Below are 56,253 nucleotides of genomic sequence, written 5' to 3'. Positions count from 1 at the left end.
GGACCTGTCCTGAGCCACCTTGGCCCCCGGCTGAGGTGGTGGCCCCCGGATCCGAGGTCCGGGGGCCACTCCTGTCAGGCGACGGCCTGCACCAGGACCGTGACAGCCGAGAGGGCGAGGGTTGCGATGACGGCCGGTCGCAGTCGGGCGGCTGGGACACGGTGGAAGACGGCGTCACCGATACGCCACCCGAGAGGTAGGCCGGCGATGCCGCCGAGGGTGAGGACGAGCACCTCGGGGTCGACGTGGCCGAGGAGGAGGAAGGCCGCGACCGCGACCAGGCCCTGGCCGGCGAAGACCGCCTGGAGGGTCGCGCGGTAGCGGCGTGGGTCGCGGTCGATGAGGGCCATCACCAGGGGCGGGCCGTTCATCCCGGTAGAGGTCAGCAGCGCCCCGCTGACGACGCCGGCCACGGGGCGGCCACGCCGACCCACCCGGAGGCCGCTCGCCATCAGGGCCACCATCACGAGCACGGCGACGGCGATCCCGACCGTCAGCACATGCTCGTCGGCGGTGCCCAGCAGCACCAGGCCGGCAGGCATGCCGACGACACCGGCGATCGTCAGCCGCCGCAGGTCGTGACGGTCGATGTGGGGGCGCTCGCGTACGGCGGCACCGGCGGCGAGGACAACGCTGACGAACGTGGCCGCGACCACGGCGCTGGCCGGGTCCGTCACCAGGAGCAGACCCGGCACCGCCGCGAGGACGGACCCGAAGCCGGTCACCGCCTGCACCAGCGCGGCGACGACGAACACCAGCAGCGCGACCGTCACGAGGACGAGCAGGTCAGCCAACTCGGGGCCGGCCGTTCAGCCGGCCAGCGGCGCGTGCCGCGGCCACGGCGCGGCCCGCTCAAGCTGGCCGGCCAGTGAGAGCAGCAGCGGCTCGCCGCCCAGGTCGGTGAAGAAGTGGGCGCCGAGCGGCAGGCCGTCGGAGTCGAATCCCGCGGGCACCGACATCGCCGAGCCGCCGGTCACGTTCACCAGACTGGTGAACCCGGCCATGGCCGGGGCGAGGGTGTACATGACCTCTGGGTCGGTCGTGTCAAGCACACCGAGCTCGGGTGTACGCATGCACAGGGTCGGGGTGAGCACGACGTCGACGTCCTGGAAGAGACCGGCTGCGGCGAAACCCGTCTGCTCGAAACCCTCCAGGGCGCGCAACAGGTCGGCGAGCGGCATCGCGGAGTAACGCTCGTACATCGCCCGGGTGAAGGGCTCGATGTCGTCCTCGCGCAGTTCGCGGCCGAGCTCGGCGAGCCGGTCGTCGACGTGGGCGACCAGGTTGGCGCCCATCATCACGCCAGACCAGCGCGCGAACTCGGGATAGCTGACCGGCAGAGACACCTCGGCGATCTCGTGACCGAGGCCGGTGAGCAGGTCCGCCGTGCGGCGTACGGCCGCGACAACCTCGTGGTCGACCGCGGGGCCGTCGGGGACGACGGTGGCCAGGCCGACCCGCAGCCGGCCGGGCTCACGGTCGACGCAGGCGCGGTAGCCGTCAGTCGGTGCGGTCGGGCCGTACGAGGCCTGGCCTGGCACCCGGCCGGCGGAGATGTCGAGCAGCATCGCTGTGTCGCGCACGGTCGTGGTGAGGGCACCGTGGACACTGGTCGGCCCAGCGAGGGTGGAGGGGTAGGGCGCACCAGGGATCAGGCCTCGGCTGGGCTTGAGGCCGAACAGGCCGCAGGCTGCGGCCGGGATGCGGATCGAGCCGCCGCCGTCGTTGCCGTGGGCGACCGGCACCAGCCCGGCTGCCACCGCGGCCGCCGAGCCGCCGCTGGAACCGCCCGTCGAGTGGCCGAGCTCCCAAGGGTTGCGGGTGGCGCCGTGCACGAGCGGCTCGGTGCTGGCGTTCTTACCGAGCTCGGGGGTGTTGGTGGTGCCGAGCACCACCATGCCGGCGGCCTTGTAGCGGCGCACCAGCTCGCTGTCCTCAGTCTTGACGTCGTCGGCGAAGAGCCGGCTGCCACCCGTCGTCGGCAGCCCGGCGACGTCGGCGGCGAGCGACTTGATGACGACGGGTACGCCGGTGAGCGGTCCGTCGGGGAGGCCGGTGTCGACCTCGGCGAGGGCCTCGTCGAAGCGGGTGCCGACCATGGCGTTGAGCTGCGGGTCGAGCTTCTCGATCCGGCGGATGCTCTGCTCGACAACCTCGCGGGCGCTGGTCTCGCCGGCGCGGATGGCGGCAGCGGTCGCGATGGCGTCGGGTCGCTCTGGGGTGCTCACGCGGGACTCACTCCTCGATGACGGGATGGTGGCAGGCGACGTACTGCCCGGGGCGTACCTCACGCAACTCGGGCTCCTCGGCCGCGCACCGCTCGGTCGCAAGCGGGCAGCGGGTGCGGAACCTGCAGCCGGACGGCGGGTCGAGCGGAGACGGCAGCTCGACGGCAGCTGCCGACGAGCTGATCTCGCGGTCTCCCGCGCCCGGGATCGAGGCCAGCAGCATCTGGGTGTAGGGGTGTGCCGCGTCGGCGTCGATCCGACCGGACGGGATCACCTCGCACGCCTTACCGAGGTAGAGCACCATCACCCGGTCGCTGATGTTCTTCACGACCGACACGTCGTGAGCGATGAACACCATGCTGAGGTCATAGCGCTCCCTGGTGCGCTCGAGCAGGTTGAGGATCTGGGCCTGGACCGAGACGTCGAGCGAGGAGACCGGCTCGTCGCAGATGAGGACCGTCGGGTTCATCATCAGCGCCCGGGCGATGCAGACCCGCTGGCACTGACCGCCGGAGAGCTCGTGCGGTCGGCGGTCCCAGACCACGTCCGGGTCGAGACCGACGGCGGAGAGAGTCTCGCGGACCAGCGCCTCCTTCTCGTCCTTCGTCCCCTCGAAACCCCAGATCGAGAGCCCCTCGGTGACCAGGTCCTTGACCTTGCGGCGTGGGTTCAGCGAGGAGGTCGGGTCCTGCATGATCATCTGCATCCGCGACCTGGCCTTGCGCAGCGGCCGGGACCCGAGTCCGGTCAGCTCGTGGTCGCCGAGCCGGACCGTGCCCGAGGTCGGTGACGGCAGCTGCATGACGGCCCGGCCGGCGGTGGACTTGCCGCAGCCGGACTCGCCGAGGATGCCGAGGGTCTCCCCCGGCAGCAGGTCGAGGCTGAGCCCTGAGACCGCGTGTACCTTCTGGCCACGGCCGACGGGGAACTCGACGACCATCTCGTCGACGCTGAGCACCGGCCCCTGGTCAGGGCGCAGGTGGGCGGTTCCGGTTCCGGCCATCAGCCGACCTCCTCGACGAAAGGTTTCTCGGCCGCGCTCGACGCGGTGTCCGCGGCAGGCAGCACGTGGTGGCACGCGGCGACGTGCGATCGTGCACCGGTCCCGACCTCCTCGAGCACGGGCTGCTCCTCGCGGCACTGCTCCTGGGCGTACGGGCAGCGGGGGGCGAACCGGCAGCCTGACGACGGGTCGGCCATGTTCGGCGGCGACCCGACGATCGTCCGCAGCACCGTGTGCGGCGGGTCGGACAGGCGCGGGATCGAGGCGAGCAGGCCCTCGGTGTAGGGGTGCCGCGGACCGTTGAAGACGTCGGCGGTCGCCGAGCGCTCGACGACTCGGCCGGCGTACATCACCTGCACCCGGTCGGTACGCCCCGCGACCGCGCCCAGGTCATGGCTGATCAGGATCGTCGCCATCTGCCGCGTCTCGGCCAACGAGGTGAGCAGATCCAGGATCTGCTTCTGCACGGTGACGTCGAGCGCGGTGGTCGGCTCGTCGGCGATGAGCAGCTGCGGGTCGCAGCACAGCGCCATCGCGATCACCACGCGTTGGCGCATGCCGCCGGACAGCTCGTGAGGGAACTGGTTCATCCGGCGTGCAGGGTCCGGGATACCGACCTGGCGGAGCAGCTCGATCGCCCTCTCCCCCGCGGCCTTCTTGTCCAACCGCAGGTGGAGGCGCAGCGCCTCGGTGAGGTGTGTGCCCACCCGCTTGACCGGGTTCAGCGAGGTCATCGGGTCCTGGAAGACCATTGCGACCTTCGTGCCCCACATGCACCGGCGCTGCCTGGCACTCGCCGCGTGCACGTCCAGGCCCGCGATGCGTACGGTGCCGGTGACCGTCGTGGTGGCGTTGCTGGTCACGAGACCCATGATGGTGCGGCCCAGCACGGACTTTCCCGAGCCGGACTCGCCCACGATGCCCAACGTCTCGCCCGAGCGGAGACTCAGCGAGACCCCGTCGACGGCGCGGACTGCTCCTCGAGATGTCTGGAACTCGGTCCGGAGGTCCTTGACCTCCAGGACGGTCTGGTCATTCACAGCTTCGCACTCCTCGGGTCCCAGCGCTTCTGGGCCTTCTCGCCCAGCAGGTTGAACGAGAACACGGTCAGGAAGAGGAAGGCACCCGGCACCAGCACGATGTGCGGATACTCCTCCATCGTGCCGCCCTCGGCCTCGGCGATCATGTTTCCCCAGGTGGGCGCCGGTGCCTGGACGCCGAACCCGAGGAAGCTGAGCGAGGCCTCGGCGACGATGAGCACCGAGATCATCACCACCATCATCGAGAACACGGGCAGGACGACGTTCGGGACGAGCTCGCGCCACATGATGCGGAGGTTCGTGGCCCCCATCGCCCGGGCGGCGAGGACGAACTCCCGCTGGGCGAAGGCGATGGTGTTGGCTCGCGCCAGCCGGATCATGCTCGGGATCGTGAGCAGCGCCAGCGCGAAGGCAATGTTGCGCGTCTTCGGCTCGAGCACGGTGGCGAGCGCGATCAGCATCACCAAGGGCGGCACCGCGAGCATCGCGTTCGTGAAGATGCCCACGGCGCTGTCTACGCCGGAGCGCAGGAAGCCCGCGATCACGCCGAGGCTGCCGCCGAGCACCGTCCCGATCGCGACCGCGGCGAGGGCGATCACCAGGGACGTACGGGCTCCGTAGATCGAGCGGGCGAGCATGTCGAGGCCGTAGTTGTTGGTGCCGAGCGGATACTCCGAGAGCAGCCTGGGCGGCTGGTAGATCGGTGCGTCGAGCGCCTTGACCACGTCGATGTGCTCGCCGAGCGGGAGCACCGGGGCGAGCAGTGCCCCGACGGTCAACAGGATCAGCCAGCCGCTGCACAGCCAGAACAGGATGTCGGGTCGGGTGCCGTGTACGGCCCAGACGACTCGGCCGAGCCCCTGCGGGAGCACGACGATCCCGGCGACGAAGAGCGCGGCCTTCGCGAACAGTGGCAGCGGCGCGGTCCAGCCGAGGACCAGCAGGGCCAGGCCGGCCGCGACCAGGCCGGCGCCGAGGGCGGCGAGGCGGCGCGCGGAGAGCTTCGTACCCGTGGGGGTCTTCCTAGACATGAACACGGCGGGTCCTTGGGTCGAGGTAGCCGTAGGAGAGGTCGATCCCGGCGTTGATGAGGACGTAGAGCACCGCGATCAGCAGCACCGCGCCCTGCACCATCGGGAAGTCGCCCTGGTTCGCGGACTTGATCACGAGGCTGCCCATCCCCGGCAGCGCGAAGAGGTACTCCACGATGACGGTGCTCCCGATCAGCCGGCCCAGACTGATGCCGAGCAGCGTGACGAGGGAGAACGAGGACGGACGGAGCGCGTCGCGGATCAGGATGCGCATCGGCGGCATCCCCTTGGCACGCGCAGCGAGGATGTAGTCCTCGTGGAGGGTCACCAACAGGTCGTTGCGCAACACCCGGGTGAACAGCGCCAACTCCATCATCGCGATGGTCAGCGCCGGCAGGAACGCGTGGTAGAGGTTGTCGAGCGGGTTCTCCGCGAAGCGCACCCACTGGGCCCGCGGGAACCAGCCGAGGCCGTTGGCGAAGACCGCGATCAGCAGCAGGCCGCCCAGGAACGACGGCACCGACAGGATCGCGAACATGGAGGCGCCGATCGCCCGGTCGACCACGCCACCCTCGTGGGAGGCGCTCCACATCGCCAGCGGGATGGCGAGCAGCAGAGCCAGCAGCAGACCCAGCACGGCCAGCTCCACACTGACCGGCAGCGCCGCGAGAACCCGGTCGACCACCCTGTTCTCCGGCGGGACCAGGGAGCGGCCGAGGTCGCCCTGCAGCGCGCTCCCGAGCCACTCGACGTACCTGGCGAAGATGTTGCCGTCGAGCCCCAGCTCGGTGCGCTTGGCGGCGTACTCCTCTGGGGTGTGGCCCTCGCCGAGTATCGCGACGGCGGGGTCGCCCGGCATGAGTGCGACCATCATGAACACGCCGAAGCTGACCAGCAGCAGGACGGCGACCAGCTCACCGGTACGGAGCAGGAGGCGGCGAGTCATCGGGCCGCCCCCGGCCCTGCATGTCGCTGAACGAATGCCATCGGGTCGCATCCCTTCTGGTGGGTGTCGGGGTCACTTTCCCCGGGGCTTGTGGCAGCGTAGGTCGGCGCGTGTGATGGGCAGCACATCACTTCCCGCTGACCGGAAGCACCCGCTCGACCGTCTTCTCGACGTTCAGCGTGGCCGGGCGAGATGGGTGTCGATGAACAGGCCATCGGCCTGCACTAGGACCACGCCGTCGGCACTGATCGAGCCGCCGGACCAGATCTTGCGGCCCTCGACCCGCTCCTGCCAGCCGCGGACGACGAGGTCGGTGTGCAGCGGCACCGGCTTGAGGTAGCGCACGGTCAGGGTGCCGGTCATGCCGGAGGTGCCGGCGTGCGCGTTCGCCACCCCGAGGGTGTGGTCGAGAAGCAGCGCGCTGATGCCGCCGTGCACGCACCCGGGCGGGCCCTGATAGGTGATACCGAGGTTGACGCTGCCGGCGACGGAGCCGTCCGGCTCCGCCGCGAGGGTCAGGGGCGGGGCGATCGCGTTCTCCGGTCCGGTCACCGGGTCGTGCCTGGTCACCCCCTCCCCCGACCACATGTCGACCATCCGGTCGGCGAGCTCGGGCGCGAGGTTCTCCACCTCGACCGCCATCTCTGTCAGACGCCGGGACAGGTCGTCGAGATCGACATCCACCTGGCCACCGGCGGCCAGGAGCGCGACCGAGAGGCGGCGTACGGCCCCCACGGCCGTGTCGATGCCCGAGTCGTCGGGCACCGCCGTGAGCGCGAACGGGGTCATCGGGTCACCTCCGCGGTCGCATGGGTGAGTACCGGCTGTCCGTCGCGCTCGGGGCAACTCGCCGAGAGCAGGAGCCGGTCGCCGTCGTGCCAGACCGAGGTGCGGATCGTCTCGCCGGGCACCACGGTCCCGGCGAACCGGACGCCGAGGCTGCGCAGACGGGTGGCATCGCCGCCGAGAAGGCCGTCGACGAGGGACTTGGCGACGATGCCGTAGGACGCGAGACCGTGCAGGATCGGGCGGTCGAAGCCGGCCGACGCCGCGAAGGGCGGCTCGATGTGCAGCGGGTTGAGGTCGCCGTTGAGGCGGTAGAGCAGCGCCTGGCCGGGGGCCGTGGAGCTGTCGAGGACGTGGTCGGGGGCTCGGTCGGGAGCGCTCCAGGTCGTGTCCGGTCCCGGCTCACCGTCGAACCCGCCCTCGCCGCGCGCCCAGATCTGCATCTGCGCGGTCCACAGCGGACCGCCCGCGTCGGCGACGCTGTGCTCGAGGACGACGACCGCCGCCTTGCCCTTGTCCCAGACGTCGGCGACCCGGGTGCTCAGCTCAGCGGTGCCGGCGGCGGGGAGCGGCCGGTGCACGGTGAGCCGCTGCCCGCCGTGCAGGATCCGACGCAGGTCGACGTCGACGCCGGGCATCCGCATCACGGGCGCGGCCGGCTCGTCGCCGACCGAGATGGTCTTGCCCGCCACGACCGCGAAGGTCGGCAGCACCTGCAGGTCCCGCTCGTAGGTGTAGGTCAGCTCCGGGTCGACCGCGGCATCGCGGCCGGCACCGAGGGATAGGTGGTAGAGGAGTACGTCCCGGGCCGTCCACGAGATCGTCCGCATCGTCGGCGGCGCGGCGAGGGCGGTGCTGAGGTCGATCGGCATCGGTCCTCCGATCAGTAGTGGTCGGCCGGGCGCAGGGTCGCCTCCGCGCCGCCGTCGACGTAGACGACCTGCCCGGTGACGTGGCTGTTCGCCTCGCTCACCAGCCAGGCGAGCAGCTCGGCCGGGGCCTCGGGCTGGGCATACCCGTTGAGCGGCATCGGCACCGCCGCGTCCATCACCGCGCGCATCGTCGGATCGTCGATCAGGCCGACGCTCATCGGAGTGAGGATCACCCCAGGGGCGATCACGTTGAGCGGAATGCCGGCATCGGCCCAGCCGGGCGAGACGCAGGTGGACCTGGCCCAGCGGGCCAGTGCCGACTTCGTCGAGGGGTAGATCAGTGTCGGCGCGCCCTTCTCGACGAGGACCTCCGCACGCACTGTCGCGTCCGCCGTACGCCCCGCGAGACACAGGTCGACCATCTCGGCGTCGTTCGGCTGGGTGCCGGAGATAGAGCCGACGACGGCCACCCGGCCAGCCTTCGAGGCCGCCAGGGCCGGCTGGAGCCCGAGGACCAGCTCGACCGTGCCGAAGTAGTTGACCTCGACCATGAGCGGGCTGGGGACCGAGGTCCCGGCACAGGTCACCAGGCCGTCGAGAACCCCGTCGCACCGCTCCGCGACGGCCGCGACGGCGGCCGCACGGCCCCCGGGGGTCGCCAGGTCGGCGACCACCATGGCATCGACCCGGTCGACGGTGATGACGTGGTCGCCACGGGCCTCGAGAATGCTCACGAGCGCGGCGCCGATCCCGGACGCTGAGCCGGTGACGGCGATGGTGCGGGGCATGGGTTTCCTCCGTTTGCTGGGGCTGGGTCAGATGTGCGAGCCGCCGTCGACCCGGAGGTCGACGCCGGTGAGGTAGGACGCGTCGGGCGAGGCGGCGAAGGCGATCGCACCTGCGATCTGCTCCGGCCGAGCCGGCCCGAAGGGCGAGCGGATCCGGTCGAAGGCGCTCAGGTCGAGCCCGGGATGCACCGCGACGGTGCGCGTGAGCGGGGTGTCGACGGTGCCCGGCGAGATCGGCACGACCCGGATCCCCCGGCCGACCAGCTCGGCGGCGAGACTGAGCGAGAAGCCGAGGACGGCGCCCTTCGAGGCGGAGTAGGCCGACATGTAGGGGTTGCCGTGTGCCGCGGATGTCGAGGCGACGTTGACGATCACCCCCGTGCCGTCGGGCAGGAGTGGCACGACCTCCCGACAGAAGAGTGCGGTGCCGACGAGGTTGATCTCGAACAGGTCGCGCAGGTCGGTGACCGACAGTGACGTGATCGGCGTGGTCCGGTGCGCGCCGGCGACGTTGACCAGCACCTCGACGCTGCCGAGCTCGGCGCGCGCCTCTGCGACGCTCGCCACCACTGCCTCCTCGCCGGTGATGTCGACGATCGCGGTCGCCACCCGGCCGATCCCGACCGCAGCGGTCCTGGTGTCCTCCAGACCGCTGGCGTCTCGGTCGACGGCGAACACGGCCGCGCCCTCCGACACCAGCCTGATGACCGTGGCCCGACCGATGCCCGACGCAGCGCCGGTGACGATGACGTTGGTCCCGCTGAACCTCTGCATGGCCGCGAGGCTAGGGGGGATCATCCCCAGGGGTCGCCCGGATCACCGGTCAGTGGGACGTGGTCTCCAGCGGGCGGAGGAGCAGCGCGCAGGCGGCCCTGATGTCGTCCTCGGCCTGACCCATCGAGAAACGGCCGTTGAGCAGGGACACCAGCGTTCCGAACCAGCAGGAGACGATCAGCCGGATCTGCCGCTCGGTGTCGGGGGTGGCCTCCGCGATCCCGGCCGCACGCTGGACGATGCGAGTGAACCGCTCGTCATCGAGGGCCGAGTCACGGCTCCCCATGGCGTACGACTGGCTGTTGCCCTGGATCATCGCGAGCGAGAGCTTCGGAGTGCGAGCCATCTCGCGGCTCATCCGGATCAGCAGGTCGGCGACCCCGGTCGCGGAGACGCCCTCTGCCGGGACCTCCTCCATCTCGTAGGCGCCGACGCGCCAGCGCATCACCGAGCTGAACAGATGCACCTTGGACGGGAAGTAGCGATAGAGCGTGGCGATCGCGACGTTCGCGTCCTTGGCCACATCGTTCATCTGGACGTGGTCGAAACCGTGCTCGGCGCCCAGGTGGGCAGCAGCACGCAGGATGCGCTGATATCGATCCTTCTGCTCGATCGAGCTCGGCGTGGCCGCAGGTCTACCCTCGGCGATCCGTGGCAAAGCAGGCTCCCTCCGGTGACGATTACGACTGACGACTGCGAGATGTCGATCCTCAGCCCGGATGACGTCGATCCGACTGCATGTTACCGGTCAGCGGGATCGACGCCGCAGGAGCGCACGGCGGCGACCGACACTGCGAGGACCAGAAATCCCGCGTCCGGCGGACGCCTGCCGGCGCGACGAGCTCGAGGAGAGCAGATGACCACAGCCGAGGACGAGGTCCGCCACATCGAGTCGGGTCCTCCCCCCACACGGTTCGCCCGAGGCTGGCACTGCCTAGGGCTGGTACGCGACTTCGACGACCGCGAGCCGCACCAGGTCAACGCGTTCGGCCAGAAGCTCGTCGTCTTCGCTGGCGAGGACGGCTCCGTCAACGTCCTCGACGCTTACTGCCGCCACATGGGTGGCGACCTCTCGCAGGGCACGGTCAAGGGCAACGAGATCGCCTGCCCGTTCCACGACTGGCGCTGGGGCGGCAACGGCCGCTGCAAGCAGATTCCGTACGCCCGCCGTGTCCCGCTGCGCGCCCGGACCGCCGCTTGGCCGACGATGGTTCAGGACGGCATGCTCTTCGTCTGGAACGACCCGGAGGGCAACCCGCCCACCGAGGACGCCACCATTCCGCGCATCCCGGGCTACGACAACCCCGAGTGGACCGACTGGGTCTGGTACACGACCACGATCGAGGGCTCCAACTGCCGCGAGATCGTCGACAATGTCGTCGACATGGCGCACTTCTTCTACGTGCATTTCACCTTCCCGACGTACTTCAAGAACATCTTCGAGGGCACGGTCGCGACCCAGCTGATGACCGGTCAGGGACGTGAGGACATCACCCGCCCGCAGAACAGCGGCAGCGGTCCGAAGAGCACCGGGACGACGTCGACGGCGGCCTACTACGGCCCGTCGTTCATGATCGACGACGTCACCTACCACTACAGCGACGGCAATGACATGCCCACGACGCTGATCAACTGTCACTACCCGATCGACGAGAACTCGTTCGTGCTGCAGTACGGCATCATGACGAAGAAGCCGGCCGGGGTCGACGACGAGGCGGCGACCGCCACCGCACGCAAGCTGGGCGACTTCATCCGGATCGGGTTCGAGCAGGACGTGCAGATCTGGCGCAACAAGGCGCGCATCGAGAACCCGCTGCTGTGCGAGGAGGACGGCCCGGTCTACCAGCTGCGCCGCTGGTATCAACAGTTCTACGTCGACGCCGCCGACATCGCCCCCGAGATGGTGGAGCGCTTCGAGTTCGAGATCGACACGACCAAGCCCAACGAGGCCTGGCGCGCCGAGGTCGAGGCGAACCTGGTCAAGCGCGCGGCCGCCTCCGGCCAGCCGGTCTGATGGCTGACCTGACCGAGGTCCGGCCCGACGTCCGCCTGGACGACGCCCCCATGCAGCCCGTGGTCTGCGGGACCTGCGGGGGGCACGTCCAGGCACGGAAGAGCTCGTGGGACCAGACCAGCATCCAGTGGAGCGACGGCGCGCTCGCGGCCTGCGTGGAGCGGCGCGCCTCCTCGCCCCGGCCGGGTCCCAACGGAGCGACCTTCACGGGTTGCGCCACGCTGCGCGACGCGATCCGCGAGGCGGCTGTACGCGGTGACCTGACCGTCATCGACGACGCCCCGTTCAAGACCAACGCCGCCACTCACGACGACACGGAGGTGAGCGCCTGATGAGCGTCGACCTGGTGCGCCACGGCCCCTGGGCCGTCATCGCCGGCGGCTCGGAAGGCGTCGGCGCGTCCTTCGCCCGGCAGCTCGCCGAGGCCGGTCTCCACCTGGTGCTGCTGGCCCGCAAGCCGGGTCCGCTGGAGGAGACCGCGGCCGCGTGCCGCGTGCTCGGCGTCGAGGTACGCACCCTGGCGGTGGACCTGACCGACCCCGACGCGATCAAGGAGATCGCCGAGGTGACCGCCGATATCGAGGTCGGCCTCCTCGTCTTCAATGCCGGCGCCAACACCTATGGCCACGAGTTCGTCACCGGCGACCTGGACCGCTTCCAGGAAGTCATCGACCTCAACCTCACCGCGCAGCTCGCCCTGGTGCAGCTGTTCGGGGCGCCGATGCGCGAGCGTCGTCGCGGCGGCATCCTTCTGATCGGCTCCCTCGCCGGCTACCTCGGCGCCGCCCAGATCAGCATCTACGCCGCGGTGAAGGCGTTCTGCCGCGTCTTCGCCGAGGGCCTGTGGCTGGAGATGCAGGAGTACGACGTCGACGTGCTCGAGTTCGTCCTCGGCGTCACCCGGACCCCCTCCATGGAGCGGGCCGGTCTCAACTTCGACGTCCCCGGCATGCACGTCTCCGAGCCCGATGACGTCGCCCGCCAGGCCCTCACCCGGCTGCAGGACGGCCCCGTCCAGGTCGCGGAGGGCAACGAGAAGCTGGCCGCGATCCGTAGCGGTCACGACCGCACCGCACTGGTGCAGGAGGCGTTGGCGAAGTCGAAGAAGCTGCTGCCGCCATCCAGCGAGTAGGGCTACCTACCGGGCGTCGTGCCGGGCGGCAGCCCGTCCGGCACGACGCCCGAAGAAGGTGCCGTCGCCCAGGGACGTACCGGAGATGTAGCCGTGGCCGTGCATGCCGGCGCTCGCGCGCCCGGCGGCATACAGGCCGGGTATCGCGATGCCGGTGAGGTCAAGGACCTCGCCGTCGACCGTCGTGTGCAGGCCGCCGAGGGTGAAGCCGGCGAAGCCGGTGGCGCCGGGGGCGGCTCGGTGGGTCGGGTTGTGGAAGCCGATGCGCGGGTCGATGGCGGCGTACGGGCCGGACAGGACCCGGGTCCAGCGCGGGTTCTTGTGGAACAGCGGGTCGCCACCGGCGGCGGCGCCTGCGTTGTAGGCGGCCACGGTGCGGGCGAGGGATCCGACGGGCATGCCGAGGTCGGCCTCGAGCTCCTCGATCGTCTCGGCGGCATGGCTGGGTACGACGCCCCACAGGTCGGCCTCGTCGGTCTCCTCGACGGTCCGCCCGTCCACGATCACCCAGCAAGGGCCCGGCTCGTGCAGGGCGGCGTGGCTGTAGAGACCGGGATAGACGTCCTCGTTGATGAACCGCTCGCCACGTGCGTTGATGAGCATGCCCTGACAGGCGAGCAGCGGGAGCGCGGTGTAGGCGACCTCGACTACCGACATCCGGCGTACGGCGGCACCGATGGCCTGCGCCATCACGATGCCGCTGCCGTCGTCCCCGCCGTCGCTGACGGTGCCGTGACCAAGCAGGTCGGTTGCATGCGCAGCGACCATCGCCTCGTTGTCGGCGAAGCCGCCGGTGGCGACGACGACACCGCGCCGGGCGCGATAGGTCAGGTCCTCACCGAACCGCCGAGCGCGTACGCCGACGACCCGGCCGTCCTCGACCAGGAGCTCCGTGGCGCGGGTGTCCGGGTGCGTCTCCACGCCTGCCTCGGCGCACGCGGCGACGAGGCGGTCCATGACCAGCCAGCCGCCGAAGCTCTCGGTGGCGGGCCGGTGACCGCGCGGGACGGGACGGGCGAGCTCGTCGTACGGCCAGGCGTTCTCGCCCAGCCACATCAGCCCGTCCGTGGTCGACGGCATCCAGGAAGGCGCGTCGTAGAGCGACCTCTCGAAGTCGATCCCGAGCGAGGCGAGCCAGTCGAAGTGCTCGACGCTGTCGTCGCAGTAGAGCCGCAGCTTCTCCTCGTCGGCGTGCGGGCCCAGTGCGGCGTGCAGGTAGGCGTACATGTTGTCCGCGTCGTCCTCGAGGCCGAGCGCCTGCTGGACGGCGGTGCCGCCGCCGAGGTAGAGCTCGCCGCCCGACTGCGCCGAGGAGCCGCCCGCCCCGCTGGCGCGCTCGAGGGCGGTCACGGAAGCGCCGGCGCGTCGGGCCTCGAGGGCCGCCGCACCGCCCGCACAACCGAGGCCGACGACAACGACGTCGGCCTCGTGAACCGTGTCGGTCACGCCGGCGGAAGGAACGCGGCGAGCGGCTCGGAACCGGACCAGTCATGGCCCCAGTAGCTGTCCGCGGTGATCTCCTCGGCGGTGTAGTGGGCCTCGTCGACCAGCGTGCCCTCGCAGCCGTACTCCAGGTCCCAGCCCCCGGGCGCGCGCACGTAGAACGACACCATCTTGTCGTTGGTGTGGCGGCCGAGCGTCGAGGAGAGCGAGAAGCCCGCCTCGTTGACCTTGTCGAGCGCGCGGCCGACGGCGTCGAGGCTGTCGACCTCCATCATCAGGTGGACCAGGCCGGGGGCCTCGCCGTGCGGCGCGGGGCAGACCGCGAGGCTGTGGTGGCGCTGGTTGACACCCATGAATCGGACCCGGCGCGGTGGCAGGGCCGCACCCATCCGGATCGCGCCGCGCGGCAGGAAGCCGAGGACCTCGGTGTAGAAGGCGACCGTCTCCTCGGCCACGGTGGTCGGGAGGACGACGTGGCCCATCCCCTGCTCGCCGGTCACGAACGTCTGGCCGTGGCCGGTGAGGACCGGGCTGTGGTCGAGCACCGGACCGAAGAAGACCTCGAGGGGCGTACCGGCAGGGTCCTCGAAGCGGATCGCCGCCTCGACCCGGCGCTCGTCACACTCCTCCTGGGTGAGCTCCTTGGTCGCGACGCCGGCGGCATCCAGGGCGGCGGCGACCTCGGCGAGACCGAACTGGTCACGGACCTCCCAGCCGACGGCGACCACGCGGTCGACGTCACCGGGCAGCACGACGAGCCGGGCGTGCCGCTCGTCCATCCGCAGGTAGAGGCCGTCGGCCACCGGGCCGGTGGCCTCCTGCATCGCCAGGCAGTCCACCGTCAGCTCGCGCCAGCGGGGCAGGTCCTGGCTCTGCACGATCAGGTAGCCGAGGGCACGGATCGCAGTCATGGTTCTCCTCAGTAGTGGGGACTGGTCAGATCATCGAGAGCATGGGTCCCGGCGGCGGGGTCACGTCCATCGCAGTGAGCGACTGCACGTGGAAGACCGATCCGGGGACGTGGATGGCGTGCGCGAGGCCCATGTGACCGTCGCGCCAGAACCGCTGGATGGGGTTGTCCATCCGCATGCCGTTCCCGCCGGAGCGGGCGACGATCTCGTCCATGGCCCGGACCGCGCGCCAAGCGGCGGAGACCTGCGTACGCCGCGACTCGGCGCGTTCGGCGAACGTGACCTCCTCGCCGCGTACGGCCTTGTCGTGGAACCGGCGGGCGTTGTCGAGCATGGTCACCCGAGAGGCGTGGATCTCAGCGGCCGACTGGCTGATCGCGTTCAGCACGTGCGGGTCGTCCTTCACCTTGGCGCCGGTGATCTGGACGCGGGTGCGCTGGTAGGCGAGGTGCGCGGCGAGCGCGCCCTCGGCGATGCCGATCACCGCGGAGGTGATGCCGAGCGGGAAGGCCGTGGTGAAAGGGATGTGGTAGGTCGGGTTGGTCAGGCCGGCGTCGGCTGGCTGGCTGCCGTCCATGAACCGGGAGAACCTCACCACACGGTAGTCGGGGATGAAGGCGTCCTTGACGACGATGTCCTTCGACCCCGTGCCACGGAGCCCGACGACGTCCCAGGAGTCCTCGACGATCGTGTAGTCCGAGCGCGGCAGGATGACGTGGTGGACCTGCGGCGGCATGAGCGCCTCGCCGTTCTCGTCGCCGAGCATGGCGCCGAGGAAGATCCAGTCGCAGTGGTCGGTGCCCGAAGAGAACTGCCAGTGGCCGTTGAAGACGTAGCCGCCGTCGACGGGACGGATGATGCCCATCGGGGCGTACGGGGAGGCGATCCAGGTGTCGTTGTCCTCGCCCCACACCTCCTCCTGGACGCGCGGGTCGCACATCGCCATCTCCCACGGGTGCACGCCGACGATGCCGGCGACCCACCCGGTGGAGCCGTCCAGGCTCGCCAGCCGCATCACGGCCTCGGCGAACTCGGCGGGGTGCGCCTCGGCGCCGCCGTACTTGGCGGGCTGCAGCATCCGGATCACGCCGGTCTCGCGCAGCAGCTCCGCGGCCCGGTCATCGAGCCGGCCCAGCGTCTCGTTGCTGGCGCCCAGCGCGGCGATCTCCTCGGCGCGGGCCTCGATCCTCTCCAGCACACTGCTCATCTCGCACTCTCTTCCTGCTGCGTCGCGGACGTGTTGCCCGTCGATCCCACGGTGGCACCCGGCGCGGTCGGCGAGGGCGCCGTCTCCCGGTGATCGGTAGCACCGGCCGCGTGCCGCGCGGCCAGGTAGCCGAAGACGATCGAGGGGCCGATCGTCGCGCCCGGTCCGGCGTAGTCGTTGCCCATCACCGACGCGGCGCAGTTGCCGGTCGCGTAGAGGCCGGCGACGACGGAGCCGTCCTCGCGTAGCACCCGCGCGTGCTTGTCGGTGACCAGGCCGCCCTTGGTGCCCAGGTCGCCGACCTCGATGCGTACGGCGTAGTAAGGCGCCCTGTCGATGAGGTCGAGGTTGGGGTTGGGGAGGCTGGTGTCGCCGTAGTAGCGGTCGTGCGCGCTCTCGCCGCGGTGGAACTCCTCGTCGACGCCCGCGGTCGCGTAGCCGTTGAACCGGGCCACGGTCGCCTCCAGGGCGTCGGCGGGTACGCCGATCGAGCTCGCCAGCTCGGCGATGGTCTCGGCGCGGTGCACGATGCCCTGGTCGTAGAAGCCCTGCGGGAAGGGGGCGCCCGGCAGGATCTGGGCGAACGGGTAGCGCGAGCGGGCCCGGGAGTCCATCACCAGCCAGGCCTGCTCGTTGCCGCTGACGAGCTGGTCGTGAACGAAGTTCACGTACGGCGAGGCCTCGTTGGTGAACCGGGAGCCGCTGGTGCCGACGATCACCTGGCCGGGGATGGCGCGCTCGGAGACGAGCGGGATCGTGGCGCCGGCGGGGTGGCTCACCGACGGCATCCACCAGGCGTCGTCCATCAGGTCGACGGCGCCGCCGGCGGCCTGGCCGGCGACGATCGCGTCCCCGGTGTTCTCCATGGCGCCGAGGCTGTGGTCGGGGCGGGCGCCCTCGGGAAGGTGCTGGCTGCGCATCGCCGCGTTGTGGTCGAAGCCCCCGGCTGCGAGCAGGACGCCCTTGCGACCGCGGATCCGGACCTCGGTGCCGTTGCGGGTGGCGACGATGCCGGTGACGCGGTCGCCCGTCGGTCCCGCCTCGAGGACCAGCGAGGTCATCGTGGTCTCCAGCCACAGCGGGATGCCGGCGTCCTTGAGCGCCATCCGCATCCGGGCGACGAGGGCGCGCCCACCGGTGGCCATGTGGCGGCGGCGTACGACGTTCGAGCTGACCCGCCAGGCCGCGCGCAGCGAGGCCAGCCGGCCCTGCCAGGTCCGCTTGACCATGGCGAGGTCGTGGTAGTCCTTCGCGGTGACCCACAGGCCCAGCGGACCCTTCATGTTGTTGGGCCGCTGGAAGGCCTCGTCGGCGCCGAGCTTGCGGGTGTCGAACGGAACCGCCTCGATCGACCGGCCCAGCGGACGGCCGCCGGCGACCTCGGGGTGGTAGTCGGCGTAGCCCTTGGTCCAGGCGAACCTCACCCATTTCGAACGCTCGAGGAGCTCCATCGCGGCCGGGCCGTGGTCGACGTACGCCTCCAGGCGGGTCGCCGAGACCTTCCCCTCGGTGATCGTCGTCAGGTATCCCAGCACCGAGTCGCGGGAGTCGTCGTGGCCGGCCTTGCGAAGGGTCGGGTTGTTGGGTACCCAGATGCCGCCGCCGGAGATACCGGTGCTGCCACCGAACTTCTTGCCCTTCTCGATGAGCACGACGGACAGGCCGGCGTCGACGGCGGCCAGCGCCGCCGTCATCCCGCCACCACCGCTGCCGACGACGACGAGGTCGAACTCGTCTGTCCAGGTGCTCATCGGGCCACCTCCGTGGCGCAAGCGCCAGGATACGGACGCGGCCCGATGAGAGAACCAATGGTCGCTCGCTGACGCTCGCTCATCGGGCGCCCTCCTCGTCCTGCTCGGTGAGGAAGGCGAGGACGGTCCGCTCCCAGGCGCGCTTCTGCTCGATCATCGCCCAGTGGCCGCAGTTGGGGAACACGTGCACCTCCACCTCGGGGATCGTGCGCATCGGGATGAGCATCATGTCGAGCGGGCTGACCCGGTCGTCGCGGCCCCAGGTGAGCAGCGTGCGCGCCTTGATCTGGTCGAACTGAGCCCAGCCGGGGGTCGCGTTCGCGGAGCTGCCGGCACCGGCGAAGGCGGCGGCGATCGCGGCACGGCCGTACATCCGGCGGGCGACCTCGAGGGTGTCAGGGTCGGTGGCCTGCTGCCAGCGCTGCTCGATCAGCTCCTCGGTGACCATCGACTGGTCGTAGACCATCGAGCGGAGCCAGGCGACCAGGTTCTCGCGGTTCGGGTTCTCGACGAACTCGACGAGCAGGTTGATGCCCTCGCCCGGGGCAGGGCTGAAGATGTTGCGGCCGATGCCGCCGACGGTGACCAGACGGCGTACGCGGTCGGGCTGGCTGATCGCGAGCCGGGTCGCGATACCTCCGCCCATGGAGTTGCCGATCACGTCGACCCGGTCGAGGCCGAGCCCGTCGAGGAAGCGCTGCACGGCGGGCAGCGCCGCCATCATCGGGTGCTGGTCGGTGGTGTCGCTGACCCCGAAGCCGGGCAGCTCGAGGACCAGGCAACGGAAGTGCGGGGCGAAGGCCGGCAGGTTGTCGCCGAAGTTGCGCCAGCCGGTCACACCTGGGCCTGACCCGTGCAGCATCAGCAGCGGCGGGCCGTCGCCGACCTCGTGATAGCGGAGTACGCCGGCGTCGGTGACGAGCTCCCGGCGGGTGGATTCGTGGGTCAGGTCTGTCACGGCGCTCACGCTAGGGCTCGGGACGGTTTCCTACGGTGCTCTTGACCGGTGACCGGGAAGCATGGACGAACGGGGTCTGCGATCGGGTCACTCAGCGGGACATCGCCCCACGGCAGACGCCTCGAAGACCTAGCGTCCGAGCATGAGCAACGACCCACCAGGAGGCGAGCAGATGACAACTGACGTGACGTACGAGGCTGAGTCCGTGGGCAGCGCCCCGACCCCGCAGGAGATGCGCACCGCCATGGGCAGTTTCGCCACCGGGGTGACGGTCGTGACCGGGATGGACGACGGCGAGCCGGTCGGCTTCGCCTGCCAGTCGTTCGCGTCGGTGTCGCTCGAGCCGCCGCTGGTGCTCTTCTGCGCCGACCACCGCGGCCGGGCCTGGCCCCGGATCCAGCACGCGGGACGCTTCACCGTCAACGTGCTCGGCGAGGACCAGACCGACCTGTGCCAGCGGTTCGGCTCGAGCCGCGGCCGGAAGTTCGAAGATCTCGCCTGGGAGCTCTCGGGACTCGGCACGCCCAGTCTTCCCGGTGTCCTGATGCGGGTGCACGCAACGGTCGAGACCGTCCATGTCGCCGGTGACCACGACGTGGTCGTCGGCCGGGTGACCTGGCTGGAGACGCCGACCCGAGACAACCCGATGCTGTTCTTCCGCGGCAAGTTCGGTGTGGAGGACCAGCACGAGCACATCGCGCCCGACCTGTGGGGATGGGGCGAACACTGGGGGTGAGCCCCTCCTCGGGGACAGCTGAGGGCCCCGCCCGAACGCTCTGGGCAGGACCCTCAGCTGAGGTCAGATCAGGCAGCGGGTGACGGCCGATGCAGGTCCGTACGCTCCCCGAACTGCGGGAAGAGCTCCTGGCCCGCACGATGGGCGGCCCGAAGGACGAGCGGCGCGACCCGCTCGATCGGCGCGCGCAGGTCTCCGACGAGCGAGACCGCGCCGACCGGCCCCTCCGGGCCGCGGATCGCCGCGGCCACGCAGGCGATGTCCGGGTCGGTCTCGCCGCGCTCGAAGGCGACGCCGCACCGGGACCGGACCCTGTGCAGCTCTTGGTGGAGGTCGGCGAGATCGCCGATGGTCGCCGGGGTCAGCGGGGTGAGCGCGGGGGCGACGAGTTCGTCGACACGCTCCGCGGGCAGCCAGGCGAGCATCGCCTTGCCGAGGGCGGTGGCGTGCGCGGGCACCCGGCCACCCACCATCGAAGGGACCCGCGCGGCGAACCGACCGCCGATCTTGTCGAGGTAGCGGACCTCGGCACCGTCGAGCACGGCGAGGTGGGCGACCAGACCAGTCGTCACCTGCATCTCGTGGAGGTGAGGAGCGGTCGCGCTCCGCAGCTCGGTGTCGGCTCGGCCGCCACCGCCCAGACCGAGCGAGCGCGGCCCGAGGCCGAACCCGAACGGGGTCTGGGTGAGCCATTCGAGCCGGACCAGTTGGTCCAGGATCCGGTGGACGGTGGTGCGAGGAAGGTGGGTGATCCGCGAGACCTGCTCGGGCGTATGCCGGATCCCAGGCGTCTCGAAGGCATCCAGAATCAGCGACATCCGCTCGACCATCGACGGCGGGAGGTCGCGTCGGGTGCGGTTGTCTGGCTCGACCGCTTGTGCGCTCATGATGACCCCATTTCCCCAAAACTGAAATGAATTCTTGTTTTCTGTTTGCAACGTACCAAACGGCCGAATCGCTGCCAAGACCCTGGCGTAGAGATTTGCCGACAGACCGCTCAGCGGGACCGCGCCGCCGCTCGCGCGCGCACCGATGCTTGACTCGCTCGACCGCGTGAACCGACCGCAGAAGGAGCCGCAGTGAAGCTCGGCATCGTCAGCCCGATCGTCACCGCCAACCCCGGCGCCCACGCGGCCTGGGAGGCAGAGGCGGGAATCGCCGAGCTGGCCCAGGTCGCCCGCACCGCCGACCGGCTCGGCTTCGACCACATGACCTGCAGCGAGCACGTCGCCGTCCCTGGCGACGCAGCCGCCGAGCGCGGCGGCACCTACTGGGACCCGCTGGCCACCTTCGGCCACCTCGCCGCGGTCACCGAGCAGCTGCGGCTGATGACCCAGGTGCTGGTGATCGGCTACCACCACCCGCTGGAGATCGCGAAGAGGTACGGCACCCTAGACGTCGTCAGCAACGGCCGGCTCGTCCTCGGGTTGGGTGTGGGTTCGCTCGAGGAGGAGTTCGCGCTCCTCGACCGGCCGTTCGCGAGTCGCGGAGCCCGCGCCGACGACGCGCTGGCCGCGCTGCGCGCGAGCTTGGGGCGACGCGAGCCTGCCTACCACGGCAGCGACTACGAGTTCGACGGCTTCGTGGTGGAGCCACACGCCGTCCAGGAGCGAGTGCCGCTCCTCATCGGCGGGCGTACGCCCCGGAGCCTGCGCCGCGCGATCGAGCTCGGCGACGGCTGGGTGCCGTTCGGGCTCGGGTCCGAGGACCTGCGCACCATGCTGAGCGCCCAAGACGTCCCCGACGGCTTCGAGGTGGTCCTGTCGCCTGGCCGCATGGTCGATCCGACCGGCGACGCCGAGGCCACGATCCGCCGGCTCACCCGTCTCCGGGCCGCCGGCGCCACCCTCGTCAGCACCGCGGTGGAGGCCACGTCGGTGGACCACTACTGCGACCAGCTGGAGGCCCTCGCCTCCTTGGCCGGCGAGATCTCATGACCCTCCAGGAGACCACGATGGAAGACCGCCTCACTGAGCTCGAGCACCGTCTGCAGACCCTGGAGGACGAGCGCGAGATCGTGCAGCTGCTCACCACGTACGGACCGCTGGTCGACTCAGGCAGCTCCGCGGAGGTCGCTGCGATCTGGACCGAGGACGGTGTCTACGACAACGACGTGATCGAGATGAACGGTCGCGACCAGATCTTCGCGATGGTCGAGTCCGCACCGCACCGCGGTTTCATCGCCGGCGGGTGCGCGCACTTCAACGGGCCCGTCTCCGTCCACGTCGACGGCGACACCGCCGTTGCCGTCACCCACTCCCTCATGGTGCTGCACGAGGACGGCTCCTTCCGGATCAACCGGGCTACCGCCAACCACTGGCAGCTGCGGCGTACCGACGAGGGCTGGCGCGCCACCGCACGGGTCGGCCGGGTCCTCGACGGCAACGAGCTCGCGCCGCTGCTGCTCCGCACCGGTGCGCTCGGGCAGCTCCCGCCAGAGCACGCCGGCTGACGCCGACCGATTCCAGTCAGTCACCCGGGCGGAGCACGGTGAAGTCGCCGAGCCCGATACTGATCGTGAACGTACGCCGGCTGATCAGCCAGCCCCGCTCGGCGCGGACCCAGAGGTCCTCGTACTCCCCCATGCACTCGTAGAAGGAGCCTTCCTTCGACCCCGCCCCGACGTGGTAGACACGGGCGTAGGTGAGCGTGCGAGCGTGATCGCCGTCGACCTGCACTCGGTGGTTGCCGAGCAGGTGCTGGGTGGCGCCGACGCCGCCGAGGTGTGCCTGCATCCTGGTGACGATCACCTCCGGACCGCCGTCGGCGCCATAGCCGTGCGCGTCCTTGGTGAAGGCGCCGCGAAGCGTGTCCCAGTCGCGGCCGTCGATGGCGGCGGCGATCTCTGCGAGCCGCTCGATCAGTACGTCTCGGTCGTTCATCGAGTCCTCCTCGGAGACAGGCGGTGTCCCGGACGTGCGAGACGTCCGGGACACCAGATGAGTTGGGGTCGGTAGGACCGTCAGTTGTCCATCCAGGCATCGTCGAAAAGCACGGCGGTCTGCGTGGTCGGGGTGATGCCGTGGACGTTGTCGTTCCACGCCTCGAAGAAGCCGCCGAAACCGACGCTGATGTAGGCGACGTCCGCCTTCCACAGCTCCTCGATCTCGGTCATCACCTTCATGCCGTCCTCCGGGTCGGTGACCCCGCGCAACTCGCCGAGCAGCCGGTCCATCTCCGGGTTGACGTAGCGGCCCGGGTTGGCAGCGGACTTGGAGTTCATCGCGGTGTCCAGAGCGCTGTACGGATCGGCGTCGGGGATGCTGTTGGAGGCGCGGGCGATGTCGAACGCGCCCTCGACGTAGACCTTGGAGACCACGTCGGCGACCGAGGTGACCAGGTCGAGCTGGACGTCGAAGCCCACCGCGTCGAGCATCGCCTTGATCGCCACGGCACCGGCCTTGGAGTCGGCGTCCCCCAGACCGACATAGCGGAGCTTGCCGTCGAAGCCGTCGGCCTTCGCCTCCTTGACCAGCTTCTTGGCGGCCTCGACGTCGGTCTCGACCGGCTCCACGTCGGTGTCCCAGATCGAGGTCGGCGCGATCAGGCCACGGTCGGCGAGGTCATCCTGGCCGGTGGTCCGCTTGAGGAAGTTCTTGGCGTCGAAGGCGAGCTGGATCGCCTGGCGCACGCGCAGGTCGCTGGTGGCGGTGCCCTCCCGGTGGTTGAGGTTCATGATCGGCGTACCGCTGATGCCGCTCATGTTGCCGTTGACGCCCTCGTCGACGAGCTGGGTGATGACCTTGTCCTGCGAGACGTAGATCAGGTCGGCCTCCTCGGCCTCGAGCGACTCGAGCTTGGCCTGGTCGGGGCCGAGCTGGAGGAACTCGATGCCATCGAGGTTCGGGCGGCCGTCGAAGTAGTTCTCGTTGGCCTTCACCACGGTCTTCTCACCGGGCGACTGCGTCTCCAGGACGAACGGACCGGCACCGATCGGCTTGAACTGCTTCTCGTCCGCGTACGCCGCGGGGGCCAGGATCAGGCCGGGACCGGCCGCGAGGAGTGCCGGGAAGCGCGGCCACGGGGCGCTGAAGGTGAAGGTGACCGTCGACTCGTCGGTCGCGTCCATCGACTTCAGGTTCGCCTGCAGGATCTGGCCGTGCAGACCACGGTTGGTGATGAAGCGGTTGATGCTGGCGACGACGGCGTCGGCGTCTAACGGGGTGCCGTCGGTGAACTTCACGCCGTCGCGCAACGTGAGCGTCCAGGTGCTGGAGTCCTCGGTCGAGAGCGACTCGGCCAGCTGTGGCTCGTACTCCGCCGTCTCGGCGTCGTAGCGCATCAGGGTGTCATAGATCGAGGCCATCACGTTGAGGCCGGTCGATCCGGTGGGGTACGTCTTGGTGGGATCGAGGACGGCGGCCTCGGAGTACTCCGCGACACGCAGCGTCCCGCCCTTCACGGGCTCGCCGGCGTCCTTCTCCACATTGATGAGGCCGTCGCGGTAGAGCTCCTGAGGCGCCAGCTTCCTGGCCGCCGCGGAATCGTCGTCGCTGCCGCTGCCGCAGCCTGTCGCGGCAACTGCGAGTGCGCACATGAGCGCCGCCAGGCGCGTGCGCGTCGAGATGGGTGTCTTCACTGTTCACTCCAGTTGGTCTCGTGAATCGAAACGGTGCCGGCAGGCCCCCGAACGACCTGTGTTCGTCGTCACACTAGGAACCGCAGGGCGGTCCCAGGCCCGGCGCTTCCGCTCAGTGGGTGGGCGCCTGCGCCCCGCCACGATGCATGGCCGTCTCGGCCGTGATCCGCGACCGGCCCTCGGCGTCGAGCGGCTCGTAGGTAGCGGTCCTGCCGACGCGCACCCAGACCGGATCGGCGGTCTGCCAGGCCGCGCGACGCAGCGGGGCCTTGTCGATCTTGCCGCTGCCGGTGAGCGGCATCCGGTCGACGACCCGGACGTACGTCGGCCACCACTTGGCCCCGAAGTCGGGCTGCGCCGCGAGAAACTCCCCGAAGGCGGCCGGATCGAAGGAGCAGGACGGCTCCAGCTCGATCGCCACCATCACGTTGTCGCCGGTGCGCGGGTCGGGGACGGCGTACACGGGGGCGGCGGCGACCCAGGGCAGACGCTGGATGACGCGTTCGACGGGCGCGGCGGAGAAGTTCTCGCTGTCGACACGCAACCAGTCCGAGGAGCGACCGGCGAAGTAGAAGTAGCCGGCCTCGTCCCGGTAGGCGAGGTCGCCGGACCAGAAGTCGTCGCCGTGGACCCGGTCGGCCATCGCGCCCGGGTTCATGTAGTAGCCCTCGAAGGTGGGGGCGGCCCCGACCGCGACCATCTGTCCGACAGCGGTGGCGTCGACCAGCCTGCCGCCCGCGTCGAAGCGGGCTCGGGGACATTCCTCGCCGGTGGTCTCGTCGTAGACGCGTACGTCCACCCCGCCGGCGGGCAGCCCGAGGGACCCGACCGGGGTGTCGGGTGTGCGGTTGATCCTGAAGACGCCTTCGCTGAGGCCGTACCCCTCCATCACCTCGCACCCGAACCGCTCGCCGAACTGGCGGACGTCGGCCTCGGAGGCCTCGGTGCCGAAGGCCAGCTCGAGGGTGCTCGTCCGGTCCCTCGGACCCTCAGGGCGAGTGAGCACGTAGGAGAGCGCGCGGCCGACATAGTTGACGTACGTCGCGCGGTGGCGGTGGATGTCGGCGGCGAACCCGCTGGCCGAGAACTTCCTGGTCATCGCGACGGTCGCGCCCCTGGACATCGCCGGGGCGAGGTTCATCATCACGGCGTTGCCGTGGAAGAGCGGCATGCACAGGTACGTCACCGAGTCCCGCCGGATGCGGATCCGCTCGGCGATGGTCCCGGTGAGCCGGCCGAGCCGGCCCTGACTGACGATGACCGCCTTCGGCGCGCCAGTGCTACCGGAACTGAAGAGCAGCATGGCCAGGCTGTCCGGGCTCGCCAGCTCGGACCTTGCGACCACCTCGGCGCTGCGGTGGGGTGCCAGCCAGTCGGCGTAGCCGGGGCTCTCGATGTCGTGGATCCGGACACCGTCGATGTCGGCGGCCAGGTGCGCCAGCCGGGGCTCGGTGACAACCAGGTCGATGTCGGCGTGCCGGGCGTCCTGGGCGATCTCGACCGCACTGCGGCTCGCGTTCAACCCGACGACGACGGCGTCGGCGAGGGAGGCGGCGACGATCCAGAACACGTAGTCGGGCACGTTCTCGAGCAGGACGCCGACATGGACCTGCCGCCTCTCCGGGGCGGCGCCAGCGGACCGGAGCGCCGCGGCGCGTACGGCTCCCTCACGGAGCACCTGGTCCCAGGTCCAGGTCCGCTCCTCGAAGCAGAGGCCCGGCGCGTCGTCGCCGGCTCGGCTCACCACGATCTGGGCGAAGGTCTCCATCACACTCACTCCTCGGCCGACCGGTACGTCGGCTGCTCGATGGGCGGGGGGCTTTCGGGCCCGCGTCTCTCGGGATCGGTCCTAGCGGTCCGGCCCAGAACCAGGCAGACCAGCGCGGCGAGCAACGACACGGCCGCGCCGATCAGGGCGGCGACGACGAACCCGGCCTCGCTCGTCTGGCGACCGGGGTCGGTGAACGCGTCGAGCACGGCCAGCGCGAGCGCGCTGCCGAGCGACATCCCGAGGAACCGGAGGACCATGTTGAAGCTGAGGGCGCTGCCGGTCTCGCCGACGGGCACGAAGCGCACCATCAACCACGGCATCGAGTTGAACGTCATCCCGCTGCCGAAGCCACCGATGATGACCGCGACCGTCACCTTCACCAGTGAGTCGTGCCCGACGGCGAGCGCCAGGCATGCCGCCGTGAACAGCAGGCACCCGGTGGCCAGCAGCTTGTCGGGCGCCAGGAACCGACCGCACCACATCGCGATCCGCGACCCCAGGACGCTGGTGAGGGCGTACGGCGCCAGCATCAGGCCGGCGACCGCGACCGAGCGGCCGAGCCCGTAGCCGTCCGCTTCAGTGGTCTGCACCAGGATCATCGCCAGTGAGAGCAGCAGGAACATGCCCAGCGCCGCCAGCAGGCCGCACACGTTCGCCACCAGTACGCCGGGCCGGACCGCGACCCGCAGGTCGACCAGCGGCCGCTCGGCCCGAAGCAACCACCAGCCGCACCCGGCATAGCAGGCGAGGCCGGTCAGGAACAGACCGAGGGTCAGCAAGGAGGTGAACCCCCAGGATTTGGCCTGGGTCACCGCGAACAGCACGGCCGCGGTTGCGACGCTCAGCAGCAGCGCGCCGAACCAGTCGACGCCGCGCGGCGCTTCCTCGTCGCTGTCCGGGACGACCAGGAGCGCTACGACCAGCGCCGCGACGGACAGGCCGCACGCCCACCCGAAGGCGCCCTTGGTGCCGGCGAAGGTCGCCACGAACGCGGTCACCGGGAAGCCGAGGCCGGCGGCGGTGACGTTGGCGACCGAGACCGCCGCGACCGCGCCCCGTACCCGGGGCTCCGGTAGCTCGCTGCGGGCGATGGAGAAGGCCAACGGCACGATCGCGAAGGCGAGTCCCTGCAGGATCCGACCGACCAGCAGCGGCCCGAACCCGAGCGGTAGCGCGCCGAGCGCGGTGCCGATCACGACGAGTACGAGGCAACCGATGAGCACCGGCCGCCGACGGCGGCCGACCCCGAGGCGACCCGCGATCGGGCACACCACCGCAGCGGTCACGAGAGTTGAGGTGATCGCCCACTGGGCGGTCACCAGCGAGACGCCCTCGGTCCGGGCGACCCCGGTCACCAGGGGCGTACCCAGGCTGCCGACGACCCCGGTGACGGTGGTGACCAGGAGGATGCTCGGGAGCACCCAGCGGGAGTCCCGGACATCCTGACCGGCTCTCATCCGGATCAGTCGACCCAGGCGTCGTCGAGCATGATGATCGAGTTCGCCGCGCCGGTGATGCCGTGCACGTTCTTGTTCCAGACGCTCAGCTCGGAGTAAGGACCGAAGGTCACGAACGGGACGTCCTCGTTGACCTGTTTCTGGATCGAGGCGATCGCCGCGAGCTGGTCCTCCTTCGTGGTGGCGGCCTGGAAGGAGCCGATCAGGGCGTCCATCTCCGGACTGGTGTACATGCCGTAGACCTGTGTGCCGCGGCTGTGCATGGTCGCGTACATCCGGGCGAAGGGATCCGCCTCGACGTAGTTGATGCTCCAGCCGGCCAGGTCGTAGTCGCGCTCGACGGCGATCTTCGTGATCTGCTCGGAGATGGTGCGGGTCGGCTTGGGGTCGAGGGTCATCCCGACGGCTTCGAGCGACGCCTTGATCGCCTGGATCGAGGCCCGGGAGGCGGGGTCCGTGCCGTCGACGTAGGTGATCTCGCCGTCCCAGCCGTCGGCCTTGGCCTGCTTGACGAGCTCGGTCGCCTCGGCCCTGTCTGTCTCGAGCCCCGCAACGTCGGTATGCCACGTCGAGTAGCCGGGGAACAGCTCGGAGGAGGCGAGTCCGACGCTGCCGAACATCCGCTCGAAGATCAGCTCGGGGTCGATGGCCAGGGCGATCGCCTTGCGGACCCGCGGGTCGTGCCCGGCGGCTCCGTCGGATGCGTTGATGATGGCCACGTTGCTGGCGGCGCGCATGTTGACGTACATCGGAAGGTCCTCAGCGAGCACTTCCTCGACCAGGTCGGGGTCGCGGATGAGCGCGGAGTCGACACCGTCGCTCAGCAGCGAGTCGAGGCTGGTGCGCTGGTCGCCGAGATAGGCCATCTTCACGGTGTCCAGGTGCGGCGCACCGGACCAGTAGTCCTTGCGTGCCTTCAGCTCGAGCGACTCGCCGGGCTCCCAGTCACCGAGCGTGAACGGGCCCGCGCCGACTGGCGTGAACTTCCCGTCCGCACCGACCGACGACTTCGCGACGATCAGGCCGGGGCCGGTGCTGAGGACACCGGGGAACAGCGGCCACGGCCGCGTCAGCTCGTACGTCACGGTCTGCTCATCGCTCGCCGTGACGGACTTGACGTTGTCGACCCACAGCGCGGTCTCAGGTGCCTTCGCCGAGGCGTAGCGCTGCTGGCTCCACACGACCGCGGCGGCGTCCAGCGGAGTACCGTCGGAGAACTTCACGTCATCGCGGAGGCGGAGCGTCCAGGTGGTGAAGTCGGCGTCGGGCTCGATGGACTCGGCCAGCCGCGGCACGAACTTCTGCTTCTCCGGGTCGAAGGTCACCAGGGTGTCGAAGATGTTGGCCATCTCGTTGCCGCCGGTGGTGGCCGCCGCGATCGTGACGGCCGGGTCGAGCGATGTCGGCTCGGCGTAGGCCCCGTAGGTCAGCGTGCCGCCGTCGACCGGCTCACCGCTGTCGTCGGCATTGCGGATCCCCTCGGCGAGGGCGTTCCCCTCCGTCGCTGGCTTGTTCTCGTCGCTGGACGCGCAGCCGCTGGCGACCAGCGCCACGGTGACCAGGGCGGCAGCGGTGCTGCGCCGGATCAGACATACGGACATGCGGACTCCTACTCCTGGGTGGTGAACGTGATGTCGCGGCGGTTGACCTTGCCCGTCGCGTTGCGGGGTAGCTCGTCGAGCGTGATCTGCCATCGGGTCGGCACCTTGTAGCGCGCGATCCCGGCCGCCGTATGGGCGCACAGGTCCTCGGCCGAGACGTTCTCGCCCGGGTGCAGCACCACGACCGCAGCCACTGCCTGGCCGTAGTCGGCATCGGGGACGCCCATCACGATGCACTCGCGTACGGCCGGGTGCGCGACGATCCGGTCCTCGACCTCGGCGGGGTAGATGTTCTCCCCGCCGCGCAGGATCAGGTCGGAGCGACGGCTCGCGATGTGGAGCTGGCCGTCGGCGATATGCCCGAGGTCGCCGGTGCGGAACCATCTGTTCGGGGCGGTCGAGGCAGCCGTAGCCTTGGGGTTCTTCCAGTAGCCGAGCATCATCTGGGCGCCGCGCAGGTGGATCTCGCCCTCGACCCCGTCCGGAACCGGCCGGCCCTCGGTGTCGCGGATCTCGACCTGCGCGTTCAGCACCGGACGGCCCACCGTCGAGTGGTCCGCCGCCAGCTCTGCCGCCGAGGCGAGGGTCACGGCGGTGGAGGACTCGGTGAGACCGTACGTCGTGGCGAGGGAGGCGCCGGCGTCGGGGAGCGCCGTCCGCAGCGCCTCCTTGAGCTCGGGCGAGGACGGTGCGCTGCCGACAGAGAGGCTGCGCAGCGAGGAGAGGTCGAACTTCTCCAACCGGTCGCCGAGCTCGATGATCCGGGTGAGCATGGTCGGCATCGCGCCCCAGTTCGTGACCCGCTCCTGCTCGATCAGCCGCAGCACCTGCTCGACGTCGAACTTGCCCTGGTAGAGGACCGCGACATCGCCGACGACGAGTCGGACGACCGCCAGGTTGTGCAGAGAGGCGATGTGGAACAGGGGCGAGACCAGCAGGAACCGGCGGCCCGTCTGCGGCACTCCCATCTCGGCGGCGATGGCGTCGTTGAGCAGGTGGAACCACAGCGCAGCGATGACGTTGCGGTGCGAGTGGGTGGCGCCCTTCGCCCGGCCGGTGGTGCCGCTGGTGAACAGGATGACCGCCGGGTCGTCCTCGGCGATCTCCTCGGCGGGCTCCGGTAGCGGCGTGCCCGCGTGCTCGGCAGCAATCCGTGGGAGGTCCGACTCGATGGTCAGCAGCGGCACGCCCAGCTCTTCGGCCAGTCGGGCACGCGGCTCGTCGACGATCATGATCTTCGGCTCGGTGAGCTCGACGCCGTGGGCGAGCTCCGGGCCTGCCCACATCGAGTTCATCCCGACAGCGACCGCACCGAGCGAGACCGCGGCCCAGAAGCCGATGATCCACTCCGGGCAGTTGGCGGCGCACAGTCCGACCCGGTCGCCCCGGCCGACGCCGTAATCCTCGCGCAGCACCTCGGCGAGGGCGGCGACCTCGTCGTAGTGCTCGGCGAAGCCGATCCGCCGCTCGGTCGTCACCAGGTAGTCCCGATCGCCGTGGGCGCGCGAGCGCTCCAGGAGCTCACGCAGCGACCGCTGCCGGTTCGCGTAGACGTCCATGGGCTCGCCCAGGACGTCCTCGGTCCGGATCTCGAAAGGGGCCCCGGGTGCGGTCAACAGGGCGACTGCCTCGTCACGGGTGATCATGGTTTCCTCTCGTCCTTCGGTCCTCTGTCTCGAGCATCGTGCTCACCTGATCGTCAGCTGTCCGCCGTCGACGTTCCACGCCTGCCCGGTGACCCACGCGGCCTGGTCGCTGGCGAGGAAGACCACCGCCGCCGCGACCTCCCCGGGTTCTCCGCTCCTGCCGAGGGGCAGGTTGGCGCGTACGTAGGCGCGCCAGGTCTCCGGATCCTGGTCGTCGAGCCGCCCGGTGTCGGTCACGCCCGGGCATACCGCGTTGACCCGGATCCCGTGGCTGCCCAACTCCTTGGCGGCCGACGACGTCAGCGACTGCACCGCCGCCTTCGAGGCCGAGTACGCACCGGTCCCGGCGCCGCTCAGCTTCCCGCCGATCGAGGAGATGTTGATGATGCTGCCGCCCTCGCCATGGGCGATCAGGTGGCGCCCGAAGGTCTGCGTCATCAGGAACGTGCCCCGCAGGTTGACCGCCATCACCCGGTCGAAGGCTTCGACCGGCAGGTCCGTGAGCGGGACCCGGTCCTGTCCGCGCGATGCCGCGGCGTTGTTGACGACGACGTCCACCCGGCCGAGCTCGGTCAGCGTTCGATCCAGCAGAAGGCGTACGTCCTCGGGGACGGCGATGTCGCACACGACCGTCAGCGCCCGGCGACCGAGCGCGCGGACCTCGTCGGCGACGGACTCGATGTCGCGCCAGCCAGCGGCGAACTCGTCGGCGGGCCGGTCCTCGGGACGACGCCCGGTGCCGGTGACGACCACGTCGCAGCCGGCCCGGGCGAGCTCGACGGCCAGCGCCCGACCGATCGAGCGCATCCGGCCGGCGCCGGTGACGACCGCAACCTTGCCCGCGAGGCCGGTCAGCTCGTAGCCCATGAGATCTCCTCGAGCTCGACGAACAGGCCGGTCGCCTCGACGGTGCGCTCCTCGTCGACTTCGACCCAGGACTCGGCGACGATCTTGCGGCCGGAGATCGCCACGATCCGCGCCCCGAGGTCGACGGGGAGGTCGAGCGGGGTGCGGGCGAGATATCTCATGTCGAGGGTCGCGGTGACCGCCCTCCGCCCGGTGGTCTGTACGAGGGTGCCGAGCATGCAGTCCATCAGGTGGGCGAGGAACCCGCCGTGCACGGCGTCCGGCGGTCCTTCGTAGAGCGCGTTCGGAACAGTCCTCGCGCGCGCCGTGTCCCCGTCGAAGTGGACTGACAGCGGCAGCGCCTGCGGGTTGAACCGGAAGATCGGCAACGGCCGGTCCGGCCCGGCCGAGCGGGCTCGCGCCGGGGCGTGGAAGTCGGCGCGCAGGACCCGGGAGCGGCGGCTGCGGCCGAGGTCGTCGGTGAGCACGTCCATCCGGGTCCGGGCGGCGCGCAGCTCGTCGGCGTCGAGGTCAGTGGTGGCCGCGGCCAGCATCAGCCGGCGGGTGGCCGCCGCCAGCGCGGCGACCTCCTCGACGAGATCCTCGGGGTGCTCCGGGGCGAGGGTCATGGGCGTCAGATCCGCTCGATGATCGCGCCGGTGACCTGGGCACCGCCGGCACAGATCGCGACCATCGCGAACTGCCGGTCGCGGCGCTCGAGCTCGTCGAGCGCGGTCGCGATCAGGCGTACGCCGGTCGAGCCGACCGGATGGCCGAGGGCGATCGCGCCGCCGTTGACGTTGAGCTTGTCGAGGTCGACGCCGTGCACGCGGGCGAACGAGAGCGGCACCGCGGCGAAAGCCTCGTTGACCTCGAAGAGGTCGATGTCGCTGATGCTCATCCCGGTCCGCTCCAGCAGCTTCTCCCCTGCCCGGACCGGGCCGTCGAGGAGGAACTGCGGCTCGGCGCCGAGCAGGGTCTGAGCGACGATCCGGCCGCGGGGACGCAGGCCCTCGGCACGTGCCCGCTCCTCCGACATCAGCAGCGCGGCGGTCGCGCCGTCGGAGATCTGGGAGGCGGTTCCGGCGGTGTGCAGGCCACCCTCGCGGATGGCCGCCAGCCGGGCGAGGGCCTCGAGGCTGGTCTCGCGCAGACCCTGGTCCCGTGAGACGACGGTGCCGTCGGCCAGCTTCACCTCGATCACCTGATGGGCGAACCGGCCCTCGTCCCACGCCTCGCGGGCGCGCTGCTGCGAGGCCAGGCCGAAGGCGTCGAGATCCTCCCGGGTCAGACCCCGGCGCTCCGCGATGCGGTCGGCGGCCTCGTACTGGGCGGGCAGGTCGATGGTCCAGTCGTCGGGCCGGGGCCGGCCGACCGTGCCGTCACCGAGGTTGGCGAGCAGCGGCACCCGGGACATGGCCTCGACACCGCAGGCGATGCCGGAGTCGACGAACCCGGCGGCGATCTGCGCCGCGACCAGGTGGACCGCCTGCTGGGCCGATCCGCACTGGGCATCGAGGGTGGTCGAGCCGACCTCCTCCGGCAGGCCGGCGTGCAGCCAGCCGAAGCGGACGACGTTGCCGGACTGCTCCCCGGCCTGGGTGACGCAACCACCGATGACCTCGTCGACGGCGGCGGGGTCGACGCCGGTGCGCTCGAGGATGCCGCGCTGGGCACGGCCGAGCAGGTCGACCGCGTGCAGACCGGACAGGACACCTCCGCGGCGACCGTACGGCGTGCGGATCGCGTCGACGATGACGGGCTGGGACATGGGATCTCCTGGTGGCGTCGGGGTCAGGCGGGCGCGCCGATGCGCGGCGCGGTGGGCAGTACGTCCCCGAGCTCCGCGGCGATCGCGTCGCCGCTGCCGAGCGAGAAAGCGACTTGGCGGCCCCACAGGAAATAACGATGGATCGGGTAGTCGATGTCCGCGCCGATGCCGCCGTGCAGGTGCTGCCCGGCGAGCACGACCCGCAGGCCGCCGACCGAGGCCCACCACTTGGCGACCAGGCTCGCGGACTCGGCCGCCTCCTCTCCGCCCTGGTCAGGGTTGTCGAGCAGCCAGGCGGCCTTGAGCGTGGTGAGCCGGATCGCCTCGGTGTCGAGGTAGGCGTCGGCGGCGCGGACCGCGACAGCCTGGTTGGTCGACAGCGGCCGACCGAACTGCACCCGTTCGGAGGTGTAGGCGGCGGTGATCCGCAGGTCCTCTTCGCAGACGCCGAGCGCGACTGCGGCGAGCGCGATCCGCAGCCGGCGCCGGGTCCAGGCGGCGACCGTCGCCCCGTCGGCGGGGAGTAGGTCGTCCTCGGTGAGCGCGACGTCCTCGAAGGTGACCGCTCCAGCGCTCTCGTTGCTGGTCGTCGCGACCTGGACCACCGTGACCCCGGCCCGGTCGAACGGGACGACCGCGACCCGGAAGCCGCCGTCCTCAACCACCACCGGCACGACCGCCGCTGCCGCCACCGGCGCGGCCGGCACCTGCGGCAGCTCACCGGTCACCCGCAGCCCGCCGTCGACCCGGAGCCCGGTCAGCCGAGCGACCTGGCCGGGGGCGGCGTCGAAGGCTCCGGTCACGATCTGCGTGCCCTCGACGACCGGGCCGAGCCAGCGCTCGACCTGGGTGGGCGACCCGAACTCGGCAAGTGGCAGGGCCGCACCGGCGACGACCGACCACAGCGGCACGGGCGCGACGTGGCGCCCCTGCTGCTCCAACAGGGCGACCAGGCCGCCCATGCCGAGCCCGGCGCCGCCCTTGTCCTCGGGCACGGCGATGCCGATCAGGCCGGAGGAGGCGAGGGTCTCCCACAGCTTCGCGTCGAAGCCACCATGGTTGCGCTCGACGTCGACGACGCGCTCCACCTGGGTGAGGTCGCCCAGGATCTGCGCGGCGAGGTCGCGGACCTCGGCGTGGTCCTCGGTGAGGTCGAAGTCCATCTCAGTTCCCGTTCTTCTCGTCGGTCGTGGGGGCCTGCGGGGTCTCCTTGCGGCGGGCGCCGAGCGTCATGGCCAGCGTCTTGGCCGCGACGATCTCACGCATCACCTCGTTGGTGCCGCCGCCGAAGGTGTTGTTCTGGGCACGCCGGCCGAGCGACTCGACCCGGCCCTCGATCGCGGCACCCGGCGAGCCCTGGCGGAGCAGGCCGGCGGCGCCGAGCACCTGTTGCAGCCGGCCGTAAGCCGTCACGACCGCCTCGGTGCCGAAGATCTTGGCCGCGGCGGAGTCGCCTGGTCCGAGCGTGTTGGCGGCGACGTCGGAGACCAGGCGCAGATTCATCAGGTCGGCCGCGCTGAGCAGCGCGTACGTCTCGGCCAGCGCGCTGCGCACCCAAGGAACGTCGTAGAGGGTCCCGGCTCCCAACTTCTCAGCCTGCGCCCATGCCAGCACCGCGTCGTACATCTGGTTGGCGATGCCACCGCGGGCGGCCAACGCGACCCGCTCGTGGTTGAGCTGGCTGGTCATCAGCCTCCAGCCCTGGTTGAGCCCGCCGACGACGTTGCTCAGCGGGACGCGTACGTCCTCGTAGTAGGTCGCCGAGGTGCTGATCCCGCCCACGGTGTGGATCTCGGTGACCGAGAAGCCGGGGCTGGAGGTCGGTACGAGCACGACGGAGATGCCCTGGTGGCGCGGCGCGTCGGGGTCGGTGCGGACCGCGAGCCAGACCCAGTCGGCGTAGACGCCGGCACTGGTGAAGATCTTGTTGCCGTTGATGACCAGTTCGTCGCCGTCGATCCGGGCGCGGGTCTGCAGGCTGGCCAGGTCGGTCCCGGCGCCGGGCTCGGTATAGCCGATCGCGAACATCAGCTCGCCGAGCAGGATCTTGGGGAGGAAGAAGTCCTTCTGCTCCTGCGAGCCGTGCTTCATGAGCGTCGGCGCGACGGTGTTGAGGGTGACCAGCGAGAGCGGGGCGCCGGCGCGCAACGCCTCGTCGTAGAAGACGTAGAGAGCCTCAGGGTCCTCGCCGCGGCCGCCGTACTCGGTCGGGAAGCCGAGGCCGAGCCAGCCGTCCTTGCCCATCTGGCGCAGGACCCGGTCGAACACTGGGCCGCCCTCGGTCTGCTCGGCCAGCGCCGCGCGGTCCTCGTCGTTGATGGTGGCGGCGAAGTAGGCGCGCAGCTCGGCGCGCAGGGCCTTGGAGCTGTCGGAGAGCTCGGGGTACATGGTCGCGGTTCCTTGCAGTCGGTGATGGGTGTCAGCGCGGGAGCCGGAGCACCCGGTGGGCGATGACGTTGAGCTGGATCTCGAGGGTGCCGCCGCCGACGAGCACGGCGGGCAGGCCGATGTGGTCGATGACGGGGTCGTCGGTGTGCTTGCCGGTCGGGGGCACGGCGATCAGCGCGTGCCGGCCCAGCACGCGGAGCAGGTCGCGGGAGTTGTCGCGCTGCGCGATCGCGTTGCAGACCTTCTGCACACTGATCTCGGCACCGAGCTCGAGGCCGTCGATCCGGGCAAGGACGGAGCGCAGGTTGAGCGCGGAGAGTGCCATCTCCCGGCCGACGCAGCGGCCGAGCACCTCGACGACGGCATCCCTGTCGGCTTCGTGAGCGCCAGAGGCGAGCACGGAGCGCACCAGGTCGCTGGAGCCGTGGCTGAGCCGCGCGCCCATGCTGAGCCGCTCGTTGGCGAGCGTGGTGACGGCCAGCCGCCAGCCGGCGCCGGGCTCGGCGACCAGGCAGTCGTCGGGCACGAAGACGTCGTCGAGGAAGACCTCGTTGAACTCCGAGAGACCGGTCGCCTGGCGCAGCGGACGTACGTCGATGCCCTGGCTGCGCATGTCGATCAGAAAGTAGGAGATGCCGGCGTGCTTGGAGACGTCGGGGTCGGTGCGCGCCAGGCAGACCCCCCAGTCGGCTTCGGCGGCCATCGAGTTCCACACCTTCTGGCCGCTGATCACCCAGCCGCCCTCGACCTTGCGTGCCCGGGTGGACAGGGCGGCGAGGTCGGAGCCGGCGCCGGGCTCGGAGAAGAGCTGACACCAGAAGATCTCGCCGCGCAGGGTCAGGTCGACGAAGCGCTGCTGCTGCTCGGTCGTGCCGTGCACGAGCAGGGTGGGCAGTACCCACTCGCCGATCACCGTCGAGGGCTGCGCGAGCGCCCGGCGGGCGAACTCCTGGGCGATGACGGCTTGCTCCTCCGGCCCGGCCGCCCGCCCCCACGGCGCCGGATAGTGCGGGGCCACCAAGCGTGCGTCAGCGAGATGCTCCTGACGACGACCGCCCCGCGACGGCGCCCACCCGGAGGCAGGTACGCCGTCGTCTGGCAGTTCCAGCACGACATCGAGGATCGTGGCCAGCTCGGCTCGCAGCTCGGGCAGCGCGTCCTCGGCCACGAAGCCGAAGTCGCGCTCGGTCTCGAGCGCCACCTCGCCGAGCCGGGCCGCCCACCGGCTCTCATCCCCGAGGACGGCAGCCAGGCTGATCGCCCGGCGCCAGTAGAGGTGGGCGTCGTGCTCCCAGGTGAAGCCGATGCCACCGAAGAGCAAGACCCCCTCCCGAGCCACGTCGACCGCGGCGGGCAGAGCGGTCAGCCCCACCTGTGCGGCGGCGAGCCGCTGCTGGTCCGGAGTGTCGGCGGCGGCCCGCGCGGCGTCCCAGGCCGCGGCGCCGATCATCTCAGCCCTGACCAGCATCAACGCGATCTTGTGCTGCACGGCCTGGAAGCTGCCGACCGGGACGCCGAACTGCTGGCGGGTGCCGGCGTACTCCACGATCGTGTCGACGAACCAGCGGGCCACCCCGGCCGCGTCGGCGGCCAGCAGCGCGGCGGTGATCAGGTCGACGCTGTCGTAGCTCGGCCCGGGCAGTACCGCGCTCGCCTCGACCTGGTGGTCGTCGAGGACCAGCCGGCCGACCGGGCGGGTCAGGTCGGTGGCAGGCTCGACGAGGACCTCGCCGGCGGCGGGCGTCAACGAACACCAGACCGTCTTCCCGGTGACCGTGGCCGCGCGGACCACGACGATCTCGGCTCCAGGCAGTCCGAGCACGGGCAGACTTCTGCCGGAGAGGGCCCAGCCCCCGTCGTACGCCTTGGCCGTGATGCCCGCTCCGTCGACCAGCGCGCCGGTGGCACCTTCGGCGAAACGCTCCAGCAGCCAGGACCGGACCAGGCCGGCCGGGGCCGCGGCGACGGCGCCGCTGGCCCGGACGGTGGCCAGGAACGGTCCGGGGTGCAGGGCGCGGCCGAGCTGCTCGGCGACGACGGCGAGCTCCATCAGACCGGCCCCGGCGCCACCCTCCTCCTCGGGGAGGTGGATGGCGTGCAGACCCTGCCGCACCAGCGCGTCCCAGGCGTCGGGGCGCTTGCCGGCGGCGAGGTCTTCGAGCTGGGCGCGGATCGCCTCGATCGGGGCGGTCCGGCGGGCCCAGGCGGCGACGGAGTCGGCCAGGTCGCGGTGGTCGTCGGTGATGGCGAGAGGCATGTCAGAGCCGTTCCAGGAGGAGGCACGTGGTGGCGGCCGAGGCGCAGATCGCAACCATGGCGATGCTGGCGTCGCGGCGCTCGAGCTCGGCGAGGGCGGTGGCGATCAGCCGGATGCCGGTGGCCCCGGCAGGGTGGCCGAGGGCGATGGCACCGCCGTTGGGATTGAGCCGGTCCGCGTCGACGCCGTGGACCCGTGCGAAGGACATCGGCACCGCGGCGAAGGCCTCGTTGACCTCGAAGACGTCAACGTCGCCGATCGTCATCCCGGCCCGGGCCAGCACCTTGGCGGCAGCCTCGATCGGGGCGTCGAGCATGTACTCCAGGTCCCCGCCCATCACGCACTGGTTGAGCAGCCGCGCCTTCGGTTTCAGACCCAGGTCACCGGCCCGCTGCTCGGACATCAGCAGCGCGGCGCTGGCACCGTCGGAGACCTGCGAGGACGAGCCCGCGGTGTGGAGGCCACCTTCCTTGACCGGTTTCAGGCGGGCCAGGCCTTCCAACGTGGACTCGCGCAGGCCCTGGTCACGGACGACCTGGCCGCCGTCCGGGGTCGCGACGGGGACGATCTGGCCGTCGAACACCCCGGCGTCCCAGGCCGCGGCAGCGCGTTCTTGGGAACGTACGCCGAAGGCATCGAGGTCCTCGCGGTCGAAGCCACGGCGCACCGCGATCCGGTCGGCTGCGGTGTACTGGTCCGGGTTCGTCACCGACCAGCTCTCCGGCCGAGGGGTGCCCAGCCCCTTGCCGACCTTGTACGTCAGCGGCACCCGCGACATCAGCTCGACGCCGCAGGCGATACCGACCTCGAGCGAGCCGATCGCGATCTGCCCGGCCACCAGGCTGACCGCCTGGGCGGCGGTGCCGCACTGCGCGTCGATCGTCGTGGTGCCGGTCGCCGTCGGCAGCTTGGCGTGCACCCAGGACGTCCTGGTGATGTTCCCGAACTGCTCGCCGATCGGGGTGACGCATCCGCCGATGGCCTGCTCGACCAGCGTGGGGTCGACGCCGGTGCGGTCGAGGACGCCGCGCTGGGCGTAACCCAACAGCTCGGCGGCGTGGACGCCGGAGAGCCAGCCCTCGCGCTTTCCGAACGGGGTTCTGGCAGCGTCGACGATCACGGGGTTCATGCGGTGGCTCCTTCGAGCGGGGTGGGCAGCGGGCGGCCGTCGAGGCCGTGGACGGTGAGGTCCAGGTCGTGGATCAGGTCGCGGCTCACGGTGATGCGGCCGGTGACGTCCGCCGGGCAGTGGCACAGCGCGAGCACGCCTTCGACCATCTCTTCCAGTGACTCGACCTGGTCGGGACGGATGGTGTCGCCGACCAGCAGGGCCGCGCCCTCGCTGAGGACGGCGGCGCGCGGCTGGATCGTGTTGACCCGGATCCCGGTGCCGAACAGCTCGGCCCCGAGCCCGTTGGTGATCCGGTTGAGAGCGGCCTTCGAGGCGGCGTACACCGCGAGGTCGGTGCCAGGCTCGACCAGCTCGAACGGCGGGCCGTCGACGTGGCGGGCGGACGCGCTGGAGACGTTGACGATCCAACCCTCCCCCGCAGTCCGCATGCCCGGAAGCACTGCCTGGATCAGGTCGAGCGGCGCGTGCACGTTGGCCTCGAAGGTCACCCGGCGACGGCGCAGCGGGAAGTCGGCCAGCGGCTGATAGATCGCGGCCGCCGCATTGTTGACCAGGATGTCGACCGGCCCGCCGAGAAGCTCCTCGGCGGCCGGCACGATCGTGGCCCGGCTGAGCTCGTCGGCGAGATCGGCGGCGTACGACTCAACCCGGGTGCCGTACGCCGCGACCCGCTGCGCCGTCTCCGCGAGGCTGCCGCCGAGGTGGCTGCCACCGGGCTCGGCGGTGCGGGCGACGATTACGACGTCGGCGCCCTCGGCGGCGAGGCGTTCGGCGATGCCGGCACCGATGCCCCGGCTGGCACCGGTCACCAGGGCACGGCGGCGGTCGAGTCGCTTCATGACGAGGTCCTCCCTCAGCGGTCCGCGGACAGGACGATCGCCGAGTGCGGGACCGGCGAGCCGCCGGTCACCAGCACGTTGTCGAGCGTCTTGGTGGGCTGGTTGACCGAGGTCCCCCTGATCAGGCGCACACCCTCGGCGATCCCGTTGACACCGTGGATGTAGCCCTCGCCGAGCTGCCCGCCGTTGGTGTTGACCGGCAGCCGGCCGTCGACCTCGAGGTTGCCGTCGGCGATGAAGTGCCGGGCCTCACCACGGCCACAGAAGCCGTACTCCTCCAGCTGCAGCAGCACCATCGGGGTGAACGCGTCGTAGAGGATCGCGGCGTCGATGTCGTCGGGGCCGATGCCGGCCTGATGCCACAGCTGCCGGGCGACCAGCTCCACCTCGGGCATCTTGTCGATATCGTCTCGGTAGTAGCTGCTCATCGAGATCTGCTGCGGGCCGACGCCCTGCGCGGCGCCGGTGATGATGGCCGGCGGGTGCGGGAGGTCGCGAGCACGCTCGGCGCTGACGATGACCAGCGCCTGGCCGCCGTCGCTCTCCTGACAGCAGTCGAGCAGGCGCAGCGGGTCGGCGATCAGCCGGGACTCCTGGTGGTCCTCGATGGTGATCGGTCGCTCGTAGAACCACGCCTTCGGGTTGTTCGCGGCGTGCTTGCGGGAGAGCACAGAGATCTGGCCGAAGTCTGCGCTGGTCGCGCCGTACTTCTCCATGTAGAGCCGCGCCAGGAACGCCTCCTGCTGGGCCGGCGTGAGCAGGCCGTAGGGGTTGATCCAGTTGCGGTACTCCTGGTCGGTGTTCGCGGTGTAGGCGAACGGTGGTGGGCCCTGGCCGAAGCGGTGCCCGGAGCGCTCGTTGAACGCGCGGTAGACCACGACGACGTCGGCGACGCCCGAAGTGACCGCGAGGGCGGCCTGCTGGACCGGGGCGCAGGCGCCGCCACCTCCGTGCGGGATCCGGCTGAAGAACTTCAGCTCCGGGATACCGAGGGCACGGGCGACCGCGATCTCCGGGTTGGTCTCCATGGTGAACAGCGCGAACCCGTCGACCTCTTCGACGTCGATCTGGGCGTCCTCGAGCGCCGCGAGCACCGACTCGCAGGCCAGCTGCCACTCGCTGCGTCCGGACTTCTTGGAGAACTCGGTCGCGCCGATACCGGCGATCGCGGCGCCGCCGGAGAAGTTGCTGCTCACTGGTTTCCTCCGTTGGGCTGGTCGAGAGGCTGGTCAAGGGTGACGGCGGCGGTGACGTGGGCACCGCGGGCGTTGCGACCGGCGATCTTCAGCACGACCGCGGTGGCGGTGACCTCGGTGACCTCGCCGGAGAACGTCATCGTGTCGCCGGGGAAGTTGGGTACGCCGAGTCGCAATGCGACCTTGCGGATCCGGGTCGCCGGACCGAACAGGTCGGTCACGTAGCGATCCAGGAAGCCGTTGGTGGAGTTGATCGACATGAAGATGTCGGGCGTACCGCGGTCGTTGGCCTTGGCCGGGTCATGGTGGACGTCCTCGAAGTCCTGACTGGCGATCGCGGTGGCCACGATGGTGGTCCGGTCCAGCGGCAGGACCAGCTCGGGCAGGTCGTCACCGACTACCACGGTCGCGAGGTCGAGGCTCACTCGGCACCTCCGGCCGGACGCAGCTGCGGCAGCATCTCGCCGTGGGCGTGCTCGGCGAACCCGACCTCGAGCTCCAGGCCCGGACGCAGGTCGGCGTGGTCGACGCCGCTGATGTCGGCGACCAGGCGGGTGCCCTCCTCGAGGTCCACGAGCCCGACCGCCAGCGGGTAGGTGAACGCGGGGTCCTGCGGGTGGTGGATCACGGTCCAGCTGTGCAGCCTGCACCGGCCGCCCGCGGTCACCGTGTCCCACGCGAACGAGCGGCACGATGCGCACGACGGCGACGGCGGGTGCCGCAGGGTCTGGCAGTCGCTGCACCGCTGGATCTCCAGGCGTCCCTCGCGGGCCGCGGCGAAGAAGAACTCGTTGTCCTGGGTGACGGTCAGGCCGGGGACGGCCGTACGCCGCTCCTGAGGTGCGTCGGCGGTCATGCTGCGGGCTCCTTCGGGGCGTCCTTGGTGGTGGGGTCGAAGCGGAGGATCACGAACTTCTCGTCCACGAGGAGCTGGTCCTCCTGGTCGAGGTAGCGCTTGCGCAGGGTGATGAAGCAGCCGTTGCCGAGGCCGGTGCGCTTGATCGGCGAGATGTCCTCGATGGCGAAGTGGCAGGTCAACCGGGTCCCGGGGGTCATCTCGCGGACGTACTCCTGCTCCTGGGCGGTCGCAACCACGGACGTGAAGCCGTGCTCGTCGAGGAGGGCGAGGAGCCTGGAGTACGCGTGGTCCTCCTGCACCCCGTCGGCACGCAGCGCCTGGACCTGACGCCAGCGACGGTAGCCCTGCATCACCCAGGTCGTGACCATCGCCGGCGGGCAGATGACGTCCTCGCGGCCGGTGGCGCGGGCGGCGTCGACGTCGACGTAGACAGGGTTGAGGTCGTCGTGGGCCTCGACCCAGTTACGGATCATCGCCTCGTTGACGGCGTACCGCGACACCCGGGGCGGTTCGGCCACCTCGCCGACGAACTGCCCGAATCGGGCCTCGAGCTCTTCCATCGATCGTCCTCCACCTGGGCGTAATTGAGCAAGCGCTTGGTCCATGATGTGTCTCACTGCCGATCGGCGCGAGGTGTCCTCCCGCCCAGCGGACGTACGCCTTCGCGTCAGCGCAACATGTCCTGGACCGCGCGCCAGCCGAATGCCATCGCCGTCCCGATAGGCACGCCCGGACCGGGGTAGCAGGGCCCTGAGAGCGAGGCGCTCGCGTTGCCGGTGGCGTAGAGCCCCTCGACAGGGCGGTCGTCGGCGCCCAGCACCCGGGCGTCCACGTCGGTGCGTAACCCGCCCTTGGTACCGAGGTCCGCGAGCACCATCCTGGCGGCGTGGAACGGCGGCTGGTCGAGCGGGACGAGCGCCGCGTTGGGTCCCTCGCCGACGGCGAAGAACCGGTCGTACTCGTCCTCACCACGACCGAAGTCCGCATCGACACCGGCTGTGGCGAAACGATTGAACCGGGCGACGGTCTCCTGAAGCGCATCCGCCGGGAGGCCGGTGCTCGAAGCGAGCGAGGCGAGCGAGTCGGCCCGGACCCAGGTTCCCGCGGCAAGGTGCTCCTCGGCCGGCGCAGCCGGCATCGTGATCGCCGGCGCGAGACCGCCCGAGCGCGAGTCGAAGACGAACCAGGCCGGGATGCGGTCGGGTTCGGCGGAGAGCCGGCGGCCCATCTGGTCGTAGGGCAGCGACTCGTTCGCGAACCGGCGGCCGTGCTGGTCGACGATGACGCCGCCGCGGAAGCCGAGGGTGAACGCGGCCTGGCCGTCGGGGGTGGCCAGGCCCGGGCACCACCAGCCCTCGTGCATCAGCTCGGTGGTCGCGCCGACCGCCACGGCGGCCGCGATCGGCTCGCCCGTGTTGGTGCCGGCCGGCGCCATCGCCCACTCGGCAGCCCCCGGGACGGCGTACTTCGTCCGCAGGACCTGGTTGCGCTCGAACCCGCCGCTGCCGAGCAGGACCCCACGCGTCGCGGCGATGCGGCGCGGCATGTCCACGGTCGAGACGACCACGCCGCTCACCCGGCCGTCGGTCGTGATCAGCTCCGTCATCGGCATCTCGGTCCGCACGGTCCCGCCGTTGTCGTGGAGGGCGTGCAGCATCCGTCCGATCAGCGCGCGACCGCCGACCAGCGGCTGGTCGGGATCGTGGCCGAGGCCGGCGCGATCGCGGTCGACGGCGGGACGTATGAGCTCGGCCAGACCAGCTGGCAGCAGATCCTGCGCCAGCGGACGCGGCACGATCGAGCGACCGCCCGGGACCCGTCCGGGCGCCTCGAAGTAGTCGGGAAAGGCCTGCGCGGCCAACTCGATCGCCGGCTCGGCCTCGAGCTCGGCCACCACGGCCGGAGCCGCCTCGAGGAACGCCTCCTGGCGGTCCAGCTCGTTCTCGCCCAGCAACGCCCGCAGGTACGCCCTCCCCGACTCGGTCGAGTCCGCCGACCCGGCCCGGCGGGTGGCGTCGTTGCCCGGCAGCCAGGCCGCGGCACCGGAATAGGCCGAAGTGCCTCCCAGGAGCGCCGACTTCTCCAGCACCACCGTGCTGAGACCGTTCCGGGCAGCGGTCACCGCGGCAGCCATGGCTCCGGCACCTGAGCCGACCACGACCACGTCGTAGCTCTCGTCGTAAGTCTGGTCGTGCTGGGCTGTCATGAAACCTCCAGGCTCGGGGGGATGATCCCCGCCACTGTCGCGCCCGCACGCGATTCGCCGAGCCCCATCTCCCGATCAGCGGGCGCGGGCGACGCCAACGATCCGGAAGAGCGGCACGCTGCCCAAGTGCAGACCTCGCCAGACAACCCGACCTTCAAGCATCTGCTGAGCCCCGGAGCGATCGGCCCGATGAGCCTCGCCAACCGCGTGGTGATGCCCGCGATGGACATGAACCTCTGCGACGAGGGCGTCATCGAGGCCGGGGACATCGCCCACTACGCCGCCCGCGCCGCCGGCGGCACCGGCCTGGTGATCACCTCGGCGGCCGCCGTCGCGTACCCGATCGGTGCGACCAGCCGAAAGGAGCCCGGTCTCTCCGACGACAGGTTCATCCCGGGCCTGCGCGCGCTGGCGGACGCCGTCCACCACAGCGGCGCGAAACTCTGCGTCCAGGCGACCCATCACGGCAAGATGTCGAAGGTCGACACCGCCGACGGGCGTCCGCTCTTCGTGCCCTCGGTGCCGGTCGATGAGCGCGACATGTCCGCTCTGCGCGACAACACTCCGACCGAGCTGGGCGCGATGGCGACCGCAGTCTCCGAGGGCAAGACGCCGACCTTCCACGAGGCGACCGAGGAGGACATCGGCTGGCTGATCGGCCAGTTCGCCGATGCCGCCCGTCGGGTTCAGCAGGCGGGCGCCGACGCGTTCGAGATCCATGCCGCCCACGGCTACGTGCTCGGCACCTTCCTCAGCCGCGCCGACAACCGCCGCACCGACCGATGGGGTGGCTCGCTGGAGAACCGCGCCCGGCTCGCCTGCGAGGTCATCCGCGCCGTGCGCGCCGAGGTCGGCGACAGCCTGGCGATCCTGGTCCGCGTCGCCGGCAAGGAGTACGGCGAGGAGGGTTCGCTCACCACCGAGGAGGCCGGCGCCGCGGCCCGCCTGTTCGAGAAAGCCGGCGCCGACGCGATCCATGTGACCGGCTGGGCCCGCAACCCGTTCCGCGACTTCACCGACGGCCCGTTGCCCAACCAGGTCGGGGCGTACGTCGACCTGGCCCGCGCCGTGAAGGACGCCGTCACCATCCCGGTGATCGCGGTCGGTCGGGTGCTCCCGGCCGTCGGCGAGGAGCTGATCGCCAGTGGCGGCGCCGACTTCGTGGCGATGGGCCGCCAACTGCTGGCCGACCCCGAGCTGGTCGGCAAGCTGCGCGACGGCCGGGCAGCACAGGTGCGCCCATGCATCAACTGCTACGTCTGCGTCGAGCAGAACTTCTGGGACGGCGTCCCGGTCTGCGCGGTCAACCCGGCCCTCGGCAACGAGACGCTGCTGCCCTTCCCGACGCTCGCCGCGCGACGCCACGTCGTCGTGGTCGGCGGCGGACCCGGAGGCATGGAGGCCGCCCGGGTGGCCGCCGAGCGCGGACACCGGGTCACCCTCGTGGAGAGGGGCGACCGGCTGGGCGGCTCGGCCTGGTTCTCCCAGCTCACCACCCCCGCAAACGGTCCTCTGCTGGCCTGGCTGGAGCACGAGGTCGCGCGCCTCGGTGTTGGCGTACGCCTCGGCGAGGCCGTCGACGCCGCCGCGATAGCAGCGCTCGCCCCCGACACCGTCGTCCTCGCGACCGGCGCCCACCGCGGCGTCCCCTCGGTCCGCGGCGCAGACCTCCCTCACGTCCACACCGGCGATAGCCTGCGCGGCCTGATCACCGGCGAGGCCGACTCCGGCAGCCGTACGCTGCGCCTGCTCGGCAAGGCCGGCCGGCTGAGCGGGCTGACCCGTGACCCGGACCGGATCCGGGAGCTGACCCGCAAGGTGCTGCCGATCGGCAAGGACGTCGTCGTCATCGGCGGCACGCTCGTCGGCCTCGAGCTCGCCGAGTTCCTCGCCGAGCGCCGCAAGAACGTCACCGTCCTCGAGCACGGCTCCCAGGCCGGGCTGCCGATGGCGATCCCGCGCCGTTGGACCGCCGTCCGCAAGGCCACCGAGCACGGCGTGACGATCCATCGCGACGCCGAGGTCGTCGAGATCACCCCGACTCAGGTGCACTACCGGGTCGGCGACGAGCTCGCCGTCGTCCGCGCCGACCTCGTCGTGGTGGCGTCCTACGTCGAGTCCGGCGCACCGCTGGCGGACGACCTCCACGCCCGCGGCCTGGAGGTCCACGTCGTCGGCGACGCCGGGGAGGTCGGCTACATCCAGGGCGCCATCCACTCGGCCTGGCGAGTCGCCCGCGACCTGTGAGACCCATCCCAACTGACGAGGAGACCTACATGACCGAACGCATCACCTACGCCCGAGCAACGCACGGGGAAGAAGAGATCCAGGCCGTCCTCGACGTCTTGAACCGGGGTCACCAGGGCCTGCGGATCGGTCCGTCCGTCGCCGAGATGGAGACGCGCGTCGCCGAGCTGAGCGGCAAGGCGTACGGCGTGATGTGCAACTCCGGTTCCTCGGCGCTCTACGTCGCCGTCGAGCTGCTCGGCCTGCCCGCGGGCAGCGAGGTCATCACCTCGCCGCTCACCTTCTCGACCGACGTGGCCCCGCTGGCGCGCGCCGACCTGGTGCCGGTCTTCGTCGACGTCGAGCCGGCCACGTTCAACGCCGACGCGGCCAAGATCGAAGGGCTGGTCACCGAGCGAACCGGCGCGATCCTGCTACCGAACCTGGCCGGCAACGCACCCGACTGGGACGTCGTCCGCGACATCGCCGACCGGCACGGTCTCAAGGTCATCGAGGACACCTGCGACGCGCTTGGCGCGACCCTGCGCGGCACCCCGACCGGAGCCCGGGCCGACTACAGCTGCACCAGCTTTGCGATGGCCCACATCATCACCTGCGCCGGGACCGGCGGCATGGTGATGACCGACGACGTCGCCGACCGCGACAAGGCGCTGCTGCTGCGTCGCTGGGGCCGCCGCTCGGAGCCCAACCTGTTCGGGAACGGCGGCAACCGGGTCTTCCGCGAGCAGCTCGACGGGGTCGACTACGACAACGACTTCATCTTCGACACTCTGGCGTGGAACTTCGAGCCCTCCGAGCTGGGCGCCGCCTACGGGGTCGTCCAGCTGAACAAGCTCGCCGCCAACTACGAACGCCGCAAGAAGACCTTCGCGGCCTACACGGCCGCTTTCGGGGCGTATCCGGAGCTCTTCACCACCCCCGTCGAGCTTCCCGATCTCGACACCGCCTGGCTGTGCTACCCGGTGCTCGTCAACGCCGACGCGCCGTTCTCCCGCAGCGACCTGCAGGAGGCGATCGAGGCCGACGGCATCGACACCCGCACCGTGTGGAGCGGCAACGTGACCCGCCACCCGATGATGGCCGGCATCGACCACCGGCTCCCTGAGGACGGGCTGCCCAACGCCGACGCGGTCTTCGAGCGCGGCATGAGCCTCGGGATGAGCCACGGTCTCACCGACGTCCACGTCGAGCGGGTCACCGACGCGATCCACCGATACGCCGCCCGCTGGGCGTGACCTGAGACGACTGTGCCGCCCCCCACCTGAGGTAGGGGCGGCACAGTCTTGTTGCCGTCGAGGATCAACCGAAGAACGCCTGGCCGCCATCGAGTGGGATCGTCGCGCCCGTGAGGTAGCGAAGGTCGCTGCCCACCAGGGCGACGACGGCGCGGCCGATGTCCTGCTCGCAGTCCCCGATCCGGCCCATGGGGATGGCGGCGACGAACTCCGCCGCCTCCTCGGGGTTCTGCTCGGTCCACCACTTCAGCCCGGGTGAGAGTGCGTGCGGCGCGATACTGTTCGCCCGGATGCCGTCTCGGGCCCACTCGACGGCCGCCGTCCGGGTGAGCGCACGGACGGCCTGCTTGGCGGCGGCGTAGACGCCGTACGTCGTCGGATCCCAGCGCACCATGGCGGAGGTGACCAGGTTGACGATGTGGCCGCCCCCGCGGGTGACGAAGTGCGGGTGGCAGGCCTTCATGAAGGCCAGCGTCGCGAACGGGCCCGACGCAAAGCTCCGCTCGACGGCGTCGTCGTCGATCGTGAGCAGCGGGCCGTAGGCGCCGGAGTAGGCGTTGTTGACCAGGATGTCGACACCACCCATCGTCTCGACCACATGGGCGACCGTGGCCGGGATCGTGCCGGTCTCGACGATGTCGCAGACGAACGGCTCGGCGCGCACACCACGGTCGCGCAGCAATTCGCAGGTCTTCTCGAGCTTGGTGGCCGTACGGCCGACCACGGCGACGTCAGCGCCCTCGGTCGCCAGCGCCAGTGCGATGCCCTGCCCGACTCCTTGCCCGGCTCCGGTCACCAGCGCGACCTGCCCCGTCAGCGAACCCATCTCACCCTCCTCATCACGGACCGCGCGGCACGATCCCGCGGTCATGATGGCGGGTGGTGCCGGGTTCGGCCCGGGCGCTCCTGCTCAGCGGAATCAGCCGAACACCGCCCGTGCCGAGGTGATGGCCGGCCCACGCTCGGTGGCAACCTCCAGCGCACCGTCTTCCCAGCCGCGGACGACCAGCGCCTCGCCCGGGAAGACGGCCGAGGCGAAACGCCCCCCGAGCTGTGTCAGGTCGGCTGGGTGGACGTCGGTCTCCCGCGCGGCGACGAGTGACGCGGCCGACAAGGTGGCGAGTCCGTGCAGGATCGGACGTGGCTGGTCGATGGCCGCTGCCGCTGCCGGGTCGACATGGATGTGGTGACGGTCTCCGAGCAGCCGATAGAGCAAGGCCGCGTTGTCACCTGTTGTGAAGTGGGCGCTCCACGCCGGATCGCCTTCCGGCGCGATGGCGCGACCAGGGCCTCGATCGCCACCGAACCCGCCGCGTCCGGGAGCGAACAACGACCACGTGGCGACGAAGAAGTCGCTCTCGACGGCGAGGTCGTAGACGGCTGCCGCGCCCTTGTCCCAGACGCCGGTGACTCGCGCTGTCATCGTGATCTCTCCGGTGGCCGGGAGCGGCTCCAGGACCGTCAACGCCTGAGCGCCGTGCAACGCGGTGCTCGTGTCCCAGGCTCCGGCCGAGCCGAGTACGTCCGGAGCCCATTGGGCAAGCGTGAGAGCGAAGCCGGGGAGCACCCTCAGCCGGTCCTCGAAGACCAGGTCGAGCTCATCGGGCCGCGCACCGACGGCGAGCGCGAAGAGGATCGGGTCACGATCTGACCAGGCGACCGTACGCTCGCCGACTGTCGCTCCGAGCCAGTCGCCGGCGCTCGCACCGGCTCCAGGGAGGGCTTTCACGAGCGCACCTCGTCGCGATTGGGGGTGTGCTGGAGGAAGGCTGGCCATTCGCCACCTCCATCGACGTTGAGCACCGCACCGGTGACGTGGCGCGCCCAATCTGACGAGAGGAACAGGCATGCCCGTCCTATGTCCGGTGGCGAGGCGAAGACGCCCCGAGGAATGGTGGCGGCGACCCGTGCGACCTGCGCGGCGTCACCGTAGTGGTCAGCCGATCCTGGCGTCTCGACCAGGCCAGAGCTCACGGCGTTCACTCGAACCTCGGGCGCCCATTCGACTGCGAGACTCGTGGTCAGACTCTCCAGCGCAGCCTTCGCCGCGCCGTACACCGCGGTTCCCGGGCTGGGTCTGCGGGCGGAGATGGAGGTGATGTTGACCATCGAGCCGTGGGACTCGACCAAGTGCGGGTGGGCGGCCAGAGCGACGTACGCCGCCGACATGAAGTTGAGGTCGTTGACCTTGGCATGGAACCGCGGCGAGGCGGTGCTGAACGCTGAGTACGGCGCACCGCCCGCGTTGTTGAGGACGACGTCGATCCTCCCTCGGCGGCGGCCGATGTCATCGACCCACCCCTTGACCTGGTCGGCCTCACGTACGTCGACCGGCGAGAAGTGCGGCGTCCGACCGTCGACCTCACGCAGCCGCATGGGCGTGCTGCGGCCACAGATCTCCACCGTGGCACCGGCCTCCAGGTAGACCTGCACGATGCCGTCCCCGACGCCCTTGGCACCGCCGGTCACCAACACCACCTGATCGGTCATGTCGATCTTGTACGCCATGGAGTTCCCTTCGTTCGAGGCCGGAGTCGTGGTCCTTCATCGCGACGCGGCCCGGGAGGACAGCGGTCCGCTGTCCCGCATCTGAGCTGCATCCTGCTGAGGCGCTTGACACCGGTCGAACCGCTCTCCCGCTCACCGGGCCGGAGCACCCGGTGAGTGGGAGAGGCCATCGCGCACTCGTCGGCGACCTACCTATCGTCGCCGGGGCCGACGGGCTCGAACCGGGCGGCCCGGACCAACCGAAGGAGCGAATCGTGGGCAACACCGACCTCACCGGCCGTACCGCCATCGTCACCGGCGCGGGTGCCGGTCTCGGGCGGGCCGAAGCGCTGGCACTGGGCGCGCTGGGCGCGAACGTGGTCGTCAACGACATGGGCGACGCGGCCGACCAGGCCGTCGCCGAGATCGAGTCGCTGGGCGGCAGGGCGACGGCCGTCAAGGGCGACGTAGGCACCTGGGCGACGGGTCAGCAGCTCGTCGACGCCGCCGTCGACACCTTCGGCGCTCTCGACATCGTCGTCAACAACGCCGGCATCACGCGCGACACGATGCTCTTCAACATGTCCGAGAAGCAGTGGGACGACGTGATCCAGGTCCATCTCAAGGGCCACGCCGCCGTCTCGCGCGCCGCCGCCGCCTACTTCCGATCGGCCTCGAAGGCCGCTGGTGGCCCGGTTTTCGGGCGGATCGTCAATACAGCCTCCGAGGCGTTCCTGTTCGGCGCGGCCGGACAGTCGAACTACGCTGCGGCCAAGGCTGGCATCGTGGCGCTGACTCTGTCTACCTCGCGCGGCCTGGAGCGCTACGGCGTGACCGTCAACGCAATCTGTCCTCGCGCCCGCACGGACATGACCGCCCAAGTCTTCGCCGAGGACGCCGACACCCAGCGTCTCGACATCCTCGCGCCGGAGCGGGTCGCCTCGTTCGTCGGGTACCTCTGCTCCCCCGCTGCTGCCAGCATCAGCGGCCAGGTCTTCGTGGTGTACGGCGACATGGTAGCTCTGATGGCCGCGCCGACGGTCGAGAACAAGTTCGTCGCGGCCGACGGCACATTCACGGTCGACGAGCTCGACGCCCAGCTGACGCCGTACTTCCAGGGACGCTCGCCGAGCCAGACGTACGCCGCGTTCAGCGTGGCGAAGCTGGACACCACCGGCATCGAGAACATCGCCGGCTGATGACACCTGCCTCCACCCCACGCACCATCTCCGAGCTGATCGACGAGGGCGAACGAAACTTCGGCGATCGCTTGGCCCTCGTCGAGGGCGCGCGCACCTGGACCTACGCCGAACTCGCTGACGACGTACGCCGTACCGCCCGCGCCCACCTCGCCACCGGGGTGCGCCCCGGTGACCGCGTGGCGATCTGGGCGCCCAACCGGTCCGAGTTCATCCTCGCGATGCTGGGAGCTCAACTGGCCGGCGCGGTCCTCGTGCCGCTGAACACGCGATACCGCGGCCAGGAAGCACGGACCATTCTCGAGCGGTCACGTGCAGTGTCATTGGTCGTCGCGAACGGCTTTCTCGGCAACGACTATCTGTCGATGCTGCGAGAGTCCGCGACCGGGACCACGCCCGACCTTCCACACCTTCGCACGATCGTCGACCTCGATGGCGGCACAGTCGACGGAGTCACGGGCTGGGAGGACTTCATGGCCGATGCCGAGCAGATCACCGCCGAGGACCTGGCAGCGGCCGAGGCCACACTCACTCCTGACACGATGTGCGACCTGATGTTCACCTCGGGTACGACGGGGGTACCCAAGGGTGTGATGAGCGCCCACCGGCAGACGCTGGGTGTTGCCCAGATCTGGGCGCAGGGCGCTGGGCTCAGCGAGTCCGACCGGTACGCGATCGTGAACCCGTTCTTCCACGGTTTCGGCTACAAGGCAGGGATCATTGCCGCTCTGTCGGCAGGCGCTGCCATCCACCCGGTCATCACGTTCGACCCCGAGGCGCTGATGGCTCAGGTGGAACGCGAGCGGATCACGGTTCTTCCGGGGCCGCCCACGATCTTCATCACCCTGATCAACCATCCGCGTCGGGCCGACTTCGATCTGTCCTCGCTGCGGTTCGCGATCGCCGGGGCGGCCACCGTCCCCGAGACACTCTTCGAGCAGATGCTCGACGTGCTCGGATTCGACCAGGTCGGCCAGGCCTATGGCCTCACCGAGTGCCTCGTCGCCACCCAGTCCCGACCCCACGAGGACCCTCGTCACGTCGCCGATACCACCGGCCCCGCCGTCCCGGGAATCGAGGTACGGGTGGTCGACCAGACTGGCGCACAGGTAGCGGTCGGCGTCGACGGGGAGGTCTGGCTGCGCGGCGAGAACGTGATGCTCGGCTACTTCGAGGATTCCGAAGCCACCGCCGACGCGATCGACGGAGACGGGTGGTTGCACACCGGCGACGTCGGACGGCTCGACGAGCACGGCTGTCTGAAGATCACCGACCGGATCAAGGACATGTTCACCGTTGGCGGCTTCAACGTCTACCCGGCCGAGGTCGAGAACGTCCTGACCAGCCACCCCGATGTGATCGAGGCAGCAGTCGTCGGCATCGAGGACGAGCGGATGGGCAATGTCAGCTGCGCCCATCTACGGCTCCGGGCAGGGGCACTGCTCGATGCACCCGGTCTGACGGCGTACTGCCGGCAACGGTTGGCGAACTTCAAGGTTCCGCGGACCTTCGCTGTGGTCGAGGATTTCCCGCGCAACGCGAGCGGGAAGATCCTCAAGCAGGACCTCTGAGGCCGAACGAGCGGATCAGGCGTAGGTCACCTCGACCGGGCCGTCGCGTGAGCGAACTGCACGCGACGGCCCGAGAGCTTTCTCAGCCGTAGGTGATCTTCACCTTCTCGGTGGCCGGCACCGATTGGCAACCCAGCCGAATCCCGTCCGCGAGGTCCTCCTCGTCGAGCACGTCGTTGTGGAGCATGTTCACGTCGCCCTCGAGCAATCGGATCGCGCAGGCGGAGCACTCGCCCTCACGGCAGGAGTACGGCGCCTTCACCCCCTTGCTCTCGAGAAAGGCGAGCAGCGTGGTTCGCGGGTTCCAATCGTCGAAGATGTGTTCATCACCGTCGAGGTCGACCTCGAGCTTGACCGGGCCTGCCGGTGCGTCGGCGAACAGGTCCGCAGCAGCACCGTCCTCGCCCGAGTCGGCGAGTGCGATCTCCCGCTCGACCGACTGCAGTTGCGCCAAGTCTCCGAACGGGTTCCCCTCAAGCGACACGAACTTCTCCTGGTGCCGACGCTCCCGCGGGAACTCGAGCTCCTTGAGCGTTCTCGCGACCATGCTCATGAACGGCGCTGGGCCGCATACGAACGCCGTGAACGAGAGATATTGCGAAGCGAATGCCTTCATCTGTTCGGGCGTCGGTATGCCCTGGACCGACTCCAGCCAGTGGACCACCTGCAGCCGACCGGGGTTCGTGGCCGACAGCTCAGAAAGCTCCTCGGCGAAGATGACCGAATCCTCGTCACGGTTGGCATAGAAGACCACGATCCGCGCCATCCCCCCGGACAGGGCGGCGCGGGTGATCGACATGATCGGAGTCACGCCCGACCCTCCGGCGAACAGCAACAGATCGCGGTCGAGCGACGCCGGAGTGAAGACGCCCGACGGTGGAAGCACCCGCAGGGTGTCGCCGATCTCGAGGTTGTCGCAGATCCAGTTCGACGCATAGCCATCGACGGTGCGTTTCACCGTGATCGTGAGAGGCCCACCGTCGTGCGGGCTGCTCGACAACGAGTAGCAGCGCGCCGCGATACCAGTGGTGTCGCTCGGCACGGCGACGGTCAGGAACTGGCCGGGCCGGTAGGCGAACCTCTCCTCGGCGCCCTCAGGCACGGCAAAGCTGATCGACTTCGCATGCTCCGTCTCCTCGACGATGTCAACGACATCCAGCACGAAGGACTCCGCGTCCAAGGATCCTCCCCTAGTGAGTCTGAGCTGAGTGGTGCAGGCGGGCGCATCGGGTCCCGGTCGGGCAAGTGGTCGTACGCACCAGTCGGGGCGTCACTGCCCGAAAGATGGTTCGATGCTAGTTACGATCCGCGGGGAGCAGCGGGCATCTCCCGCCCACCGGAAGCACGTCCTGGCGCGGTGACAGGCGACGTAGCCGACCGAGAGCAGCACCGGCACGTTGCGTTCGCGCGCTTCGGCGAACGCCTCGGGCGACCACTCCCGCTGGTCGACCGGATTGTCCTTGTGCTACTTGAGGTACGGGCTCGTCGCGGCGCCAAGTCGGTTCATGGGTCCATGATCCCGCAGGCCCATGCGGGGCTCAGTCCTCGAGCGGCCCCAGGGACGGCCCGGCGACGAACCGGGCCGTCGGATCGGCGAGCACGTCCAGCTCCAGCACGACGAGCTCGTTGCGGTCGGGGCGCAGCACGGGGCCGGGAACGAAGAGGGTGTGCTGGGGCCCGCGGCGCCAGTAGCGCCCCAGGCAGAAGCCGTTGACCCAGGCGATGCCCTTGCCCCAGGCGGAGGTGTCGAGGAAGAGGTCGACGTCGGGCTCGGCCGAGAAGAGTGCGCGCCAGGCGGTGGGCCCGACCCCGGCGCCCCGGCCGGAGGAGGGGACGGTCTCCCACAGGCGCGGCACCCGGTCGAGGTCGATGGCCAGGACCTCCCAGTCCGTGAGCGGCACCCCGTCGAGCAGAGCCGGCCCGACCAGGCCCTTGTGCTCGCCGATGCGGACGCCGTAGTTGACCCGGCCCTGGTCCTCGACGACCAGCTCCAGCCGGCCGCGCCCGCGCGGGAGCGCGATCGCCCGCTCGTGGTGCTCCCGCTCGAGGATGCCGACCGGGGCGCCGTCGAGGAAGACGGCTGCCCGGTCTCGTACCTCGCCGAGGGCGAGGACGGCCGGGCCATCGCCCGACAGCTCGGTCCGGTAGACGGCCAGACGGGTGTCCGTCTCCAGCTCGTCCAGCACGGGGAGCGACTCCCAACGACTCCAGGAGCCCCACGCAGCGGGATCCTCGATCAGGCGCACCGGCTCGCCCAACGCCACCGTCTGCTCAGGGGCGGGACCTGCGACGTCAGGCGTCTCGGGAGGAACCGGGGCGTAGCGGGCGATGACGTCGCGGAACGCGAAGTACTTCGCGGTGGGGTTCCCGGCCTCGTCCAGGGGCGCGTCGTAGTCGTAGGAGGTCACCGTCGGCCGGTAGATCCCCTTGTCGTTGGCCCCGCTGGTCAGGCCGAAGTTCGTGCCGCCGTGGAACATGTAGACGTTGACCGAGGCGCCGGCGGCGAGCAAGACGTCGAGCTCCTCGGCGGCCTGCTCGACGGCGGTGGTGTGGTGGATGCCTCCCCAGTGGTCGAACCAGCCGTCCCAGAACTCCATGCACATCAGCGGCCCGGTCGGCTGGTGGTCGCGGAGGGTGCGCAAGCGGTTCACGCTGTCCGACCCGAAGGAGCTGGTACGCAGCACCCCGTCGAGTCCGCCGGCGGCGAGCATGGCATCGACGGGCTGGTCCACGGTGACCAGCGGCACGCCGATACCGGAGCCACGGATGATGTCCGCGACGGCCTGCAGGTAGGCCCTGTCGTCACCGTAGGCGCCGTACTCGTTCTCCACCTGGACCAGCAGCACGGGTCCGCCGAGGTCGACCTGGTGCGGGCGTACGAGCCCCAGGACCTGGCGGAGATACTTCTCGACCGCGTCGAGGAAGCGTGGCTCGTGGCGGCGGATGCCGACGCCCGGCTCCCGGAACAGCCAGGGCGGCAGCCCGCCGTTGTCCCACTCCGCACAGATGAACGGCCCCGGACGCACGATCGCGTGCAGACCGGCCTCCCCCACCAGGCGCAGGAACCGCGGCAGGTCCAGGATGCCGTCGGTGTCGAAGACGCCCGGGCGGGGGCTGTGCGCGTTCCACGGCACGTAGGTCTCGATGGTGTTGAGGCCCATCAGCCTGGCCTTCTCGATCCGGTCCGCCCAGTGGTCGGGGTGGACCCGGAAGTAGTGCAGCGCGCCGGAGAGGATCCGGAACGGCTCACCGTCGAGAAGGAAGTCGGACTCGCCGATCGTGAACTCGGGCATGCCTGCCTCTCGCAAGGGACCGACAGCCGCCGCTCCGCGAGGTGCGGCGGCTG

52 protein-coding genes and 1 pseudogene (1 of these 53 only partly in view) are annotated in these 56,253 nt (G+C 70.5%); 11 read left to right on the top strand and 42 right to left on the bottom strand.

The window, feature by feature from the left end; genetic code table 11:
- Positions 1-13, top strand: partial view of an exo-alpha-sialidase gene (locus tag ACFVDI_RS18185; RefSeq protein WP_378907585.1) — the 3' end only. Its footprint begins 1,871 nt before the window's first position; 13 of the gene's 1,884 nt are visible here — the last part of the coding sequence; the start codon falls outside the window, past its left edge; the stop codon is at positions 11-13.
- A 61-nt stretch (positions 14-74) separates the two neighbouring features.
- Here ACFVDI_RS18185 and ACFVDI_RS18180 read toward each other — a convergent pair whose 3' ends face one another.
- The 11 genes from ACFVDI_RS18180 to ACFVDI_RS18130 all read right to left on the bottom strand — a co-directional run bounded on the left by ACFVDI_RS18180 (position 75) and on the right by ACFVDI_RS18130 (position 10,126).
- Positions 75-794, bottom strand: coding sequence for a sulfite exporter TauE/SafE family protein (locus tag ACFVDI_RS18180; RefSeq protein ID WP_378907582.1), 720 nt, complete (start codon positions 792-794; stop codon positions 75-77).
- A gap of 15 nt (positions 795-809) precedes the next feature.
- A complete protein-coding gene (locus ACFVDI_RS18175; RefSeq protein ID WP_378907579.1) occupies positions 810-2,228 on the bottom strand; it encodes an amidase in 1,419 nt (472 codons plus the stop codon).
- A 7-nt stretch (positions 2,229-2,235) separates the two neighbouring features.
- On the bottom strand, positions 2,236-3,231 hold the full coding sequence (locus ACFVDI_RS18170; protein ID WP_378907577.1) for an ABC transporter ATP-binding protein: 996 nt from the start codon (positions 3,229-3,231) through the stop codon (positions 2,236-2,238).
- Positions 3,231-4,271 carry an ABC transporter ATP-binding protein gene (locus ACFVDI_RS18165; protein ID WP_378907574.1) on the bottom strand — a complete coding sequence of 347 codons (1,041 nt, stop codon included), beginning with the start codon at positions 4,269-4,271 and terminating at the stop codon, positions 3,231-3,233. Before ACFVDI_RS18165 ends, ACFVDI_RS18170 begins: the two co-directional genes overlap by 1 nt.
- On the bottom strand, positions 4,268-5,302 hold the full coding sequence (locus ACFVDI_RS18160) for an ABC transporter permease (RefSeq protein ID WP_378907572.1): 1,035 nt from the start codon (positions 5,300-5,302) through the stop codon (positions 4,268-4,270). Before ACFVDI_RS18160 ends, ACFVDI_RS18165 begins: the two co-directional genes overlap by 4 nt.
- On the bottom strand, positions 5,295-6,248 hold the full coding sequence (locus ACFVDI_RS18155) for an ABC transporter permease (protein WP_378907569.1): 954 nt from the start codon (positions 6,246-6,248) through the stop codon (positions 5,295-5,297). Before ACFVDI_RS18155 ends, ACFVDI_RS18160 begins: the two co-directional genes overlap by 8 nt.
- A gap of 174 nt (positions 6,249-6,422) precedes the next feature.
- Positions 6,423-7,037 carry a PaaI family thioesterase gene (locus ACFVDI_RS18150; RefSeq protein WP_378907567.1) on the bottom strand — a complete coding sequence of 205 codons (615 nt, stop codon included), beginning with the start codon at positions 7,035-7,037 and terminating at the stop codon, positions 6,423-6,425.
- Positions 7,034-7,906, bottom strand: coding sequence for a MaoC/PaaZ C-terminal domain-containing protein (locus tag ACFVDI_RS18145; protein ID WP_378907564.1), 873 nt, complete (start codon positions 7,904-7,906; stop codon positions 7,034-7,036). The genes ACFVDI_RS18150 and ACFVDI_RS18145 overlap by 4 nt, the downstream gene beginning before the upstream one ends.
- An 11-nt stretch (positions 7,907-7,917) precedes the next feature.
- Complete coding sequence (locus tag ACFVDI_RS18140) at positions 7,918-8,694, bottom strand: SDR family oxidoreductase (protein WP_378907560.1); 777 nt, start codon at positions 8,692-8,694, stop codon at positions 7,918-7,920.
- Between the two features lie 27 nt (positions 8,695-8,721).
- Positions 8,722-9,468, bottom strand: a complete 747-nt coding sequence (locus ACFVDI_RS18135) for an SDR family NAD(P)-dependent oxidoreductase (protein ID WP_378907558.1) — start codon at positions 9,466-9,468, stop codon at positions 8,722-8,724.
- 49 nt (positions 9,469-9,517) lie between these two features.
- Positions 9,518-10,126 (bottom strand): TetR family transcriptional regulator, encoded by a 609-nt coding sequence (locus ACFVDI_RS18130; RefSeq protein ID WP_378907556.1) that lies wholly within the window; start codon positions 10,124-10,126, stop codon positions 9,518-9,520.
- A gap of 198 nt (positions 10,127-10,324) precedes the next feature.
- Between ACFVDI_RS18130 and ACFVDI_RS18125 the strand changes: the two genes are divergently transcribed.
- Genes ACFVDI_RS18125 through ACFVDI_RS18115 form a run of 3 tightly spaced genes read left to right on the top strand, consistent with a single transcriptional unit; the run spans position 10,325 to position 12,614 of the window.
- Positions 10,325-11,482, top strand: a complete 1,158-nt coding sequence (locus tag ACFVDI_RS18125; RefSeq protein ID WP_378907553.1) for a Rieske 2Fe-2S domain-containing protein — start codon at positions 10,325-10,327, stop codon at positions 11,480-11,482.
- The gene (locus ACFVDI_RS18120; RefSeq protein WP_378907551.1) at positions 11,482-11,814 is read left to right on the top strand and encodes a hypothetical protein; all 333 of its coding nucleotides are present in this window, start codon (positions 11,482-11,484) and stop codon (positions 11,812-11,814) included. The genes ACFVDI_RS18125 and ACFVDI_RS18120 overlap by 1 nt, the downstream gene beginning before the upstream one ends.
- Positions 11,814-12,614, top strand: a complete 801-nt coding sequence (locus ACFVDI_RS18115; protein ID WP_378907549.1) for an SDR family NAD(P)-dependent oxidoreductase — start codon at positions 11,814-11,816, stop codon at positions 12,612-12,614. The genes ACFVDI_RS18120 and ACFVDI_RS18115 overlap by 1 nt, the downstream gene beginning before the upstream one ends.
- A 6-nt stretch (positions 12,615-12,620) precedes the next feature.
- Here ACFVDI_RS18115 and ACFVDI_RS18110 read toward each other — a convergent pair whose 3' ends face one another.
- The 5 genes from ACFVDI_RS18110 to ACFVDI_RS18090 form a co-directional block, all read right to left on the bottom strand.
- Complete coding sequence (locus ACFVDI_RS18110) at positions 12,621-14,060, bottom strand: FAD-dependent oxidoreductase (protein WP_378907547.1); 1,440 nt, start codon at positions 14,058-14,060, stop codon at positions 12,621-12,623.
- Positions 14,057-14,968 (bottom strand): VOC family protein, encoded by a 912-nt coding sequence (locus ACFVDI_RS18105; protein WP_378907544.1) that lies wholly within the window; start codon positions 14,966-14,968, stop codon positions 14,057-14,059. The genes ACFVDI_RS18110 and ACFVDI_RS18105 overlap by 4 nt, the downstream gene beginning before the upstream one ends.
- 25 nt (positions 14,969-14,993) lie before the next feature.
- Positions 14,994-16,175: an acyl-CoA dehydrogenase family protein gene (locus ACFVDI_RS18100; RefSeq protein WP_378907542.1), complete on the bottom strand. Its 1,182-nt coding sequence runs from the start codon at positions 16,173-16,175 to the stop codon at positions 14,994-14,996.
- On the bottom strand, positions 16,172-17,926 hold the full coding sequence (locus tag ACFVDI_RS18095; protein WP_378907539.1) for an FAD-binding protein: 1,755 nt from the start codon (positions 17,924-17,926) through the stop codon (positions 16,172-16,174). Before ACFVDI_RS18095 ends, ACFVDI_RS18100 begins: the two co-directional genes overlap by 4 nt.
- Positions 17,927-18,005: 79 nt before the next feature.
- Positions 18,006-18,884, bottom strand: coding sequence for an alpha/beta fold hydrolase (locus ACFVDI_RS18090; protein ID WP_378907537.1), 879 nt, complete (start codon positions 18,882-18,884; stop codon positions 18,006-18,008).
- A gap of 142 nt (positions 18,885-19,026) precedes the next feature.
- On the opposite strand from ACFVDI_RS18090, the gene ACFVDI_RS18085 reads away from it, so the two are divergent.
- On the top strand, positions 19,027-19,620 hold the full coding sequence (locus tag ACFVDI_RS18085) for a flavin reductase family protein (RefSeq protein ID WP_378907535.1): 594 nt from the start codon (positions 19,027-19,029) through the stop codon (positions 19,618-19,620).
- A 68-nt stretch (positions 19,621-19,688) separates the two neighbouring features.
- Here the strand turns inward: ACFVDI_RS18085 and ACFVDI_RS18080 are convergent, their stop codons facing one another.
- Positions 19,689-20,507, bottom strand: a complete 819-nt coding sequence (locus tag ACFVDI_RS18080) for an IclR family transcriptional regulator (protein WP_378907532.1) — start codon at positions 20,505-20,507, stop codon at positions 19,689-19,691.
- 192 nt (positions 20,508-20,699) lie between these two features.
- On the opposite strand from ACFVDI_RS18080, the gene ACFVDI_RS18075 reads away from it, so the two are divergent.
- Positions 20,700-21,557, top strand: coding sequence for a TIGR03619 family F420-dependent LLM class oxidoreductase (locus ACFVDI_RS18075; protein ID WP_378907529.1), 858 nt, complete (start codon positions 20,700-20,702; stop codon positions 21,555-21,557).
- A 17-nt stretch (positions 21,558-21,574) separates the two neighbouring features.
- The gene (locus ACFVDI_RS18070; RefSeq protein ID WP_378907526.1) at positions 21,575-22,072 is read left to right on the top strand and encodes a nuclear transport factor 2 family protein; all 498 of its coding nucleotides are present in this window, start codon (positions 21,575-21,577) and stop codon (positions 22,070-22,072) included.
- A 16-nt stretch (positions 22,073-22,088) separates the two neighbouring features.
- Here the strand turns inward: ACFVDI_RS18070 and ACFVDI_RS18065 are convergent, their stop codons facing one another.
- The 19 genes from ACFVDI_RS18065 to ACFVDI_RS17975 form a co-directional block, all read right to left on the bottom strand.
- On the bottom strand, positions 22,089-22,502 hold the full coding sequence (locus ACFVDI_RS18065) for a nuclear transport factor 2 family protein (protein WP_378907523.1): 414 nt from the start codon (positions 22,500-22,502) through the stop codon (positions 22,089-22,091).
- An 80-nt stretch (positions 22,503-22,582) separates the two neighbouring features.
- Positions 22,583-24,199, bottom strand: coding sequence for an ABC transporter substrate-binding protein (locus tag ACFVDI_RS18060; RefSeq protein ID WP_378907521.1), 1,617 nt, complete (start codon positions 24,197-24,199; stop codon positions 22,583-22,585).
- Between the two features lie 112 nt (positions 24,200-24,311).
- Positions 24,312-25,967, bottom strand: a complete 1,656-nt coding sequence (locus ACFVDI_RS18055; protein ID WP_378907519.1) for an AMP-binding protein — start codon at positions 25,965-25,967, stop codon at positions 24,312-24,314.
- A gap of 5 nt (positions 25,968-25,972) precedes the next feature.
- Positions 25,973-27,427: an MFS transporter gene (locus tag ACFVDI_RS18050; RefSeq protein ID WP_378907517.1), complete on the bottom strand. Its 1,455-nt coding sequence runs from the start codon at positions 27,425-27,427 to the stop codon at positions 25,973-25,975.
- A gap of 5 nt (positions 27,428-27,432) precedes the next feature.
- Positions 27,433-29,028 (bottom strand): ABC transporter substrate-binding protein, encoded by a 1,596-nt coding sequence (locus ACFVDI_RS18045; protein ID WP_378907515.1) that lies wholly within the window; start codon positions 29,026-29,028, stop codon positions 27,433-27,435.
- Positions 29,029-29,036: 8 nt separating this feature from the next.
- Complete coding sequence (locus tag ACFVDI_RS18040; protein ID WP_378907513.1) at positions 29,037-30,674, bottom strand: class I adenylate-forming enzyme family protein; 1,638 nt, start codon at positions 30,672-30,674, stop codon at positions 29,037-29,039.
- 42 nt (positions 30,675-30,716) lie between these two features.
- Positions 30,717-31,541, bottom strand: a complete 825-nt coding sequence (locus ACFVDI_RS18035; RefSeq protein ID WP_378907511.1) for an SDR family NAD(P)-dependent oxidoreductase — start codon at positions 31,539-31,541, stop codon at positions 30,717-30,719.
- Positions 31,526-32,149: a PaaI family thioesterase gene (locus ACFVDI_RS18030; RefSeq protein ID WP_378907509.1), complete on the bottom strand. Its 624-nt coding sequence runs from the start codon at positions 32,147-32,149 to the stop codon at positions 31,526-31,528. The genes ACFVDI_RS18035 and ACFVDI_RS18030 overlap by 16 nt, the downstream gene beginning before the upstream one ends.
- Positions 32,150-32,154: 5 nt before the next feature.
- Positions 32,155-33,291, bottom strand: a complete 1,137-nt coding sequence (locus ACFVDI_RS18025) for a steroid 3-ketoacyl-CoA thiolase (RefSeq protein ID WP_378907507.1) — start codon at positions 33,289-33,291, stop codon at positions 32,155-32,157.
- Between the two features lie 23 nt (positions 33,292-33,314).
- Positions 33,315-34,454: an acyl-CoA dehydrogenase family protein gene (locus ACFVDI_RS18020; RefSeq protein WP_378907505.1), complete on the bottom strand. Its 1,140-nt coding sequence runs from the start codon at positions 34,452-34,454 to the stop codon at positions 33,315-33,317.
- Position 34,455: 1 nt separating this feature from the next.
- Complete coding sequence (locus ACFVDI_RS18015; protein WP_378907503.1) at positions 34,456-35,679, bottom strand: acyl-CoA dehydrogenase family protein; 1,224 nt, start codon at positions 35,677-35,679, stop codon at positions 34,456-34,458.
- A 31-nt stretch (positions 35,680-35,710) separates the two neighbouring features.
- Complete coding sequence (locus ACFVDI_RS18010; protein WP_378907501.1) at positions 35,711-37,936, bottom strand: acyl-CoA dehydrogenase; 2,226 nt, start codon at positions 37,934-37,936, stop codon at positions 35,711-35,713.
- A 1-nt stretch (position 37,937) separates the two neighbouring features.
- Positions 37,938-39,065 (bottom strand): steroid 3-ketoacyl-CoA thiolase, encoded by a 1,128-nt coding sequence (locus ACFVDI_RS18005; RefSeq protein ID WP_378907500.1) that lies wholly within the window; start codon positions 39,063-39,065, stop codon positions 37,938-37,940.
- Entirely contained in the window at positions 39,062-39,907 is an 846-nt protein-coding gene (locus ACFVDI_RS18000) for an SDR family NAD(P)-dependent oxidoreductase (RefSeq protein WP_378907499.1), read from the bottom strand. Before ACFVDI_RS18000 ends, ACFVDI_RS18005 begins: the two co-directional genes overlap by 4 nt.
- Positions 39,908-39,921: 14 nt before the next feature.
- Positions 39,922-41,103: a lipid-transfer protein gene (locus tag ACFVDI_RS17995; protein WP_378907498.1), complete on the bottom strand. Its 1,182-nt coding sequence runs from the start codon at positions 41,101-41,103 to the stop codon at positions 39,922-39,924.
- Positions 41,100-41,528, bottom strand: coding sequence for a beta-hydroxyacyl-ACP dehydratase (locus tag ACFVDI_RS17990; RefSeq protein WP_378907496.1), 429 nt, complete (start codon positions 41,526-41,528; stop codon positions 41,100-41,102). Before ACFVDI_RS17990 ends, ACFVDI_RS17995 begins: the two co-directional genes overlap by 4 nt.
- Entirely contained in the window at positions 41,525-41,959 is a 435-nt protein-coding gene (locus ACFVDI_RS17985; protein ID WP_378907494.1) for a Zn-ribbon domain-containing OB-fold protein, read from the bottom strand. Before ACFVDI_RS17985 ends, ACFVDI_RS17990 begins: the two co-directional genes overlap by 4 nt.
- On the bottom strand, positions 41,956-42,522 hold the full coding sequence (locus ACFVDI_RS17980; RefSeq protein ID WP_378907491.1) for a MaoC family dehydratase N-terminal domain-containing protein: 567 nt from the start codon (positions 42,520-42,522) through the stop codon (positions 41,956-41,958). The genes ACFVDI_RS17985 and ACFVDI_RS17980 overlap by 4 nt, the downstream gene beginning before the upstream one ends.
- 107 nt (positions 42,523-42,629) lie before the next feature.
- Positions 42,630-44,168 carry an FAD-dependent oxidoreductase gene (locus ACFVDI_RS17975; RefSeq protein ID WP_378907488.1) on the bottom strand — a complete coding sequence of 513 codons (1,539 nt, stop codon included), beginning with the start codon at positions 44,166-44,168 and terminating at the stop codon, positions 42,630-42,632.
- 126 nt (positions 44,169-44,294) lie between these two features.
- Between ACFVDI_RS17975 and ACFVDI_RS17970 the strand changes: the two genes are divergently transcribed.
- A complete protein-coding gene (locus ACFVDI_RS17970; RefSeq protein ID WP_378907486.1) occupies positions 44,295-46,415 on the top strand; it encodes an FAD-dependent oxidoreductase in 2,121 nt (706 codons plus the stop codon).
- A 29-nt stretch (positions 46,416-46,444) separates the two neighbouring features.
- Positions 46,445-47,650, top strand: coding sequence for a DegT/DnrJ/EryC1/StrS family aminotransferase (locus ACFVDI_RS17965; RefSeq protein WP_378907483.1), 1,206 nt, complete (start codon positions 46,445-46,447; stop codon positions 47,648-47,650).
- 64 nt (positions 47,651-47,714) lie between these two features.
- Here the strand turns inward: ACFVDI_RS17965 and ACFVDI_RS17960 are convergent, their stop codons facing one another.
- The 3 genes from ACFVDI_RS17960 to ACFVDI_RS17950 form a co-directional block, all read right to left on the bottom strand.
- On the bottom strand, positions 47,715-48,476 hold the full coding sequence (locus tag ACFVDI_RS17960) for an SDR family NAD(P)-dependent oxidoreductase (protein WP_378907481.1): 762 nt from the start codon (positions 48,474-48,476) through the stop codon (positions 47,715-47,717).
- A 93-nt stretch (positions 48,477-48,569) separates the two neighbouring features.
- On the bottom strand, positions 48,570-49,379 hold the full coding sequence (locus ACFVDI_RS17955) for a MaoC/PaaZ C-terminal domain-containing protein (RefSeq protein ID WP_378907478.1): 810 nt from the start codon (positions 49,377-49,379) through the stop codon (positions 48,570-48,572).
- Complete coding sequence (locus ACFVDI_RS17950; protein ID WP_378907476.1) at positions 49,376-50,158, bottom strand: SDR family oxidoreductase; 783 nt, start codon at positions 50,156-50,158, stop codon at positions 49,376-49,378. The genes ACFVDI_RS17955 and ACFVDI_RS17950 overlap by 4 nt, the downstream gene beginning before the upstream one ends.
- Positions 50,159-50,412: 254 nt before the next feature.
- Here ACFVDI_RS17950 and ACFVDI_RS17945 point away from each other — a divergent pair, with 254 nt between their 5' ends.
- Together ACFVDI_RS17945 and ACFVDI_RS17940 are read left to right on the top strand one after the other, a co-directional pair.
- Positions 50,413-51,336 carry a 3-oxoacyl-ACP reductase gene (locus ACFVDI_RS17945; protein ID WP_378907473.1) on the top strand — a complete coding sequence of 308 codons (924 nt, stop codon included), beginning with the start codon at positions 50,413-50,415 and terminating at the stop codon, positions 51,334-51,336.
- Positions 51,336-52,907 (top strand): AMP-binding protein, encoded by a 1,572-nt coding sequence (locus ACFVDI_RS17940; RefSeq protein ID WP_378907470.1) that lies wholly within the window; start codon positions 51,336-51,338, stop codon positions 52,905-52,907. Before ACFVDI_RS17945 ends, ACFVDI_RS17940 begins: the two co-directional genes overlap by 1 nt.
- Before the next feature lie 82 nt (positions 52,908-52,989).
- Here the strand turns inward: ACFVDI_RS17940 and ACFVDI_RS17935 are convergent, their stop codons facing one another.
- The 3 genes and pseudogenes from ACFVDI_RS17935 to ACFVDI_RS17925 all read right to left on the bottom strand — a co-directional run.
- The gene (locus ACFVDI_RS17935) at positions 52,990-54,087 is read right to left on the bottom strand and encodes a 2Fe-2S iron-sulfur cluster-binding protein (RefSeq protein WP_378907468.1); all 1,098 of its coding nucleotides are present in this window, start codon (positions 54,085-54,087) and stop codon (positions 52,990-52,992) included.
- Between the two features lie 90 nt (positions 54,088-54,177).
- Positions 54,178-54,360, bottom strand: a pseudogene (locus ACFVDI_RS17930) (DUF255 domain-containing protein); the annotation flags it as partial.
- Positions 54,361-54,445: 85 nt separating this feature from the next.
- Positions 54,446-56,253, bottom strand: a 1,808-nt coding sequence (locus ACFVDI_RS17925; RefSeq protein WP_378907465.1) for a beta-galactosidase family protein, incomplete at its 5' end; no start/stop codon positions are given.

It is taken from the genome of Nocardioides sp. NPDC057767, assembly GCF_042798275.1.
GTDB lineage: Bacteria > Actinomycetota > Actinomycetes > Propionibacteriales > Nocardioidaceae > Nocardioides.
Note: the sequence above shows the minus strand (reverse complement) of the source record. Positions and strands in the feature narration are given on the sequence as shown.

What these genes read in the sequence shown, in the direction of transcription:
- ACFVDI_RS18035 (WP_378907511.1), bottom strand. Translation starts at nt 31,541, where the DNA reads ATGGGCTACGAGCTGACCGGCCTCGCGGGCAAGGTTGCGGTCGTCACC.
- ACFVDI_RS17940 (WP_378907470.1), top strand. Translation starts at nt 51,336, where the DNA reads ATGACACCTGCCTCCACCCCACGCACCATCTCCGAGCTGATCGACGAG.
- ACFVDI_RS18170 (WP_378907577.1), bottom strand. Translation starts at nt 3,231, where the DNA reads ATGGCCGGAACCGGAACCGCCCACCTGCGCCCTGACCAGGGGCCGGTG.
- ACFVDI_RS18135 (WP_378907558.1), bottom strand. Translation starts at nt 9,468, where the DNA reads ATGCAGAGGTTCAGCGGGACCAACGTCATCGTCACCGGCGCTGCGTCG.
- ACFVDI_RS17975 (WP_378907488.1), bottom strand. Translation starts at nt 44,168, where the DNA reads ATGACAGCCCAGCACGACCAGACTTACGACGAGAGCTACGACGTGGTC.
- ACFVDI_RS18125 (WP_378907553.1), top strand. Translation starts at nt 10,325, where the DNA reads ATGACCACAGCCGAGGACGAGGTCCGCCACATCGAGTCGGGTCCTCCC.
- ACFVDI_RS18100 (WP_378907542.1), bottom strand. Translation starts at nt 16,175, where the DNA reads ATGAGCAGTGTGCTGGAGAGGATCGAGGCCCGCGCCGAGGAGATCGCC.
- ACFVDI_RS18085 (WP_378907535.1), top strand. Translation starts at nt 19,027, where the DNA reads ATGAGCAACGACCCACCAGGAGGCGAGCAGATGACAACTGACGTGACG.
- ACFVDI_RS18055 (WP_378907519.1), bottom strand. Translation starts at nt 25,967, where the DNA reads ATGGAGACCTTCGCCCAGATCGTGGTGAGCCGAGCCGGCGACGACGCG.
- ACFVDI_RS18025 (WP_378907507.1), bottom strand. Translation starts at nt 33,291, where the DNA reads ATGTCCCAGCCCGTCATCGTCGACGCGATCCGCACGCCGTACGGTCGC.
- ACFVDI_RS18145 (WP_378907564.1), bottom strand. Translation starts at nt 7,906, where the DNA reads ATGCCGATCGACCTCAGCACCGCCCTCGCCGCGCCGCCGACGATGCGG.
- ACFVDI_RS18095 (WP_378907539.1), bottom strand. Translation starts at nt 17,926, where the DNA reads ATGAGCACCTGGACAGACGAGTTCGACCTCGTCGTCGTCGGCAGCGGT.
- ACFVDI_RS18015 (WP_378907503.1), bottom strand. Translation starts at nt 35,679, where the DNA reads ATGTACCCCGAGCTCTCCGACAGCTCCAAGGCCCTGCGCGCCGAGCTG.
- ACFVDI_RS17985 (WP_378907494.1), bottom strand. Translation starts at nt 41,959, where the DNA reads ATGACCGCCGACGCACCTCAGGAGCGGCGTACGGCCGTCCCCGGCCTG.
- ACFVDI_RS18050 (WP_378907517.1), bottom strand. Translation starts at nt 27,427, where the DNA reads ATGAGAGCCGGTCAGGATGTCCGGGACTCCCGCTGGGTGCTCCCGAGC.
- ACFVDI_RS18045 (WP_378907515.1), bottom strand. Translation starts at nt 29,028, where the DNA reads ATGTCCGTATGTCTGATCCGGCGCAGCACCGCTGCCGCCCTGGTCACC.
- ACFVDI_RS18155 (WP_378907569.1), bottom strand. Translation starts at nt 6,248, where the DNA reads ATGACTCGCCGCCTCCTGCTCCGTACCGGTGAGCTGGTCGCCGTCCTG.
- ACFVDI_RS17950 (WP_378907476.1), bottom strand. Translation starts at nt 50,158, where the DNA reads ATGGCGTACAAGATCGACATGACCGATCAGGTGGTGTTGGTGACCGGC.
- ACFVDI_RS18040 (WP_378907513.1), bottom strand. Translation starts at nt 30,674, where the DNA reads ATGATCACCCGTGACGAGGCAGTCGCCCTGTTGACCGCACCCGGGGCC.
- ACFVDI_RS18080 (WP_378907532.1), bottom strand. Translation starts at nt 20,507, where the DNA reads ATGAGCGCACAAGCGGTCGAGCCAGACAACCGCACCCGACGCGACCTC.
- ACFVDI_RS18105 (WP_378907544.1), bottom strand. Translation starts at nt 14,968, where the DNA reads ATGACTGCGATCCGTGCCCTCGGCTACCTGATCGTGCAGAGCCAGGAC.
- ACFVDI_RS18070 (WP_378907526.1), top strand. Translation starts at nt 21,575, where the DNA reads ATGGAAGACCGCCTCACTGAGCTCGAGCACCGTCTGCAGACCCTGGAG.
- ACFVDI_RS18150 (WP_378907567.1), bottom strand. Translation starts at nt 7,037, where the DNA reads ATGACCCCGTTCGCGCTCACGGCGGTGCCCGACGACTCGGGCATCGAC.
- ACFVDI_RS18030 (WP_378907509.1), bottom strand. Translation starts at nt 32,149, where the DNA reads ATGACCCTCGCCCCGGAGCACCCCGAGGATCTCGTCGAGGAGGTCGCC.
- ACFVDI_RS17980 (WP_378907491.1), bottom strand. Translation starts at nt 42,522, where the DNA reads ATGGAAGAGCTCGAGGCCCGATTCGGGCAGTTCGTCGGCGAGGTGGCC.
- ACFVDI_RS18160 (WP_378907572.1), bottom strand. Translation starts at nt 5,302, where the DNA reads ATGTCTAGGAAGACCCCCACGGGTACGAAGCTCTCCGCGCGCCGCCTC.
- ACFVDI_RS18000 (WP_378907499.1), bottom strand. Translation starts at nt 39,907, where the DNA reads ATGAAGCGACTCGACCGCCGCCGTGCCCTGGTGACCGGTGCCAGCCGG.
- ACFVDI_RS17960 (WP_378907481.1), bottom strand. Translation starts at nt 48,476, where the DNA reads ATGGGTTCGCTGACGGGGCAGGTCGCGCTGGTGACCGGAGCCGGGCAA.
- ACFVDI_RS18115 (WP_378907549.1), top strand. Translation starts at nt 11,814, where the DNA reads ATGAGCGTCGACCTGGTGCGCCACGGCCCCTGGGCCGTCATCGCCGGC.
- ACFVDI_RS18140 (WP_378907560.1), bottom strand. Translation starts at nt 8,694, where the DNA reads ATGCCCCGCACCATCGCCGTCACCGGCTCAGCGTCCGGGATCGGCGCC.
- ACFVDI_RS18065 (WP_378907523.1), bottom strand. Translation starts at nt 22,502, where the DNA reads ATGAACGACCGAGACGTACTGATCGAGCGGCTCGCAGAGATCGCCGCC.
- ACFVDI_RS18120 (WP_378907551.1), top strand. Translation starts at nt 11,482, where the DNA reads ATGGCTGACCTGACCGAGGTCCGGCCCGACGTCCGCCTGGACGACGCC.
- ACFVDI_RS18005 (WP_378907500.1), bottom strand. Translation starts at nt 39,065, where the DNA reads ATGAACCCCGTGATCGTCGACGCTGCCAGAACCCCGTTCGGAAAGCGC.
- ACFVDI_RS18020 (WP_378907505.1), bottom strand. Translation starts at nt 34,454, where the DNA reads ATGGACTTCGACCTCACCGAGGACCACGCCGAGGTCCGCGACCTCGCC.
- ACFVDI_RS17965 (WP_378907483.1), top strand. Translation starts at nt 46,445, where the DNA reads ATGACCGAACGCATCACCTACGCCCGAGCAACGCACGGGGAAGAAGAG.
- ACFVDI_RS18010 (WP_378907501.1), bottom strand. Translation starts at nt 37,936, where the DNA reads ATGCCTCTCGCCATCACCGACGACCACCGCGACCTGGCCGACTCCGTC.